Consider the following 57671-nt stretch of genomic DNA (forward strand, 5'->3'; position numbering starts at 1 on the left):
AGTGGTCACGTTCAGGCTTTTGAAGCCACCGCCCTGCGGGGTTGTAATGGGTGCTTTCAAAAATACTTTTGTCCGACGAAGCGACTCCCAGGCCTCGGGCCGGATACCCGCTGAGTGGCCGCTTTGGTAGACCTTTTCGCCAATTTCTATCGTTTCATACGCCAGAGGGGCTTGTGCGGCTTCGAGAATGCGCAGGGTTGCCTCCATAATTTCAGGACCAATACCATCGCCGTAGGCTACGGTTACAGGAATCGAATAAGACATAGTGAATGCAGTGTTTTTTTGACAAATGTAAGATTAATATTCACAAATGATAGTAATACTATCAAAATCAAATGTTTTACTAATAAATTTACTAGCATAACTAATATTCGATCATTTATTCGTCTGATTTAAAGCGTTCTACACTAGTCTAAAAAGGTATTGGCATGAATCTGTTGGTAATCCTGAGCGGACTTTGGTCAGTAATACACCTACCGTTGGGCGATTCGGTACGTCAGCAAATTGGTGTGCATACATTCACCGGCTTTATCATCCCGCATGCGCCCGATTTAAAAGCCATCTCACAAAGTCGACCCATAGGGGCAGAGCTCACCTACAGCCGAACGGCATTCAACCGGGCAGCTTACGAACGCTGCAACTGCTTTGCCCGTACGGGTGCCTACGTCAATTATGTGGCGTTTAATAATCCCGCCGAATTAGGCCGAACAGTGGGGCTGGGCGGGTATTTCGAGCCGCTGATTCGGCACCGGAAACCGCTTTATTTTTCCCTTAGGGCAACGGCTGGCCTAGCGTACATCACGCGGGTATATAATGCCGAGTCGAACCCTGGAAATACGTTTTTCGGGTCGCCCCTAAGCGGCATGCTGGCCCTTTCCGCCAGTGCGCATCACCGCCTGACCCGGCATATCCACGCATCGGTAACCGCCAGTTATAACCATATCTCCAATGGTGGCATCCGTCAACCCAATCGGGGTATGAATTTTCCGACGCTGGGACTGGGATTACTGTACATAACCGATTCAACACCGTTGCCCGATCCGGCTTACTGGCCAAAGCCGAGGCTTAATCACCGATTTACCAGGCGGGTGATGGCATTTGGCTCGGTAAGGACGCTGCCCCAAACGGATAATCTACCGGAAACGGCCGGGTGGCTTTGGGGCGTATCGGCTACGGCCGGCTATCGGCTCAGTCGGTTTCACGCCTTTACGGGTGGGCTGGAGTTTGTGGACGATGGCTACATTCGGGAACAGTTCCGCCGGGAAAACCAGCTGGGCAGCCATCGGCAGCTAGGGTTGCTAGGAGGTTACGAGCTATGGCTTGGCCGGTACACCTTCACGACACATCTGGGTTGGAACCTCATACAACCGGCGGCACTCCCCGAGGGGCGTTTGTTTCAACGATACCAGCTCTTGTATACTGTACGTGATCGTTATCTGCTGGGCGTGGGCCTGAGAGCCAGGCTGAACGTGGCCGAGGGATTCGACTTACGCACGGGGGTACGGTTTTAACAAACAGGGCAGCTGTTCATCCTGACCAGCTGCCCTGTTGACTTGACACGTTATTGACTTACTGCTTCAGACTTTTCAGGTACGCAATGCTTTTGGGCATTTGTTCGTATTCTTTATTGCTTTCGTCTTCGATGAAATAATGCTTGACACCCGCTTTTTTGGCCAGACGTAAGATTTCGGGAATATTCACTTGTCCATCGCCGAGGGTCACGTCATTCTCGGGCGGGGTCCCCCCCGTCAGATCACCTTTTATTCCTTTTTTAAGGTCTTTCAAGTGCATCAGTTTATACCGGCTACCATATTTTTTCAGCAGCGCAACCGGATCGCCCCCGCCGTGCTGGGTCCACAAAATATCCATTTCGAACGAAACATATTCGGGGTTCGTATTCTTGACGATGTAATCGTACAGGGTTCCATCCTGATAGGGCTGAAACTCGTAACCGTGGTTGTGGTAGCAAAACGTAATGCCATTTTCTTTCAGCGTCTTACCTACCCGGTTAAAATCCTCAACGGCTTTCTTGGCGTTCTCCAGCGAGAAGTTCCCTTTCTGATGCGGAATCCAGGCCACCATCACGAAGGAGGCTCCCAGGGCTTTGGCTTTCTGTACGGCTTCCATGGGTTCTTTTACGATCTGCTCGTAGCCCATGCCCGTTGCCGGGATTTTAATACCCCGCTCATCGCAAGCCTTCTTGAATTCTGCTTCGGTAAATCCTTTGGGCGCACTGCCTTCCATTTCGGTGATACCCAGCGCTTTGATCGTATCTAACGTTGCGATAACATCTTTAGGAAAGCTGGCGCGGTAGGTATAGGCCTGAACGCCTACCGGGAACGTATACAGTGGTTTACCTTTCTGGGCAACACTTTCGGTTATCCCCAGGGCAATTGTCGTTGCCAGATACAACGAGAAAACAATTTTTTTCATGGTTACAGGTTTTTCTTTGATGCCTGTTCATTCAACAGGAAGAGTTCGCTCAATAAGGCGCTGTCCCCACCCTTTTTACTGTTACAACATCCGACTATCGATAAGTAGATTACCGCAACTACAGCCTCTTTTTTCCATGCAACGAAGGACGTTTATCCAGAACACGGGTTTGCTTACGGCAGCCCTCAGCACCACTGGCCCCGAGCTTCTGGCCAGCCCGGCTCCGGCCACTGTAGCCAAAAACAAACTACCCAAATGGAAGGGATTTAACCTGCTGGACTTCTTCTCGCCCGATCCGGCCAAGAGTCGGAAAGGTACGCAGGAAGACCACCTCAAATGGATGCAGGACTGGGGTTTCGACTTCGTCCGGCTGCCAATGGCGTATCCATATTACCTGAAGTTCGACCGGAGCCGTAACATCACTCCGGATGAAGTCTATCAGATCGACCCGCAGGCCATCGACCGGATAGATGAGCTGGTAACTATGGCGCACAAGCATAATTTGCACGTGAGCCTGAACCTGCACCGTGCACCGGGCTACTGTGTCAATGCGGGCTTCCACGAACCCTATAACCTATGGACCGATCAGACGGCCCTGGATGCGTTCTGTTTCCACTGGAACATGTGGGCGAAACGATACAGGAATGTATCGGCAAAAAAGATCAGCTTCGACTTGCTGAACGAACCCGGTATGCGGGCCGACATGAACGACCAGCACTCCAAGCGGGGAACGGTTCCGGGGGAAGTGTACCGAAAAGTGGCGCTGGCGGCTTCGGAGGCTATCTGGAAAGAAAACAAGAACCACCTTATCATTGCCGATGGCAATGACACCGGCTCGTCGGTGATTCCATCCATCGCCGATCTCAACATCGCCCAAAGCTGCCGGGGGTATAATCCGGGCATTATTTCCCACTACAAAGCACCCTGGGCCAACAAAGACCCGGAGCATCTGCCCGAACCTAAATGGCCAGGGCAGGTGGGCGACAAATACCTGAGCCGGGCCATGCTGGAAACCTTCTACCAGCCCTGGATCGAGTTGGTCAATAAAGGCGTTGGCGTGCATTGTGGCGAGTGCGGCTGCTGGAATAAAACCCCGCACGATGTATTCCTGGCCTGGTTTGGCGATGTACTCGATATCCTATCTAAAAACGGAATTGGCTTTGCGCTTTGGGAGTTTATCGGCGATTTTGGCATCCTGAATTCGGGTCGGACCGATGTAGCTTACGAAGACTGGCATGGGTATAAACTCGACCGAAAACTACTGGACTTGATTCGAAAGGTATAAGCCGGAATCAACAAAGCCTACAGTTGGACCAACGCCCTGTTAACCGTACCGGTATCCAGTCGAATGTATGTAAGCACGCACATTGACTGGCAAGTATTTAAGGATATTTAGGACATACCCTATAAATAAAGCATTTAATTACCCTTTAAAGTTACATTACTCTACCTGCCTGTCTAAGCTAAAACAGACAATAGACATGGCAGTGTGTTTACGTAACTTAGCAGGACTGTTCATAATCGTTTTAAGCCTGACCAATTGCTCTTATTCGGTTCGAGGCAGGACGTATCCGACCGTTTTCATCAACTCGGATGACGGTGTAATCCATGCGCTGAACGCAACGACCGGCAAACTGATATGGCAGCAAAAAGTAAGCGATGTACGCATAGATGCGTCGCCGGTTGTGGCAGATGGACTTGTCATTGTAGGCACTTCTTCGGCAGCGGGCATGTATGCATTTGATGCACTGACGGGCGCATTCAAGTGGAAGCAGGCCCTTTCTACCGGACCTGTTTTTTCGGCGAAGGTGACCGACCAAACTATTTATGTTCTAACCAGCCACAAGGCCTTCTGGGATGTTAATGAGCCGAACTTTACGACACTCTACGCCTTGGACCTTGGCACAGGTTCTGTTAAATGGTCATTTCAGGCAGGCAAACAGACAGTTGCAGGAGCATTGTCGAACATGGACGAAAACTGCCCGCTCCTTTCTGGAGGTACCGTTTATTTTGGCGGAAGTGATGGCCTGCTTTATGCCATCGATGCCAGCAAGGGTACTCTAAAGTGGAAATACTCATCCGATGCCCCTTTTTACACCAGCCCTATCTGGTTAAATGCAGCGGTATACGTAGGTGACGCCAATGGCTCCCTTCTGGCGATTAATGATTCGACAGGGGCTCTCAAATGGAAAATTCATGATTCTTTCACAATTCATGCTGGTATTTCAACGGATCAAAAGCTCCTGTTTGTCCCTTACGATGGCCCTGCTACACTAGCAGCTTATTCTCCTGTTGATGGCAAAAAACGCTGGTTATTCACGCCATCGACGTTTATTTCGTCAGCCCCTACAGCGTCTCAGGGTCTTTTGTACACAGGTTGTGAAAACGGCATATTTTATGCGCTGAACACGCAAACGGGCGCTATAATTTGGGAGACCCATTTATTATCCTCATCTATTACCGTAGCAACTGTCGTAGGCGATATCATCTATGTTGGGGGTGGTAATACCCTTTATGCACTCAACCGCAGAACAGGTCTCAAAAAGTGGGCATATACGGCATCGGGCAATGTCGTTAAAAGTGCCTGCGTTCAATTGCAAAACGGTTCTGTTTTCCGGGGACTGGGTAGCATCCAGCCTAATGGGCACTAAGCTATATTCTGAAAGAAAGCCATTTCAAGAGCAACGTCTATCAGGTGTAACAAAGCCGCCTGATGCGGTAGCGATATGGGGTAAAATGTATCGAAAATACGCACAAGGCAAGTAGATAGGACATTCTCTCCATTTTACTAAGTACGTTGTGTTCGACGCAGCGCACGAGCCCGGGTCAACCTAAGCTGTGTGTTCGTCATCCCTTTTCTTACCCATCTATCTCGGCATGAATACCCGGATTGCCTACTTTCTAGGAATGCTCTGGCTCCTGACTTCCCCCCTTTATGGGCAGATTACCGGTAAAGGAGACCGGATAACGGGACCTAACTTCGCTACCCGAAGTCCAATTCTGGGGCGGCACGGGATGGTTGCTACCAGTCACCCATTAGCCACACAAATTGCGCTGGACATACTCAGGCAGGGCGGCACGGCTGTCGATGCCGCCATTGCGGCCAATGCCGCCCTCGGGGTGGTCGAGCCAAACAACGGCGGTATCGGGGGCGACCTATTTGCGCTTGTCTGGTCGGCGAAAGAGCATAAATTATATGGATTGAACGCAAGCGGCAGATCGCCCGCGTCCCTGACCTACAATACATTACGCACCGAGTTAGGCACCCGCACGCAAATCCCGTTATACGGCCCATTATCTGTGTCGGTTCCGGGTGCGGTAGATGGCTGGTTTACCCTGCACCAGCGATTTGGCAAGTTACCCGTTCGTACGCTGCTGGCACCAGGTATCCGCTACGCGCGCGAAGGCGTTCCGGTACCGCAGGTAATTGCCTACTCCTGGCAGGTGGCCGCAGCCCGCTTAGCCGCCAACGAGAACATTGTTCAGGAGTTCGACAACTTCCGCCGTACGTTCCTGATCAACGGGAAAGCACCGGTTGAAGGGCAGGTATTTCGCAACACGGATCTGGCAGCTACGTACGAAAAAATAGCTGCCGGTGGACGGGATGCGTTCTATAAAGGCAGCCTTGCCGACGCCATGGACCGGTACGCACGGCGAGCAGGCTTACACCTTCGAAAAGCCGATCTGGCCGCTTGTAAGAGCACCTGGGTCGACCCGGTTTCGGTAAACTACCGAGGCTACGACGTATTCGAATTACCACCAAATGGACAAGGAATAGCCGTTTTGCAGATGCTTAATCTGCTGGAAGGGTATGACCTCAAAAGACTGGGGCACAACAGCGCCGACTATCTGCACCTGCTGGTCGAAGCCAAGAAACTAGCCTTTGAAGACCGGGCCAGATACTATGCCGATCCCGAATTCGCCAACATACCCGTACGTCAGTTGCTCGCTAAGGACTATGCAGCCAACCGACGCAAACTCATCGACCCTAAGAAAGCGTCTGCCCGTCTGGATGCCGGTGACCCGACCCTCCGCACGGGCGATACCGTCTACCTGACCGTAGCCGATGAGCAGGGCAATATGGTATCGCTCATCCAGAGTAATATGCTGGAATTCGGCAGCGGCATGGTGCCGGATGGTCTTGGATTTGTTTTTCATAACCGGGGCACGAGCTTTAATCTGGAGCCTGGCCATGCCAACGTTTATGCCCCGGCCAAACGGCCATTCAACACGATCATTCCGGGTTTCGTCACGAAGGATGGAGAGCCGTTTTTAAGTTTTGGGGTTATGGGGGGCGCTATGCAGCCCCAGGGTCATGTGCAGGTATTGTGCAACATTATCGACTTTGGCATGAACGTTCAGGAAGCCGGCGATGCCGCCCGATTCAGCCACTCGGGCAGTAGTGAACCCATTGGCACTGTCATGACCGATGGCGGGAAGCTGGCATTGGAAAGCGGTATCTCCGCCGATGTCAGAGCTGAGCTGGAAAAGCGCGGCCACCACCTCGCACCAACCGATTTTTTCGGAGGCTATCAGGCCGTCCAGTGGGATGCTGCCAATCGTATTTATAGGGGAGCCACTGAGATGCGTAAAGATGGTCAGGCAGCCGGTTTTTAAACTGCAAAATGCAATTTATATTTAGCCGTTGCCGTATATTGATGAGTAGCTGAATAGCCGTTACTTATGTACTGCACTTATTGGAAACGGAGTGAAATTTCACTACAAACGGTGTGGAAAAACAGAATCAAACCGCATCAGGAAAAATCAGTAATACACTGACGTTCAGCCGTTGGCATAAAATTAGTTAATACCTCATTAAATATTTGGATTACCTTAAATTAGTAAACTAGTATGGCAAACCTGGCAGATCGGATAGCAAGTTTTTTTAGTGGTAACGATTCCAACACCGACGAAGGCTTACGAGACCTCTTTATTAGTGAGCTAAAAAGTGCTTATTACGCTGAAAAGCGAGCGGTCGATGCACTGGGCGATCAGGCCGACGCCAGCACAACAAATGAAGTCCGCAGTGCTTTTCTGGCGCATCAGGAGCAAAGCCGTATTCAGGTGGAGCGGCTGGAAGAAGTCTTCAGGATTATCGGCATAAAAGCAGATACACATCTGTCGGATGGTATCGACGGGCTGATTGGCGACGCGAAACGGGTTGTCTCAGAAACAGAATCTGGATCGCTCACCCGCGACGCCGGGCTAATTATTGCGGCCCAAAAGATTGAGCACTATGAAATTGCGTCCTATGGTTCACTTCTTACATTAGCGCGTACGCTTGATTTCAGCCAGTCGGCCGAATTGATTGAAAAGACGCTGGAAGAGGAAAAGGAAGAAGATCACCGACTGACCATTTTGGCTCAATCGTTCGTTAACAAGCGTTCCAAAGAGGAGGAAGAAAAACACCCCGGTAGCCATCACGCCAGTCGTCCTGTCCCACACGGCCCCGATTCAGACATTACACTGGGGGGTCCGTTGGGAGTATAGTGATAGAGCACCAACCATCAATCAGTGGGTTGTGTCCGTGAGGTCGGGTCCTTTGACCCGACCTCACGGACACAACCCATTCATAACTCAATAACTACTGAACCACTACGGGTTTATGCTTTTTCTTCGGTAGCGCGGGTGTACTTTCCGGCGGTCGGCGGTGGCGGGTGGCCTGTTCGTAGGCATACGCCAGTTTGATCAGGGTTGGCTCACTAAAGGGTCTGCCGAAGAACTGTAACCCGGCGGGCAGCACATCGTACGTAAAACCCATTGGCACCGAAAATGCCGGAAATCCCGTTGGGGGCGACAAGGCATTATTGTTCGTTCCCGAGGGCGTATTCAGATCGCCGATGAGCCGGGGCGGGTAACTGAACGACGGATATACCAGCGCATCGACCTGGGTGGAGTCCATCGCCCGCAGTAGCAACTGACGGAGCCGCTCCCGCAGTGCCAGATTCTTACCCCAGCCTTTGTGCGCTTCCGGTGCCAGTGTGTCCGCTATGGCATCCAGCAGTCCCTTTTCCAGATAGGGGTGAAACTGGCGTGATTTAACGATAGACTCCAGCGTTTTATGCGGTGCGTTAGGCCCCAGACTCGCCAGGTACAAGTTGAAATCGCGCCGTAGTTGCGGAATGGTATCGAAGGATTTGTTGATCGTATCAAGTTGAGGTACCCGAACGGAGTCGATCACAATTGCCCCCGCAGCCCGAAGTTCGTCCAACGCTTTGTTGAAAAGGGCGTACACCTGCGGGTCTGAATTCTTCGGCATGACCATCTGGCGGAAAACACCAATTCGTGCTCCTTTCAACCCGTCTTTGTCCAGAAACTGCCGATACGTTTGCGGAATCCTCCCTTCACTGCGCTTTGTTACGGTATCTGCCTTGTCGTACCCTACAATCACATCGAGCACCCGAACGGCATCTTCCACCGTTCGGCAAATGGGTCCGCCGGTATCGTTCGTCATCGCCAATGGCGCGATCCCATCCCGACTGACAAGGCCCAGCGTTGGCCGAAAACCCACCAGACTCTGGTGTGAAGCGGGTCCGCGAATGGAGCTTCCCGTATCCGTTCCCAAGCCGATCGTCCCGAAATTGGCCGTAACGGCAGCTGCCGTTCCTCCACTCGACCCGGCCGTTGTCCGTTTGGTGTCATAAGGGTTTCGGGAATACCCCGGCAAAATAGAACTCACCGAAAACTGCCCCGAGTAAGCAAACTCTGCCAGATTTGACTTGGCGATGATGATGGCTCCGGCTTCCCGAATTTTCCGCACCACATAAGCATCGTCGGGCGGAATCGACTTTTTCATGGCCAGTGTGCCGTTGGTAGTGGGCATGTCGTAGGTATCGTAATTATCTTTCACAATGACCGGAATGCCGTGCAGCGGGCCGACCATTTTGCCGGTTGCTTTGTAGAGTGAATCCAGCCGCCGGGCTTCGGCCAGAGCTTTGGGGTTGACCATAATAATGGCGTTCAGGTAAGGCCCCTGTTTGTCATAAGCTTCGATGCGGTCCAGGTACAGTTGTACCAGTTGAACAGCGCTCAGTTTACCCGCCTGCATGGCGGCATGTAAACTGGTGACGGTAGCTTCGGGAATGGTTTTAGCATTGAACGACTGCCCGTAAGCCGACGCCATCACAACAACATAAAGAAGAGAAAGAGAATATATGTATTTCTTCATTTAACAGAATAAACAATAACTTTGGCGCTATTACAGTGAGTTTATGGCATAATAATACGCTTTTCTGCCGAAGAAAATCTTAAAACCTCAAATAGTTTAATTTCATATTTCTTTCACCACGTTTTGTGCATATACACTTCCTATGAATCGAGTACTCCTTCTGCCTGCCCTAGCTTATATTTCTCTTTTTTCGATTTGGCAACCGCTTCAGGCGCAACAGACGCCCTCTAAAACACAATCAATTTCCGGAGTCGAGAAGCGGTACGTTGACGAAGTGAATGCGCTGGCTACTCAGCCTTCGGTAAAAAAAGCCTTTCAGTTTTTTGTTGATCTTGAATCGCAAACGATGAAGGATCTGATCAATTTGACCGAAACACCTTCTCCGCCCTTCAAAGAAATCGTTCGCGCAAAAAAATACGCGGCCATGCTGAAGGAGGCCGGTGCCGACTCGGTCTGGATTGACGAGGTGAGCAACGTGATCGCCAAACGAAAAGGCCGGAAGGGTACCAAAACCGTGGTCGTGGAATCACATCTGGATACCGTTTTCCCGGAAGGCACGGATGTAAAAGTCAAGCCTAAAGGCGACACCCTCTACGCGCCGGGAGTAGGCGACGACACACGCGGGTTAACCGCCATTCTGGCCGTCCTGAAAGGTATGGAAGCTGCCTCGATCGAGACCGATGCCGATGTACTGTTTGTGGGGGCCGTGGGTGAAGAAGGATTGGGCGACCTGCGCGGGGTGAAGCACCTCCTTCGAAAAGGCGGACCCAAAGTCGATTCCTATATTGCCGTGGATGGCGACGGCATCAGCAGCATCGTTCACCGGGGTCTGGGTTCGCACCGGTACCGGATCACGTTTAAGGGACCGGGCGGGCACTCGTACGGGTCGTTCGGGATTGTCAACCCGCACAGCGCCCTCGGGAAAGCCATTTATTACTTCACCACTGAAGCCGATAAGGTGACGCGGCAGGGCGTGAAGACAACCTTTAGTGTCAGTGTAATTAACGGCGGCACATCCGTTAATGCCATACCCTACGAGTCGTGGATGGAGATCGATATGCGCTCCGAAAGTCCCGAGAAGCTCAATGAAGTCGACCAGTTATTACAGGCAGCCGTTCAGCGGGCATTGAACGAGGAGAACGGCGTCAAACGGCAGGGTCCGGACCTGACGGTGGAGGTGAAAAAAATCGGCGATCGGCCATCGGGCAAAACCGACACGTCGGCGGCTATCGTTCAGCGAGCCATGGCCGCTACCCGCTACATGAACGTAGCTCCCCAGTTGGATGTGGCTTCAACAAACGCCAATACGCCTATTGCGCTGGGAATTCCGGCCGTTACCATCGGGAGTGGCGGCATCGGCGGGGGCGAACACTCCCTGAACGAGTGGTGGCTGAACGACAAAGGTTACCTGGGTATGCAGCGCATTCTGCTGGTTCTACTGGCCGAAGCCGGACTGGATAAAGGAACGACCGCCACGAAAGCCAAAACAGGTACAGGCCGGTAAACGAATATTCACTCAGGAGTGGTTTGGCATTTGTCTCAACCAACCCCGAACCACTCCTACCAATACCCCTTCCGGCGTATATCTTTTTTGTAGCTTGCGGCAGTACAGTCTCTACCAGCGTATTTCAATGAAATCACTCACACTCGCTTTTTGTCTTGCCATTCTCGGCGGAACCGTAACGGCCCAGGGGTTATACATGCCACGCAACGTGAAGCAGGCTTACCAGAAAGGAACCCGCTCTTTGGATGGCAAACCCGGAAAAAACTACTGGCAGAACTTTGCCCGCTACAACATCACCATTACAGCCACTCCCCCCAACCGAACCATTCGCGGGAAGGAAGAGATCACCTACATCAACAACAGCCCCGATACACTCAGGTCGCTCGTTTTCAAGCTGATCCTGAACAGCCATAAACCCGGCGCGGTGCGGCAGTCGCCAGCCTCCGATGATTACCTGACATCGGGAATTCACATCGATAAGTATACGGAAGGCAGAAACGATAAAATCTGGCGGGATGCGGGGAATACCACCCAGCGGCAGGTGGCGCTGACACAGCCTCTCATGCCCCGCGACTCGATAAAACTGGCCTTCGAGTGGCACTACGATGTTTCCAAAGAAAGCGGGCGCGAAGGTGTATTGGATTCAACGACCTTTTTCCTGGCTTACTTTTACCCAAGGGTAGCCGTGATGGACGATTACTACGGCTGGGACCGCACGACCTTTACCGAAGCTCAGGAGTTTTACAACGATTTCAATGACTACACGCTCACGGTCAACGTACCGAAAGATTACCTCGTTTGGGCCACCGGCGATTTGCAGAATGCGGCCGAAGTGCTGCAACCCACCTACGCCAAACGCCTGAGCGAATCCCTGCAAACGGACGCTATCATTCACGTAGCAACCCTCGCTGATCTGGCTACCAAAAATGTAACGATGCAGCAACCGGTCAATTCCTGGAAATGGAAAGCCAGTTACGTGCCCGACATGGCCCTGTGCATCAGCAACCAATACGTCTGGGATGCGTCGAGCGTGGTGGTCGATAAAAAGACCAACCGGCGGTCGAGTGTGCAGGCGGCTTTTCTGGACACGGCCAAAGACTTTCACGAGATGGTGGGCTTCGGTCGGCACGCGCTCGACTGGTTTTCCAACAACACCCCCGGTGTGCCTTACCCCTATCCTAAAACAACCATCGTTCAGGGCTTTGCCGATATGGAATACCCGATGATGGTGAATGACGGCAGCACTAACGACCTGAATTTTTCGCGGTTTGTGGCCGAGCACGAGATTGCCCATACCTGGTTTCCGTTCTACATGGGTATCAACGAAACGCGCTACGGATTTATGGACGAAGGCTGGGTAACGGCTTTTGAATACCTGATCAGTCAGGCCGACTTAGGCAACGATCAGGCGATGAAGAACTTCCAGCTGTTTCGGGTACGCAGTTGGATCAAGGACCCGTCGGCGGAACAGGATTTGCCGATCATTACCCCCGCCAACGTGCTGAGCGGAGCGGCCATGGGCAACAATGAATATGGGAAGGCCGCGCTGGGCTATCTGGCACTTAAAGAACTGCTGGGCGATACCGACTTTAAAAAGAGCCTGCTCGAATTCATGGCCCGCTGGCATGGCAAACACCCCACCCCCTGGGATATGTTCTACAGTTTCAACAACGCATCGGGCAAAGACCTGAACTGGTTCTGGACCAACTGGTTTTTCAGTAATAACTACATCGACCTCGCCGTCCAGAACGTTGTCACAACGCCAACACTTTGTACCGTTTCGATTCAGAACATTGGCGGGTATGTAGCCCCGACGGATATTGTCTTGACCTTTACCGATGGCACATCCCAGACATCTCACCAGACACCGGCTATCTGGCAGGCCAACCAGCGCCTTGCGGTGGTGAAGATTCCGGTCAAGAAGAAGGTGGCATCCATTCGACTGGAAGGCGGCATTTTCATGGACGCCGACGAGCGGAACAACGTCTGGAAAGCAAAGTAAGACCGGGCCGCCATACGGTCGTGTTTGGCACGACCGTATGGCGTTACCTGTTATCCCCCGTCAATCCCGATACCCCCTCCCCTAACAACTGCCCGCCCGGCGGGAACAATCGGTTACTGGAACGCGTATGTAAATACGTACCTCCCAGTTGAGTTTATGACTCGCCGACAGCATTTTGTTATTATCCTGATTTTAGGGGCGCTCTCGACAATCAGTCCGTTTTCCATCGACATGTATTTGCCGGGCTTTCCGGCTATTGCCCGAGATCTTCATACGTCCATTTCGCAGGTTCAGCTTTCGCTAACGGCTTATCTGGTGGGCATTTCGGTGGGGCAGCTTTTGTACGGCCCCCTCCTCGACCGGTATGGCCGAAAGCGTCCGTTATATGCGGGATTGATCGTGTACGGAATTGCTTCGATTGGCTGTGCCTTCAGCTCGTCGATCGAGATGCTCATTGCCATGCGCCTGTTGCAGGCGCTTGGCGGCTGCGTGGGATTGGTGGCAGCTCAGGCACTGGTACGCGATCTGTTTCCGGTGGGTGAAATTGCGCAGGTCTTTTCGTTGCTTACGCTCGTGGTGGCCGTTTCGCCCATGATTGCGCCGACGGTTGGCGGGTATGCCACTGTTGCCTTTGGCTGGCATTCGATTTTCGTCATTCTGGCCATTATCACCATCCTGATGCTAGTGGGCATCTATTTCGTTCTGCCGAATGGTAAAGCGCCCGATGCATCCTTGTCCCTTCGTCCGAAGGCTGTCATGGGCAGTTTCTATACCGTGCTGAAACAGCCCCAGTTCTTAACCTATTCGCTGGTTGGCGGCATTGCTACGTCGGCCCCGTTCGCTTATCTGGCGGGCTCTTCCGACGTGTTTATGAATATCTACCACGTCAGCGCTCAGCAATACGGCTGGATTTTTGCCTTTCTGGCCATCGCCATGATCGGGCCAACGCAATTGAACCGGTTTCTGCTTCGGCGGTTCAGCAATGAACAGATTATTTTCGCTACGCTGATCTACCAGACGGTAGTTGGTGTGCTGCTGGTGCTAGGTACCTGGGCGGGATGGTATGGGCAATATGGCCTGATCGGTATGCTGTTCCTGTTTCTGGGCGGGCAGGGCATCACAAACCCTAATGCGTCGGCATTGTCGCTGGCGCCGTTTTCCCGGCACGCGGGCAGTGCGGCTGCCCTCATGGGGAGCTTCCGGATGGGCTTCGGCTCGCTGGTTTCAGCTTCCGTCAGCCTGTTGCACAACAACACCGCCATCCCGATGGTGGGGGTCATGACGGGCTGCATCATTCTGGGGCTGCTCATCCTGCTGATTGGTGAGCGGGTCATTCGTCATCAGGCTAAATCCGCTAACCTGGACGAGCCAATGGCCGAGGCTTTGTTATGAGTATATTGACTGGCATTTATAGCCAATTTGGCGACTTGACAACGGCCTGCACCAATGCCCTACCCTTCTGAGAATAGCGACAGCACTAGTTTCGCATACGATTACCGGCTGGATTCTGTCACGGTGCCAACGTTGACGGATAGCCAGCTTGCCCTGCATAGCGGGGGTTTCCTGTCGTCGGCAGACGCGTACGCCGACATTATACCGACTCATATTGATGTCGACCAGGGAACATTTACAACGGCATCGCGGGTGGCGTACTTTCCCATCGTTACTGTCCAACAAACCGGGGATTCCCTGCTGGTGTCCTGCACCTGCGATGCCCCAAAAAATAAACTCTGTACCCACCAGACGCAGGTTCTGTCCAGCCTGATTGGTCGGCGGGAACTGCGTATTTTTTTCGACCCCGCCATTCGGCACGAGGCTATCCGGCAGGTTGCCAGCAATTACGGGCTGGAAAACGAAGCCCGGCTGGATGACTTCTTCCAGCTTGAGTATCATAACAAGGCCATTAGCATTCGACCCAAGCGGGAAGAACTCATTTCCTTTACTCCGGCTGACCGCGACCGATTGACCGCCAGCTTACTGCCCAAAGCCACACGGCAGGGACCAATACCAGAGGAACTATCACCGCTTCAAAAGCGAATACTGGTGTTTACAAAGCATCGGTACTACGATAACTTCTGTCTGGAGCTTTTCGATGCCGCAACGGCTAAAGACGGAAAGCCGAAGAATCCTTTAACGGTTCTCCAGCCACTTGACCTGCTGCCCAAAGTCGATAGTCTGAACGAAGTCAGGTTCTATTCGGCAGTGGCTAAGTTCCAGAATCATCACCGGACGAAAAACGAAGAGATCGACCTGGAAGGATTGCGGCTAGTCGTTAACAATCCGTCGACACTACCGGTTTATTACCATTCGCCCCGCGTTTCGGAGAATATAACGGCTCACTCACTCGTCCCAATCAAACTGGAGAGCCTGAAAACCGGCCTTCAGTTAACCGTTCAATATAGCGACAGTTTTTATGAGGTTGGCGGCACCGTCATTATCAATGGAGCCACACATGGCCTGCATACCCTTACGCTTCGGTACGATTACTTTATCCTGCTCGATGATACGCTGTATCTGATCGACAACCCGGCTTACCTGCGTATTATTCAGTTTTTCAGTAAAAAGAAGACCAGGCTAGCCATCCACCAGTCGAAGTATGACTTCTTCCAACAAACGGTTTTGTCGGAACTGGAAGACCAGATTCTAATTCAGTACGCCTATCTAAAACCGGCCACCGCCCGTCAATTGGCCCAGCAGGGCTTTGCCGAGGAACACGAGCGACTTATCTACCTGTCGGGTACGGAGACTTATGTGTTTCTGACGCCGGTCATGAAATATGGGAATGTTGAAGTACCGGTGCTCTCCAAGCGGCAGATTCACGGCGTCGACCGCAAGGGGAAGCCATTTTCGGTAGCGCGGGACGAAGCCGCCGAAGTGGCGTTTACAATGGCTGTGCTGGCGGAGCATTCCGACTTTTACGATCAGCTTAACCAGAGCTATTTCTATCTGCACAAAAAACATGTGCTGGAGGAAGGGTGGTTTCTGGACGCCTTCGAGGCCTGGACCAATCAGGGAATTAAGGTGTTGGGATTCAACACGCTGAAGAACAATAAACTGAATCCTCACAAAGCCAAAGTTTCGGTTACGGTGAGCAGCGGCCTCAACTGGTTCGAAACGGAACTGGGCCTGTCGTACGGCAAGCAAACGGTATCGCTCAAACACCTGCACAAAGCCATCAAAAATCGCAGCCGATTCGTTACGCTTGACGATGGAACGCAGGGCCTGCTTCCTGCCGAATGGCTCGACCGCTTTTCGGCCTATTTCCAGGCGGGCGACGTTGTCGACGATCGTATCCGAACGCCCAAAGTCAACTTTCAGAGCATCCGTGAACTATACGCCGAAGAAGAACTGCTGAATGACGTAAAAGACCAGCTGGCGCTGTTTGCGAAAGGGTTCCGGGATTTTACGTCCATCCGCCCCGTCGCTGTTCCAAATGAATTACAGGCTACCCTCCGGGATTACCAGAAAGAAGGGCTGAACTGGCTGAACTTCCTCGACGAACTCGGCTTTGGCGGTTGCCTGGCCGACGATATGGGTCTGGGCAAAACCCTTCAGATCATTGCGTTCATCTTACTACAGCGCACCAAAAATCGACCGAATACAAATCTGGTCATTGTTCCCAAATCGCTGCTGTTCAACTGGCAGGCCGAAGTGGCCAAATTTGCTCCCGGTCTTCGAATACATACCTTTTACGGCGTAAATCGCGGCCTGACAAAAACCGAGTTCGACCAGTACGAGATCATCCTGACCTCTTACGGCACACTCCTGTCCGACATTCGTTTCTTAAAAGAATACCCATTCAATTACGTCTTTCTGGACGAATCGCAGGCTATCAAAAATCCGGAGTCGCAGCGGTATCAGGCCGCTCGTTTGCTGCAATCCCGCAACAGGATTGTGCTGACGGGTACGCCCATCGAAAACCACACCTTCGATCTGTACGGACAATTGTCATTTGCCTGTCCGGGTTTGCTGGGCAGTTACAACCATTTCAGAGCGCATTACTCCACGCCCATCGACAAGTTTGGCGATTACCAGCGTGCCCGCGAACTACAGAAGAAAATCAATCCGTTCATCCTCCGCCGAACCAAAGCGCAGGTAGCGACCGAACTGCCCGACAAAACAGAAATAGTGATTCACTGCGACATGGGGCTGGAGCAGCGCCGGGTGTATGACGCCTACGAGCAGGAGTTCCGAAATTATCTGCTGTCAACTAAAGAAGGCGACATACCCCGCGCAAAGCTGCATGTGCTGCAGGGGCTCACAAAACTGCGCCAGATTTGCAACGCTCCGGTGCTGCTCAACGACGAGGAATTTTACGGCAACTCATCGGCCAAGATCGACGTGCTAATGGAGCAGATCGAAAACAAATCCCCGAATCATAAAATCCTGGTCTTCTCCCAGTTCGTGACCATGCTCGACCTGATCAGGAAAGAGCTCGAAGCCCGGCAGATCGGGTTTGAGTACCTCACCGGCCAAACTAACGACCGGCAAACCATCGTTAACCGGTTTCAGACCGACGACAGCGTTCGGGTGTTTCTGATCAGCCTCAAAGCGGGTGGTACGGGACTCAACCTGACCCAAGCCGATTACGTGTACCTGGTCGATCCGTGGTGGAACCCGGCGGTCGAAAATCAGGCCATTGACCGAAGCTACCGGATTGGGCAAAAAAAGAATGTCGTAGCCGTTCGGCTGATCTGCCCCAACACCATCGAAGAAAAGATTTTACTTCTCCAAGAAACAAAGCAGGAGCTGGCTGATCAACTGGTTAGAACCGACACCGCTATACTCAAGTCATTATCAAAGAAAGACCTGTTAGAATTACTCAATTAGTACAGCTTTTTCTCATTTTTATTCAAAATAAAAACTATTTTTTAGGTTAACGAAAATAAATTATCATAAACTATAGATTTACAATAGAATTGTTATTTATATTTACATCGTAATACTCACCGTAACTTTTTACTTATGCCTACATTATTACTTACCATTGCCGCTGTAACGGAGTTAGATTTCGTAGCAGACGCTTATCTCTATAAAAATACTGGTACTATTGCTGTTATTCTTAAGCCTACACTACGCGATGGGCTTCCGTTAACCAAATCTACGTTGACCTTCAGTACAGATAACTTCACGGTTGAGGCCGTGCTGGAAGCGTACGAACGGGAAGTTGTTTCGTTTTTAGCAAACACCTTGCGAACAGCCGAACGGCTTTTGGCCAAATCAACGCGGTCTACGTTAACACCCTTCGCGCCTTTATGCCTAAATTAGAAAATCTACTTAAATAACTACGATAATAACACATTAAAACTAAGTTAACAGGTGCGGTCATTTAGTCGTGCCGGTATAGATCTACTAGTAAAAAAATATACTATTGACAGGCAAGGCGAGCTACGGATGTGGTTCGCCTTGCCTGTTTTTTACAGATTCTGCTGCCATACTTCCCGCAGTTTAATCTGCTGGGGCGTTGCCTGTGGGTCGAGTTGAAATTTATATTTTTGAACGAGTTCCTTTTCCTGAACCGTACCTTTAACCTTCAGTTCCTGCCCATTTCGTTTGACAGTCAGTTCATACACATCGCCCACCTTCTGCTTCTTCAACTCATATTGAATGGCGCTGAACGTTTCCAGCGTAACAGGTTGCCCATTATAGGCAACCCACTCGTCTTTTTCCTGCAAACCCGCTTTGCGTAATGAGTCACTCAGGCTTGTCAGCAAGAACTTATTATCGACAAAGCCGGCTCCCATACCCATGTAGGGTCCTTTCTGACCCGTATTTACACTAGGCATGTAAGTGATTCCCAATTTCCCATAATAGTCGCTGAAGGGCAGCGGCTCAGTCGCTTTCACGTACCGGTTAAAGAAATCTGCGATTTCGGGATACGTTTTTTGGGTGAATATCGTGAAGAACTCCTTTTCGGGAAAAGCCTGATTAGGGCCGTAGGTGGTAGCGAGTTCATTGATCACTTCACGCAATCCACGCTTCCCGTTCGACAGCTCCAGCAGACGAATATCCAGCAGACCGGCCACCAGTGCCCCGCGAGCGTAGATATTGCCGTACTGCCGCTGGCCTTCGTCGGTATAGCAGGTCAGACCTAACTTACTCAGGCTGTAGGTCGTATCCAGGCTTTTATCGTACGCTATTTTCTGACTTAGCTCATCAAAATACGTTGGCAGCTCCATGATCTTGCCCCGCAGTTGCATGGCATCGCTGGCCCACTCGGTTACGCCTTCGTACAGCCAGAGGTGTTCGGAGGGGGTAGGCGTTACGAAGTTGAACTGCTGGATAATTTCGCTGTGAATATTGAGGGGCGTCACGACGTGAAAAAACTCATGGGCGGCAATAGAAGTCATATTGTCGGCCAGCTTCTTCGAGAATTCTTCTTCTTTGATCACGTATTCGGAGCTGTAGGAATGTTCCCAGGCACCCCAGTCCTGATCTTCGAAGTGATACAGAAACGTGTACCGTTTTACGGGTAGCTGTTTCAGAAACTGCCCGGCGGCATTGAGCATCGCCTGCATGTTGGTAAGCAGTTGATCGGACTTGATCTTATCGCTTTTTGAATACGTATACACGTCGATCTGCGCCCCGGCCACCGTGGTCGTTGCTTTGGTCAAACGACCAAGCAGTATGGGCGAATCGACAATGCGGTCGTAATTAGCCGCTGTAAAGTAGCCTTTTGCGTTCTTTTCCAGTGCCGTTCCTACCGACCATTCGGCCGGGTAGTTGAGTTTCAGGTCGATGGGTGCGTCCTGCATACCGGTGGGAAAGCCGAACACGCCCTGCCCGTTAATGAGCGCGTGGTCTTTTTCGATGGACGTGCCACACATATTGTAAGGTTTGTGCTCGTTGACGGGTGTATCCCAGGTTTCGGCGATACTGTACTGCACCGTCCGTACGTTTTCGGGTTTATCGAACTGCCACTGGTTGGTGGACACCTGCTGCGTTTTCAGTTCGCGACCTTTGGCATCGAATGCTTTGAACGACCGCACATAGCGGCCAATATCCATAATCTGATAAGTACCTGGCGCCGTTGATGCGAACTGGTAAACGGCATTGGCGGCCGTCAGTCCGCTAACTCGCAGGGTCACTTTAAACTGATCGTCGGCGCGGTCGTTGAGGTTCACTTCATACACCAGGGGCGTGGTGGGCTTGGCCGTTGTGAATTGGAAAAAGAGTGTACTGAACGCCAGAACCAACAAGCGTGAGATTTTCATAAATGCTTTATATCAATGTAAAGCAACAAGTTAACTGAATCAGCCAACCGACTAAAGGCAGATAGTTTTTGCGGAAGTATTACGGGATAAATGGTACTGGTATGCCAGGCAGGAATAAGTTGTAAATCTGCTATTATACGTTGGGCGTAGTTTATGACAACGCCCAACGTATAATGGCTTCTTTTCTTATCGTCGCTACACACTAACCTCCGAAGCCGACTGGTCCTGCTGGATGTAGGTGGGGTCCATGTACATGGTTTCCCAGAGGTGGCCGTCCAGGTCCTGAAAGCCGTGGCCGTACATGAAGCTGTGATCCTGCGGCTCGTTTGGCGTGGTGGCCCCGGCGGCTACCGCTTTGCTCACCCACTCATCGACGGCTTCCCGACTCTCCGATGAAAGGCAGATGATCGCTTCGGCACTTTTAGTCGTGTCGGCAATTTCTTTCTTCGTAAAGCTTTTAAAAAACGCTTCGACCAGCAGCATGACGTAAATACCCTCGCTGATGATCATACAGGTGGCCTTTTCGTCTGTGAACTGCGGGTTGAAACTATACCCCAGGCGGGTAAAGAACTCGATGGATTTGTTCAGGTCTTTAACGGGCAGATTTACAAAGATTTGGGTTGCCATACGTAGTTATGTTTAGTTGTTTACTACACAAAAGTATCAGCCATGGCCCGAATCGAAGGCGTGTAAATGCGGCAATAAAAGGGGTAATTGCGGCAATATTCGCCCTTCTTACGTAGGGCCGTACATTCAGGGGCCCAGACTTCTTTTCCAGAAACCTCCGTGCGCCAAACCATGTCTTTTCGTCACCTTACAAACCTGTTTTACTCATGATTCGACCGGTATACGCTTTCCTGCTATTCTTATGCATACTACCGCTACTGATAGCACTCAGGCCCAAACCCACGGCCAGACCTATTGTACTGGCTTACGTGGGTGGGTTTCGCGGGCTGGTTGATGCGGAGAAGATTGCCGCCGAAAAAATCACGCACATCAACTACGCCTTTGTCGATGTGCGAAACAACCGGGCATGGCTCCATAACCTCGCTACCGACTCCACAAATTTCAGAAAACTGAACCAGCTCAAACGACGCAATCCCGACCTCAAAATTCTGATTTCCCTTGGCGGCTGGTCCTGGAGTGAGAACTTCTCCGACGCGGTCGTGAGCGATACGGGACGGGTAGCCTTTGCCGCATCAGCCGTCGACATTGTCCGGGAATACCAGTTGGATGGCATCGACATTGACTGGGAATACCCCGGCATGAAAGGCGAAGACAATGTATTCCGCCCCGAAGACAAAGAAAATTTCACCCTGCTGTTCAAATCCCTGCGCGAACAGTTGAACGGTCTGAAAAAGCAAACGGGTAAAGACTACCTTGTTACAACAGCCCTGCCCGGTTTTGAGGCCATATTCACCCATACCGATATGGCCCAGGCTCACCAATACCTGGACTTCATCAATGTGATGTCGTACGATTTCTTTACGGGCGGCCCGCTGGCCGGGCATCACACGAACCTGTACGCATCGGGCAAAGTCGACAAAGAAAGCTCCGGCGACCTGTCCATAAAGCGGTACGAACAGGCGGGGGTTCCGGCCAATAAACTCCTGCTGGGCATTGCCTTTTACGGTCGGGCATGGCAGTTGCAAAACGACAACCCGAAGGCGCATCCCAGAACCATTACCAAAGTGGAGCGGGGCGGTGGCTACACCTTTATTAAAGACAGCCTGCTCACTAACCCGGCCTACAAACGCCACTGGGACCGGCGTGCCAAAGCGCCCTATCTGTACAACGGCGACCTGAAACGGTTTGTCTCCTACGATGATGAAAAGTCGGTAAAGGCCAAGTGCGACTACGTGAAGAAAAACGGCCTGGCGGGTGTGATGTTCTGGGAGTACTTCAGTGACCCGAAGGCGTATCTGCTGGACGAAATTAACCGGCAGCTTTTGTAATGCGGGTAAAACTCGTGCTACAGTTTAACCAGTCACTAAAAACAAAACAACCCGATAGAGGTCTTTTATTGACCATCAACTCATTCTATGGATATATCCACAAACACCGTCCTGATTACGGGCGGGGCCTCCGGCATTGGCTGGGCACTGGCCGAACGCTTTCTTCAGGCAGGCAGTCAGGTGATCATTTGCGGACGACGAGCCGATAAACTACAGGAAGCCCGGCAGAAATACCCACAACTCCACGTTCGCCAGTGCGACGTGGGGCAGGCCGCCGAACGAGTGGCGCTGCTCGACTGGGTACGCAGCGATTTTCCGCAGGTCAATGTGCTCATCAACAACGCGGGTATTCAGCGACGGATGCAACTGGCCAACAGCCAGGAGGATTGGATCGAAACCCAGTCGGAGATAGCGATTAACCTGGAAGCCCCCATTCATTTGACAACGTTGTTCATTGCGCATTTGCGGGAGCAGCCTAAAGCCGCCATCGTTAACGTAACCTCCGGACTCGCCTTTGTGCCGGGTGCGTTTGCGCCCGTTTACAGCGCCACGAAAGCGGCCCTGCACTCGTTTACCATGTCGCTGCGGCACCAGCTTTCCAAGACGTCGATTGAAGTTATCGAACTGGTCCCCCCAGCTGTTAACACGGATTTGGGCGGAACGGGCCTGCATAACTTCGGCGTGCCGGTAGGTGATTTCGCCGATGCGATGATAGCGGGTCTTAAAGCCGGAGAGTTGGAAGTCGGCTATGGCACGTCGGAAACAAATCGAAAGGCTTCCCGGGAGCAGATTGACGCAATTTTCCAACAAATGAACAGCCGGTTTTAACGAGCGAACGAAACTTTCCCGACGAAAAAGGAAAGTGAATACAGGGGTCTGTCATCCATACATGACAGACCCTTACTATTTATATATATTCCCAAACAATGCCGTTTATCAGTCTGTTGAGCCCCAAAGCAGCAACAAAACTAACCGAACTCAACGTCATGACAAATCAAGATCACAATCAGTCAACTCCCTGGGGACTCTTATCGGCAAAGGCAATTATATACGTAGCTATCGGGGTCTTTATATTCGCATTTTCCGGCTCATTTACGGCTGTTTCGGGCAGTATTCTGGCGGGATTATTTATGCTGGCGGGTGTTTTTCAACTCTTGTTTTCGAGACGGAACAAGAGCACCGATACCTCCAACATTTGGGGCCTGATGTATGGCTTTAGCGACATCGGTTTCGGTATCGCCATTCTCATCTATTCGCTGGGTGATTCGGACAGCATTGTCCAAACGCTTGCTTTCTGGGCATTACTGTACGCCATTTTACAATCCGTGCAGGCCATGTATTCGTTCATTGCCGCCCGGGGCGGAACGAGTGCCCCGCTCAAGAGCATGTTAACGCATGGCGTCACTGTTCTGGTTTCGGGTGGTATGTCGTACGTATTGCTAACATTTGCCACAGGCTTTAATGAATCCATGCACCTGTCCGGCCTGTTCACCATGGGTCTGGGTGCCCTTCTTTTTGTGCTGATCCAGTTGATGCGCGCCCAAAAAGCCGGTGAAACCGAGCATCGTATCGGGTAATAGTAACTGTACCCGACAGCCTCTGGTTGTCGGGTACAGTTACCGGTATAGCCATTTGGCAACGAGCCGGGTGTAGCGGGGCATGACCACAAACGTCATAAGCCCCACAATACATAGGCTTATCACCAACGGCTTAAGCAAGGGAAGCGACAGGAAAGGAAGCCCCGAAAAAAGGGGCGAAAGCAATAAGGGAATAAGGACGGATAAAGGAAAAATAGCTGACCACGTCAACAAAAACTGTTTGTAAGGGGGGGGCATTTTCCTGGATTCCGGCGGAGTAAACCAGAATTCCAGTCCGGTTCTGATTTCTATCTTTTCGTCCGTATTCAGGAACGGACGCACCTTCTCGACCATCTGTCGGCGCGTATCGGATTCCAGCCATTGCCGCAGGGTGTTTTCCGAAGCAAAATGAAGAACAATCGTGTACTCGTCGTTCTGTCCGTGTGGTTTTATAACATTGACGCCCCGGTGCCCGGCGGCTCCCTGTGCTAACGGCACCATTTCTTTTAACCAATTCTCATAGGCCTGAACCTGCTCTTTATACGGCCGCTGCACAATGATTGTGGTAACGGCACTCTCGATTTCAATGGGGATGCTGGCTGCCATAACGTGAGTGCTTTAACCGGCGATTGACTGTACAGGTAAAGCGGTTGTAAAGCTCTGCTTTTCTGTAAATATCCGGCAAATCATCAGGCAAAAAACGACGCATTATACCGTAAACCCGTCGATTTATACTGGTCATGGCGTTTCAAGCCACACCGTGTTGAGCATAGTTTATAAACTATGCTCAACATGTCAGGAAAAACTCTCTTACTTCTTCTTGCCCCCTTTTACCATCTCCGTCGACAAGTTCTTTGTGAAGAAGGGCAGCATTTTCTGTTCGATGCGCTCGCCGATGCGGTTGATATGGTCACCGTCGTATTCTTCGTAGGTATGCGGGATGCTGTAGTTAGTGAGCATGGCGTCCAGCACTTTGTTGGTACCTGCTATTGTGGCGTCTTTCGAACCCGCATCGAAGGCCAGCGCGTGCAGTTGTTTGATATTATTGATGTACTGATCGAGGGTGGCGAGGGGGGCATTGGCAGCCCATTTGGCCGTAACCATCGGTTGAGCCTCCCCTTCTTTCACGGGTAAGTCCAGAAAGAAAGGCGCCTTCGTGGGATTGGGCGACCACGAAGCTGCCGATGCAAACATGGCTTTCGTGCCAAAATCTGCTTTTTCCAGGTCGGCCTGCGTTTTTACGCTTTCCATACGGGTTGCCATTTGCGGGTTAGTCGGGCCGCTCATGTTGGGCACCATGCAGCAGGGGCTGAGCAGGTACAAGCTGGAAAATATCTCCGGGTGCTTCTGGCCGATGCGAATGGTACCGTAACCGCCCATCGAATGGCCCGCTAACCCACGACTGGCCGCTTGCGGCAGGGTGCGGTAGTTTTTGTCGACATAAGCCACCAGTTCATCGGCCACAAAATCCTCCCAGTTGCCAATCGTTACCGAGTTAGAGTACATGCTGCCGAAATACCGGTTGTAGGCATTGGGCGTTACGATGATAAACTCCCCAGATTTACCGTCGGCCAGTGTTTTATCGACCACGGCGGGCAGGTTGATCCAGTGCTTCGTAAAGCCGTACCATTTATCGTCGCTGTCGGTGAAGCCGTGCAGAAAATAGATAACGGGATACCGGCGTTTTTTGTCGGTTTGGTAACTGGGCGGCAAATACACCGACACGTCCCGGTCCGGCGAATCGCCCGCCAGATTGCCTTCCAGCCCTTTGCCGTGTACTTTTATGCGTTCTACCTTCCCGGCTTTAGCGGGGTTATCCTGACTATAGCCCGGCGTGGCGTACAGTATACCTGAAATACCCAGCATCAGCAGGGACCGGACTAATCGGGTTGATCGTGTCGATTGACGATTCATAGAGTTAAGGTTCATGCCAACAGAAGAATGGAAAACGCCTTTTTTACTTTTACAGCGACACCTTCTTCTCCCCTTTGTCGACTCCCATAATGAATTTAATCAGCCCGTTCATGTAGGTTTTCTGATCGTCGTACATGGACATGTGGCTGCCGTTGGGGCAATAGAGGTAGCTGCCGTTGGGCAGTTGGGTTGCCATCCACTTCATGTGCTCGGGGTCCATGGTGTCGTACCGGGCGCCGATGGTCAGGGTGGGCACGGTGATCTTAGGAAGATCGGCTTTGCGGTCCCAGTTGACCAGATTGCCCGCAATACCAAATTCACTCGGGCCCTGCATGGTTACGTACAGCGACTGGTTCGTTTTGTTCAGGGCGCGGGTCATGGGTTCGGGCCACTGGTCGAGGGGCAGCCGACAGATGTGTTTGGCGTAGAAGTTAGGCAGGAGCAGCTCCATATACCGGGGGCTGGTATACGCACCCCGGGCTTCGATGTCGTTGACTTCCTTCACGACGGCGGGGTCCATCTCTTTAGCCAGCACATTATCGGCATACTTCCCGTAATCGGGGCAACTCGACATCATATTGGATATAATCAATCCTTTTAGGTTCTTGCCGTATTTCAGGGCGTACTCCGTCGCCAGAATACCACCCCACGAGTGGCCCAGCAGGTAGAAATTATCGGGCGTCAGATTCAGAGCCGACCGCACCTGCTCCACTTCCTCCACAAAACGGGGCAAATCCCAGAAGGTAGTATCGTTGGGATTATCGGAGTTGCCCGTTCCTAATTGATCGTAGTAGATGAACTCGATGCCTTCGGCGGGCAGGAAGCTCTCCATGACTTCAAAGTATTCGTGCGTGGCACCGGGTCCACCGTTGAGGAGCAGCAGTTTGATTTTCGGGTTATTGCCAAAGCGTTTCGTCCAGACTTTAAAATTGCCCTTGGGTGTCCTGATCGGGATGAAGCGCATCCCGCCGGTAGCCACTCCGCTCGTATCCGAGGTAAAATAGCTTTTGAGGGTTGTCGTATCTGTTTCGGACGACCGGCACGACCAGCTTAACGCAGCCGCACAAAGGAGCAAAAAGGAGAGGTATTTCATCAAGGTATGACTAGGAATGAGACAGTTGACAAGTATACACACAGCCGGGCAGAACTCAAACAACTGCTTGCGCCTAAAGCATTGCCCGGCCATTCCGTTTCGGCAACTGAATGAACCGATAGATAAACGATCGGAGAACTCGATTAAGCGATAACATACCTTTAGTATCAGTCATTTATCCACTCTCCTTTCTACCTCGCGGATCGAGTCAATCTTAATTCAACAAACAACCACTAACTGATTTATGTCATGAATAGAAACCGATTTATGGCGGTCCTCTCCACGTTGGTAGCCGCGCCATCCCTGGCGTTTTCCGGATTCAAAAAAAGGGGTCTCCCCAGGAAGGGCTTCAAGGCGAATGCGGGCGAAGGCCGCAAACACGGTCATTTAACGCTCAAAGACGTTAACGTTAATATTCTTGATGTTAAGATCTCGGGTAGCGATACCGACGGTGGACTAGCCATTTTTGAGCAAACGTCACTGTCGCCTAAACGGGGCACCCCGTTGCACGTTCATCCGGATCAGGATGAGGTTTTCTACGTAATCGAAGGAGCTTACTATTTTCAGGTAGGCGACGAAAAATTCAATCTGAAAGCTGGTGACAGCATTTTTCTACCCCGAAATGTACCTCATGCCTGGACTCAGGTAGCTGATAAAGGCAAAATGATCGTGGTGTTTCAGCCGGCGGGTAAAATGGAGGATTTCTTTGTTAGTCTGGCGGGCATGGACCATGATCCCAGTCCGGAAGAAATTGCCAGATTATTCAAGGACAACCAGATGCAGATCGTTGGTCCGCCCTTGAAAGTAGACTGAAGTGTTGTTCAGGATTGGCCGGTTTCCTGCCCCATTGGCCAATCCTGAACGATACGCGTAGTTATTGATTTGACTGATTAACGGTACCTACATTGCTGATACCGCTTTGGTAGACATTCACGGTGTTGGTACCGAAGGATGACCCTAACGGAGAAGACTGGATGATGGTCAGGCTGTTTGCTTCACCCAGTTGCGTAGCCTCCTCGGGGTTAGTCCCCGCCGGATTGCCGAGTACGCCTTTAATTAAATTCCCCTCCCCGTATTGGCTGGTCGTCATGCTGTTGTTACTACCCACTTGCAGGATTCGGCTTCGGTTGTTGGAACCATCTATGTAAATGGTTGCCTGGTTGTTGGTGCTCACGGCACCGGTAGGTCCTATAAGAGCAGCGCCTATCGAAGAGCCCTGCGTGATGGTAGCAAAGTTATCTCCGCCACCTGTACTGACGTTCTGGGTGATACTGGCCTTGTTATCGGAAGCGCTTATCTGCGTGATAACACCATAGCTGCCTCCCGTACCACCAGACACCTGCGTAATGGTGGCCTGATTATCGGCTGCGTTTTGTCCCTGGGTAATGATGGCTTCCGAATACCCAAATCCTTTTTGGCTGATGATCGCAGCCTGGTCGTTACCTTCCTGGCTAATGGTGGCGGTCAATTTGCTGCCGGTCTGGTCAACCGACGCATTTTGCCGAGCCCCAATCTGACTTAGCGTAACTGTGTTGTTTTGAGCAAAAGAAGTTGTTGCGAGAACAGCCCAGGCGGAGAGGCTTAAGATAAATGCTTTCATAAAAGTTTACATGAATGGATGAGTAAAAAAAGAACGAAAGCGGGCAGGGCGCTTTGGGTCATAAACCTGAATACTAGCATAATAGCCGTACACTTGCTAAATAAATGATGGGTTCGGTCGTAATTCTATTCTGTAGTTCGTTACCTAGTTGTTCTGTTAACATCTGGTAAATCAAACACTATGATTCCGCTACACACATTGCCGGCAACCGTCGAAGAACTTATTACGGCAGGTCTTGCCCCCGCCGATACGCTGGACAGGGTCGTTCAATGCGTTGGTATGACCTTGCAGGCCGATCGCTGTTTCCTTTATGTACGGCAGCCCGATCGGCATCGGGGACGAACTGCTTTTTGCTGGCGAAGAAACGAGGCTATCCCCGATAAAAACACGATACAGCCTGACTGGCAACCCGACACCGATGCGTTACCTGCCGAAGACCCCTTGATTCGGGCGGGGCTGGCCATGAAGCCGTCGGTTTACGTCGATGATGTATACACAGCGGGGCCTGACATACTCAACCGGCAATTTGAAGAGGAGACATTCGGTCACCGGGCGCTGATCCATGCACACATTCAGCGCGACAACGCGCTGTGGGGCATTTTACAGCCCTGCATGTTCGGAAGCCCCCGCCATTGGACCGACGAGGAGAAAGTGCAGATCGAGGCCATTCTGCCGCGTTTGCAGCCGGTAATAGCGGCTTATGTCACATCCGATTGACGTATACCGAATTGTACCAACAGCATTCAGCTATCGGATACATGGCTTAAGCCCGCACTCTTTTCTTAAGGGTAGATCACAACGACGTGTTGTTTGCCGGGAGTAATGCCTAAAAAAACAACGGCTGGCCCCTCGTGGAGCCAGCCGTTGCTGCTATAAGATGATACCTGAAAGCTACTTTTTAGCCGAGGCAATCAGATCATTTGCCATTTTTACATAGTCCGCATTTTTGGCTTCGGTTGCCAGAGCAACGGTTTTCTCCGCGCTGGCAATGGCATTGGCTTTCTCTTTTAATTTCAGTTCAATGCGGGCTTTCAGCAACATGATCCAAAAGGCTTTCGGATTTTGTTCCGTGGCCTTGGTTGCCCAGCCAAGTGCTTGCTTCAAATCGCGGTTGGTATCGTAATAATAACTCGCGGCTTCAAAATAAGCGGGCTTATCCGACGCCAGCGAAGCCTCGATGTTTTTCACGATTGTTTGATCAATATCCGCTGTAATGGTAACCGGAACGCGGGTTTTATCCCACATAATTTCCAGCACGGCCGAATTTGGCAGAATATCGGCGATATTGATGGTAAAGGTTTCTACTTTGTTAGCCAGCGTAGTTGGTTTCACCTGAACCCGCACCACTTCGTTTTCTTTTTTGTAATCGCCCACGTTGGCACCCAGGGCCAGGTCTTTGGAAAGCATCACTTCCCAGCTGGTTTTACCCGGAATCGTGAACAGCCCGTAGGTACCCGCTTTCACTTCTTTACCTTCCAGCTTCACATCCGACGAAAAGGTGATTTTTGAAGTTGCATTGGCCCCCGTGCGCCAAACTTTATCAAAAGGAACCAGATCGCCGAAGATGGCCCGTCCTTTAACCGCCGGTCTGGAATACTCAAGCGTAATGTCGCCTAAGGCAAAACTTTGTTTGGTAGTCTGGGCAGGGCTGGCGGCCGGTACTTTGAGTTGTGCGTGAGCAATTGACAGTGAACAAAGTGTAAATACACTGGCTGCGGCAATTGACAAATAGGTAAGCCTCTTCATGATGAAGGAATGATGAAATTGACTGTGGTACGTTTATTTTCAGTAGCCAAAGGTACTGATTATTACGGCCGCTGCGATTCTTCAGCCGTAAGTTGTCCAAAAGGTTTATAGCTTGTCTATCTATCCCCGGCACTTTGACACAGCTAATTACCTGACTATCTGACACTGTCCTAAAAGTAAGTGAGATTGTCCCAAAACTGAGCGTCTGCAGTTAGGCCACCCCCTACTTTTGATTGCGCATCTAACCCATGCAAAACGTGCCATTAAGCCTGTTACGCTTCTCATCCTTTACCAATTATTAAAACCATGAATCAACTTATTCTGACCACTGTCTGTTTGCTGATCACGAGTACGGTAACGTTTGCTCAATCAACTACTTTCGATGCCCCGGACTCGGATAATCTCCTGGCTAAAATGGAGTCGGTGCCGCCCGCTGACCAACTGACGGAGTACGCTCCGCTCAACAACGTCCCTTTTTTTCCGGGCGGTCAGAAAGCACTGGAGACGTACCTCAATGACCACCGGCCCTTAACTGCTGACCAGCGGGAAGGAACCGTTCACATCCGGTTTCGGGTGATGCCAACGGGTTACCTGACGGAAATCAACGTGCTGCAATCGTCCGAGCCACTGCTGAATCACGCTGCCACGCAAGCGGTTGCTCTAATGCCTCGCTGGTATCCGGCGCATCGGTCGGGCGTAGCGGTAAGTAGCTTGTATGTACTCCCCATCACCTTTCGTTCCCGGTAGCAGAATGCGGGGTAATCAGGAACGATTTATAAAAATAACAGGGCAGACACGGGTACATTACCCGCATCTGCCCCCTTCTTATTCCTTTGTAAGCCTGACTTACATCAGAAATCTGTGTTAGCCTGTTTTATCTCCAGCGGTTTGATCCAGATGTTGCGGTAAAGCACATCGTGGCCTTCGGCCTGTAATTTAATACCGCCGGGGGTGTCTGTGACGCCTTTGCCGCCATCGTTACCACCGTCGATTCCCGAATTGGGACCGCCCCACACCTGACTTATTTTCTGGTTGGTATGCGCTTTTTTACCATTCAGGTAAATGGTCACCATGGCTGGTTCGGTGCGTTTACCATTGGCGAAACGCGCTGCCCGGAACTGAATATCATAGGCGTTCCATTTCCCGATGCCATTGTATAGTTTGTAGGGCGACGGCGATTCGTTGATGACAGCCCCCAGCCCGTGCGAGGTTGTATCGCCGTCGAATATCTGGATCTCGTAGCGGTTTTGCAGATACACCCCGCTGTTGCCACCCGGCTTGCTCACGTAGAATTCCACATGCAACCGGAAATCGCGGAAGGTTTCTTTTGTCACAATATCGGCAGCACCGTAGAGGCCGCCCGCAGCCGCCGGGTCGTTGGTATTCATGACGGTACCGCTGCCCGCCGGATCTTTTTCAATCTGCCATTTAATGGGCATGGTAGCTTTCAGACGCGGACCTTCCCAATACTGCCATTTCTCGTCGAGCATCTTCTTCGACCCATCAAAAAGCACTTCGGCGTCTTTTGGTGCTTTGGCACCTACGCCTATCGGTTCTTTGGCCAGCGGGACCATCGCCAGCGTAACCACAATGACAAATAGATCGGGGATGAAGGCGGGTAACCAGCGAATAAAGCGTTTCATTGTATGAACCATGAGTTAACGATACGGTATAGTAAGCGTTCCTGCACCAAAATTTACCTATAATGACTTGCCTCGCTGTGTAGCAGCCATTAATATACTCTTAATCCGCCGGTTGATACGCCACAGGGAATTACACTGCGGGCTCGCTGACAATTTTGTCGGGCTCGGATGGATTCTGTCGAAAAATCTCTTCCAGCCGGGCAAAGAGTTCGGGGTGTTTCTTTTCCAGGAGATCCGGGCGTTTAAAAAAGTATTCGGATACGACCGCAAAGAACTCCGCTTCGTTAGTAATGCCATACGGGTCAATATCCGACTGATTGGCTTTAATGGCCTGAATACTCCGGTGGATGAGCTGCAACCAGGGTTTTATGTGGTCTTTTTCCAGCAGATAAGCCGGTAGCCCGTCCGTCGATCCATCGACTTTATCCAGCAGATGCACAAACTCATGGATACCCGTGTTCGATTTGCTGGTCTCATTAGCAAAGCCTTCGTATAAAGCCGGTTTTGAGAGCACCATCGTACTCTGCAAGGCACCACCCTCGCCCACCATACCCAGAATGTTCCGATCATCGCCCGTCGTTTGGTAATCGGCATTGAAGCGGTCCTCGTAGAGCAGTACATCAGTGAGTGGATAATACCAGTCATCAAAGCCGAAAATAGGGATAATGGCACTGCTGGCTACCAGAACTTTGTCGAGGTCGTTGACGGTCGTACCCACCCCTTCGATAGTGACCTTGCTCAGGAACTCGCTGACCCGCCGGTCAAAACGTTCTTTCATCTCCTCGCTCAGCAGTTGGTAATACCCAACATGTTCGGTCAGAAGCTGCGGATAGGTGGCGGGCAGCGGCTGTACCGTCTCTGGCCGGCGGCTCATATAGCGCCAGATAAACCAGCCCGCAACCAGCACAACAAGACTGCTAATCAGAATCATCTTCGTGTATTTTTTACAAAATCAAACTGGATTTATTGAACACGGTGGCACCGTGGCCACAGACAACAAACCGTTTATTTCAGGCAATTGGTTGCTCTACAACGAACGGAGGCACCCGTTGTTTCACAACTGATTTACCTGAATACCAACCGTTGACTTTACGTGTATCAATGCCTGAATACCATCGGGTCGGATGGCTATTTTCTGAGGCACAAACCGAAACGACTTGATGTTCAAATTCGTCTTTTTGCCCGGTCCCCCTTGTTCAAACGCCTTATCAATAGCTTGTGGCAGTTTGGCAATATCATCGCCTAACTTAATCGTCAGCAAACTTTCCAGCAGTTTCCGAAACCCTTTGTGCCAAACGGTATCGCTTCCCTTGGGGAGTGCTTTCCAGGTTTCGGCATCAAAATCCAAGTTAGCAATATGCAGGGTGTTGGTTAACGTATCAAAAACGGGGCGGCCCCGCAGGTAGACTGTTCCGTCCATCAGGCCACTCACATCGGCTTTCACGATCAATGAACGCTGACCGCCGTAGACCGACACTTCATGAATGGTGAGGGAGCCCAGGGCCAGCTTTTTGTTCTTGTTATTGGTCGTAATGGCCAGCATTCGGTTAATATCGGCATAGGGAATAAAGCTCATCAAGTGCAGATCGGAGGTATTCGAGACCGTATCCCGCTTCTGCAACTGAGGCAAGGGCGTTCGCGGATGAACCGGCGTTGTTGGTTTTAATTCGGTCTGAGTCTTTACCGCAATCAGAACGTGGGTTGTTATCTGCCTGGGGTCGCCTGTAATCGCTCCGGCGGCTACGCTGATGGGTATGGGCGTCAGCCAGAGGCCATACTCCTTGTTAATCAGCAGCGGACTTTGCAAATCATGCCAGATGGGTTTCACCATTTTGTCGAGCCGCAACTGCGTATGCACAGCCGAGTCGATGGCCATTTCAATGTCGGTCTTGTGTTTGTCGAGTATGTTCTGAACGATCCGAGTCAGGGAGATTCCCGCAATTTCCGGCTGAACGATCCAGTTGTAATCAGTGAACGTGGTACGGCTTCCCAATCGCCAGTTGGGTGTTACGCCGACAGGGCTTTTGAAGTTAACCGCTAATGCACAGAAGGGCTTTTTAGGGGGCGTGGTATCCCGGCTAAACGGTTTTGTCAGCCACATTTGAAGGGGAGCCGATAGTTTTATCTGCTGGTCGACATACGAAACATGCACCGGCCCCAGGCGTTTGACCCGGAACGAAATAATACCTTTGGTTTTGCCGTCTTTTGTCTCTTTTCCAACCAGAACGGGGTCGAGTTCCTTGTTGATTTTCTCTTCCAGTTCCCGAAGCTGAAAGGTGATGGAGCCAGCCAGGTAAGACAACGTAGCGGGAATGGGCGGGTCGAAGCCCTCCGCTTTGGGAGCCTCCGGTTTTACTTTCTGACATTGCACCAGCAGTACAATCATAGCCAGGCCCATAAAATAACGGCAACGTAGTGATGTTCTCATGAATGGGGAAAGCTGCCGGCACGCTAACAGCAGGATATTCCTGAACCGGCATCCTCACTTAACTCCCGTTCTTTTCGCGATGTTTAACCGGAAACCAATCTTCTGGTCACCGAGCCGGTAAAAGGGGAAGGGTGTTGGGAGGAAGCGGTGCCACAGTTTAAAACCGTGGCACCGCTTCCTCCCAACACCCTTCCCCTTTTTGAAACAGACTCGTTAAAACAATTTCTCGTTTGGCGGCTTAATGCCTTTCATCCGGATATAGATCGTGCACTGCCCCCGGTGGTGCGTCTGATGTTCGAATGCTTTTGCCAGTAGTACCTCACGGGTCATTTCGCGTTGTCCCATTTTCACATTTTCGGCCAGTTGTGCATCCGTTAACCCCTTCACCGCTTCGATCATGAAATCGTAGCTGTCCATAACCGCTTTGGTCAGTGCAGCTTTCGTTTTCAGTTCGCTCATCTCTTCAAGCTTTTTCCCCTGCATGGGGTTGGGCTTGCCGCTCACCATCGCGCCAAAGTTGTAGTTAGCCGCCGTCAGGTGCAGCATCTGCTCGGCAAAGCTGCGAATTTCGGGCGTTGGCTTGTACCCTACACCATCTTCCGACATCACATCGAGGTACTCCTTCGTGTACTCTTTGGCCCGCTGCCAGTCGGCGGTAAGCTGCGTAATCGTGGTCATGGGCCGTCCAGCCTGAACGGCCGAAAAAGCACACAGCAAGCCCAGCAGGGTCATTGCCAGTCGAAACGGTAGTTTACTCATCATGGGTAGTTTTGATTGGTTAGTAACTGATTTTTATTCGTATCCGTAAAAGTTATACAGCAATTGAAGCTACTGAATTTACTTGGCAACTCCTCTCTTTTCGGTTATCTTTCTGCATCGATCGATTCATCAGTATCCCCCATGTCTTCTCGCCGTTCCTTCCTGCAAGCCACTACCCTGGCCCCGTTCCTGTCGCTGACAACCAGCCAGCCACCAAGCACAACCCTTAAACCCGACCGGCTCAAACCGGGCGATACCATCGGGCTTTTTTGTCCGGCGGCCCCGGCCTTTACCCGGGAGACGGTGCAGATTGCCGAGGAGTCTCTACAGGCACTGGGCTTCAAAACCATCGTTGGGCCACATGCCTACGACCGCTATGGGTACCTGGCCGGACGTGATGCCGACCGGGCCGCCGACCTGCACGCGCTTTTCGACAACCGGACAGTGAAGGCGGTTATGGCCATTCATGGGGGCTGGGGCTGTGCGCGGCTGTTACCCCTGCTGGATTATAGCCTGATTCAGCGCAATCCGAAAATCCTGATCGGCTACAGCGATGTGACGGCCCTGCTGCTGGGTATCTATGCTAAAACGGGCCTCGTCACGTTTCACGGACCTGTTGCCTCCGCTACATTCAACGCCTACACAGTCGACTGGTTCAGGCGGTTACTGCTGGAAGGCGAAACCCTAACCATGAAGAACCCCACCGACAAAGGGGACAATTTAACCCAGGTTCAGAATCGAATTACGACGCTCCGTCCGGGGCTGGCCCGTGGTCGATTGATGGGTGGTAATCTCACGGTTCTGAGCCACCTGATCGGGTCAACGTATCTCCCCGACTGGAAAAATGCAATTCTGTTTCTGGAAGATACCCACGAAGATGTTTACCGCATGGACCGGATGTTCAACCACCTGAAGCTGGCGGGTATTCTGGACCAGATTACCGGTTTCGTATTCGGTAAATGTACCGACTGCGGCCCCGGCAGCGGCTACGGCTCCCTTACGCTGGACGATGTGCTGACTGAATACATCATACCCCTCAACAAGCCCGCCTACTCAGGGGCCATGATCGGCCATATTAACGATAAGTTCACCGTTCCGGTAGGCATCGATGCCGAAATGGACGCCACGGCGGGCACCATTCGACTGCTGGAATCGGCGGTTGGTTAATACTTCTTGCCGGGCTTTGGGAATACCTGGTGCGCGCTCGCCCATTGCTGCCATAAACCCCGAAACTAACGAACTTTGTCGGGGTATTTAGCGGCCACGTCCTGCGTTTCCAATTTATCGGTAGCCAGATTGAACAGCCATTTTTTCATATTACCAGTAGTGAGGCCAATTCAGCAATTATTCCTTATTTTGTTAGTTATGGCAACAGACATGACTGGTGAACCTGCACACGGCAATACCGATATTTTACGAGAACTGCTTCATTACCAGATGCCCTTTGGCAAGTATAAAGGGCATCTGATCCGATCGCTACCGGTTTCCTATCTGGAGTGGTTCGTACAGAAAGGTTTCCCGGCGGGTAAGCTGGGCATGCTGCTCCAAACGATGTACGAAATCCGGCTGAATGGACTGGAGTATTTACTGGATGGCTTGAGAAAAGGAAACTGACGACTCAGGAGCGCAATACCACCCTGCTTTTTCTGCGCTCAACCACGTCTGTACCCTCTCATCCGGTATTGATTGTCTGCCCCAATAATCTGCCGTTGTTTTGGTGTCAATCTTTACTCCCTGAACCCATGACCTGGACAACAGCCCAACAGGACGCTTTGCAGCACGCCATTCAGCGTCGCAACGAACGCAACATCTTACAGAACCAACTTGCGCAAACCAACAGCGAGCTGGAAAAGCGGCAGCAGGAGCAAGCCGTTCTGCTCGATCAATGGCGGGATGAGCAAGCCGATGTCGACCGGCTAAACCGGTTGAGCTGGGCTAGTTTGTATCATGATCTTCTCAATCAGAAAGCGCAGCAACTCAGTAAGGAACAAGCCGAAGCCCAATATGCACGACTCCGGTACGATGCCGTTTGTGCGACAGTAGATGCCCTGCAACAACAATGTGAGGACCAGGCGAAACGTCTCTCCGACTTCCTGGGGGTCGATACCGTATATGACCAATTGATCGAAAGCAAACGGGAAGCGCTGCTCAATAGCCCGGACACCATGCGGGAGCAATACCAGCAACACCTGACTAAACTCACTCACAGCAACCAGTACGCGCAGGAGTTAGCGGAAGCTAAAGGTGCGGGCCTACAGGCACTTCAGGAGGTGCGGCAATTGACGCAACTGCTGGACGAAGCACATACCTGGGGTACCTGGGACATACTGGGAGGCTCCACTATTTCGTCGATGATCAAGTACAGTAAACTGGATGAAGTTCGGGACCAGTCCCAGCGGGTAACTTATAGCTTACAGCAGTTTCGCCGGGAGTATAAAGATGTTGACCAGACTTTCCTGCCCGACTGGACATTTGACAATAACCTGACCCGATTCGTAGACATTTTCTTCGACAACATCTTCACCGACTGGTCCGTACAATCCCGGATTAACGAAGCCAGAACAACGGCGCATACCCTCGAAAATCAGCTGGTTACCGCTATTGCCGAACTCCAAAGCCAGCAGAACAAGTCCGCTGAACAGACGAGGCAGCTGTCCGATCAATTTCAGCGATTTCTGGAAACAGTCTAGGTTTAGGGCGGCAAACTATCCCAGGCTATAGCTGTTTTTTGTCAGGCTAAACCTCAAGCCTATTACCGTTCCTGACGAGTCATAACGAATTTTCGGTGGAGCAGTTTGATGCCTTTGTAAACCGTTACGTCTATGGCCTGCGGCTTGTACATTTGCACCTCAACACTTAAGGAAATCCCCGTCTTGGGGTGAATTAAGCGTCCGCCAGACCAGGCCCCTCCATCGTAGCGAAGGTTATAAATCAGAAGACTATCTTTCATCAGGCCAAAATTCTGTTCACCGGCCTGGTCAACCTCGGCTACCCGGGCAAAGTAGAGGCCGCTTTGCTTATAAATATCAACGCTGGACCCTTTAGACGGAAACTGCCACCGGCCTATGAGTCGGTCCGCTGGCTGATCAGCTTTCGCTCCCAGCAGGAAGCAAAGTAGCAACATAAGCCATGGCAGACGCAGCAGGATAAAGACGGCTTTGGGTTGATTAAGATTGTTCACAGTTAACCAAATTATTTTTTACACGGGGAATAAAGCCATTCTGCTCAGATCAACACCTGAGTAACTGGCACCAAGCCTTACCGGCAAGTATTATAAGAATGACTTCTTAAAGCATGTGTTTGTTCAACAACTACTACTCAATAAACGCATTTTAATAGGTAAAGAACTGAGAACCATCAGCCCACCCGTTCAGCAGTCCCAACCGGCTAATCCTTTTTGTCGAACATAATTTTCACCTGAACACCCATCACTTCGCCGATACAACGGGTGTTTTCCAGAACTCTGCCGATCCATACTTGCCTTTCGGCACATCTCCACCGTATAGCACCGAATTGAGCAGCACTCGATACGTGCCTAAGGGCTGCCCGCGCCATTGCGGCCGGAAGCCAAGCAGAATAACATGGCCTTGCCCGTGCTGTACATCCAGTGATGCAGCATAGCCATGCAGGTACTTCTCGCCCAGTAAGTACCCCGACCGCAAAGGCGACCCACTCGAGGCAAACTTAGCCAACGCCTGACCTTTGAAGCCATCCAGTGTAGCAAAGACGGGACTTCCTTCCACAAAAACAGCCGCTTTGGCAGGCATACCGGCCATGACCGGGTGCGCAGCGTCGGTTTCTATTTTTAGGAGCGAACCACCCGTGAAGAAATCTTTACTGTTCACACCCGCCACCACGTTTTTTACGGGCAAGTGAAGGGCCTCAATGGCGTAGTCGCTGCTGGCGTTCAGGCAAACAAGCGTACCACCCTGGCTTACGAAATTAGACAGGTTACCGGCCCCCAGCTCACCCAGTCCACCTTCGTAGGCCGGGGGAACCAGCCCCTTGGCGAAACCATCTTTCAGGCTTCTGGGTCGGTCGGATGCGATCAGGATAACGTCAAAACGGTCGGATAAATCACCAGCCAGCACATCGGTGTTGGTGATGTTGACAAACGGAACGTCAAACTGTTCCAGTACCCAGTGTGTCCAGCCCTCGTCCATGCTGGCCGTCCAGGGTTTGTACACTGCGATGCGGGGTTTTACTAGGGTTCCGGCGGTATTGGTTGTCAGTTCTGCCGTAACCCCCAACTCTTTTATCCAGGCATCCAGCGCTGCCTTTCCTACCCCGCTGATGGCGTATTTCTGAGCCTCTTTGTTGTATTTAACCATCCCGCCCGCTTTTAATGAACGGCTGATTACCTTAAATGCATTGTTCTCGGCCGGGTTGACAAGGGCAACCGGCCCGGTTCCGGTCAGCCGTCCTTCGGGCGCTTTGATGCCTGCCGAAATGGGGTTGGTATCGAAGCCAATGCCCGTCACGAAGTCAGCCGGGTAAGCATCTTTCTTATCGTCCGTTTTCCAGTCTTTCGGCGTTCCACTAACCATCTGAATGGCCGATTTGACCTCAGCAGGCAGCGGTGTTATGGCCGGAATGACGTTGAGTTCAAATTGCAGCGGCAGTGTCCAGCCAGCGGCATCGTACGGTTGCTCCGGCGGACCACCCGGAAACTCGCGCAGATCGGGGTACACCTGTACGTCGAGCAGTTGTTTCGTCAACTCGCCATATTCCTGATTCATGGGAATCACCCAGGTACCTTTAGGGTAGTTTCGCCCGTCGAATACCACGTCTTTAGTCAACTGCCCGATGCGGATGCCATGAAAGGCCAGACGGCGGAGGAGTTCGGCGGGGCGGGCGGGGTCGCGTTGTTTTTGCGGAATAAAATAGGCGTAGGGCGGCTCATGCTCGTATTTTTTGATGGTGTTACGGCCCGACTGGTAGCGGTTATACAGCAGCACATCGCTGTATTTGGCAGCATAGTCGAGGGTGGCCAGCGAGGCCGTTTCCATGTACGCCATGGCATCGCTGATGCGCCACCACCCCCCCGGCCACGGGCTGGAATACAGCGACTCGACCCGAAACTCGTTCTTGTCTTTTGGGAAATCGCGGACGGTGTAAAAATGGGGCGTCGCATAGTTATACAAAGCCGTTTCGGTCCAGAAGGCCGGGATGTTTTGCAGCACCGGCATGTAGTCGATATAACCCGGATACCAGGCATCGAAGCCCGTACCCATGTGCGTGGCCCCTTTCTGGCCATTGCTTTCCAGCGCCTGCGCCATTGCCATGCCAATCATGTTTACCTCGCGGGCAATGATGGGGGGCGTTTGCGACGCAATGGGTTCGGCAAAGGGCGGCAACCAGATACGGGTAGGAAAAGGGGACGTCTGGTGATGTACGAAGATGATGTTCGGCTCCCACTCGCGCCAGGTGCGCGCCACCACCCTCGATTCGATCATGTTGAGCATATAGGCATCGCGGTTGTTGTCGTGCCCTACGTATTTCTGATACAGAAACGGCGGGGGCGCCACTTCATAGGGCGTCCCGACATTCGCCTTATACCAGTCGCCAATCATCGTTTGTCCGTCCGGGTTGAGCGATGGCCAAAGCAACAGGATGACGTTATCCAGAATGGTCTTCATTTTGGGATCGTCGGCTTTGCTGAGCATATCGTACGCCAGCGAAATGGTGTGCTGCGCCCCGGCCACTTCAGAAGCATGGAGTCCACCATCGATATGAACCAACGGTTTCCCTTCCAGCGACAGCTTTTTTGCATCCTCATCGGTCAGGCCCGCCGGGTGTGCCAGTCGTTGGGCAATGGCCCGGTATTTATCGATATTGTCGAGGTTATTCTTGGACGAGATCAGGGCAAAATACCAGGGCCTTCCCTCGGAGGTTTCACCCACGTAAACCAGCTTCATCTTATCGCTGGCCTCGTCCAGTTTCTTAAAATACGCCAGCGACTGCTCATAAGTGGCAAGCTTAAAATCAGCGCCAACGGGAAAGCCAAGGGTCTCTTCAGGTTTCGGGAGGGCTTTCTGCTGGGCAAACGTCAGGGTGCTTGTCAGATAGAGAAGCATCCAGATGCGATTGGTTTTCATGTAGTTCAGGTTGTGTATTGTCCAGTGGGCACAAGGCAAATCATTTTACGAATGAAGCCATTTGCCAACAAAAATACCAGATTTACAAATCCAATATATATTTTATTTGGCGCAAGCAATTGTTCGCACGTTTTACAGCTCAAACAACAAATCACAAGTAGGGTCCGGTGCTTGGGTTAGCAGCTTGCCGAATCGGTGTGGGTGGGAAACTCGTTATCTTTGTACATGGATTATTTTAAAAATCTGCTTGATTTACTAAAGGTTGAACGAGAAGAAGACCGCACGCAATACCGTAAACTCACCGAAACAACTTCCGTTGCCGAACGCCGGGCCAACGGATTAACCTGGTATCCCATTGCCATCCGGGGTTCTGAAATGAGCCGGGGCGATTATCTGTCCGTAGAAGTCGAGCGGACCACGCATCAGGATATTCCCCATCAATTGCGGTTTGGTATGCCCGCCGTGTTGTTCAGCAACCACGACCCAAAAACCGACCGTGTAGAAGGTACCATTACACACCAGAGCGGCAACCGCCTGCGGATTACGCTGCGCGTAGATGAACTGCCCGACTGGTCGAGAGATGGCAAACTGGGAGTAGAAGTGCTGTTTGACGACAATAGCTACGACGAAATGGAAGCGGCCCTCAAACTGGCCAATTCCCTCGCGGAGAAATCGGATAGCCGCCTGATCAACGTCCTGACGGGCGATACATCGCCAACCTTTCACCCCGATACGCCACCGCTACCACTGCCCCGGCTCAACCCCAGCCAGGTAGCCGCAGTGGGTAAGATACTGACGGCCAACGAACTGGCCGTTGTACACGGACCGCCCGGTACCGGGAAAACCACAACGCTCGTACAGGCTATAAAAGCCCTGCATAAACAGGATAACAAGAAGTTACTGGTGGTTGCCCCCAGCAATACGGCCGTCGATTTATTGAGTGAAAAACTGCACGACGAGGGCCTGAACGTGCTTCGGGTGGGGAACCCGGCCCGCGTATCGGAGCGGTTGATGGCACTCACGCTCGATCATAAAATGGCCGATCATCCGGCTATGAAAGAAGCCAAAAAGCTGAAAAAGCAGGCCAACGAGTTCAAGAACATGGCGCATAAATACAAGCGCAACTTCGGCAAAGCCGAGCGTGACCAGCGTAAGGCTCTGTTCGACGAAGCGCACCGGATCATGAAGGAGGTTGGTAATACGGAACAGTACGTCATTGATGATCTGGTCAATAAAGCGCAGGTAATTACAGCCACGCTGGTGGGGGCTAACCACCATACCGTCCGGAACCTCACGTACCATACGGTGGTCATCGACGAAGCCGGTCAGGCGCTCGAACCCGCCTGCTGGATTCCAATTCTCAAAGCCCGGAAAGTGGTGCTGGCCGGTGATCACTGCCAGCTTTCCCCCACCATCAAATCGGCCGAAGCAGCCCGGAAGGGATTGAGCCATACATTGCTCGAAAAGTGCATTGCCCTGCATCCCGAAGCTGTTTCCATGCTGGATGAACAATACCGGATGCATGAACACATCATGGGATATTCGTCGCAGGTGTTTTATGAGAACAAGCTACAAGCGCACGGCTCCGTTGCCCGACATTCGCTGTTCGAGGGCGATACGGCCCTGGTTTTCGTGGATACAGCCGGCTGTGGATTCGACGAGAAACTGGACGGCACCAGTTCAACGAATCCCGAAGAAGCGGCCCTCCTGATGAAACACCTGACGCAACTGGTGGCGGACCTGAGTACCCGGTATACGCCGGAAAACTTTCCGACGGTCGCCGTTATCTCGCCTTATAAACAACAGATCAACATACTGAAGGATCAACTGGCTCACACGCCTGAGTTACAACCCTACATTGGCCGGATTTCGGTCAACACCATCGATAGTTTTCAGGGGCAGGAGCGCGACATTGTGTACATCTCCATGACCCGCAGCAATGCCGAAGGGGACATCGGTTTTCTCTCAGACATTCGCCGGATGAACGTCGCCATGACCCGCGCCCGTAAGAAACTGGTCATCGTCGGTGACAGTGCGACGCTGGCCGGGCTTCCTTTCTACGCGGACTTCATCGCCTATGCCGAGAATTTGAACGCCTACCAGAGCGCCTGGGAATTTATGTAAGGTCGGTCGTGGGTGGCTGGCGCAGGCATTCGCCCGCTCCAGCCATCACTTACTGTTTCTCCAGTTTCTTCAACTCCTTCTGAATATAAGCTTTCGAGAGCCAGTTTGTCCCTATCATAACGCCGTCGATGTTTCTGGTCTGCGTAATGTCTTTCAAGGGGTTGCCGCTCAGCAGCACCAGATCGGATACATTCCCCGTCTTAACGACGCCCCAATCGGGTTTATTCAGGTAAGATGCCACGTTGACGGTTCCCGTCCGCAGGGTTTCGTATGGCGTTAAACCGGCATCGACCATGTATTTCATTTCGTTATGGATGGAGAAACCGGGCACGTTGAAAATCTGTGGGGCATCGGAGCCCAACAGAATATCGACCCCATTCTTCTGACATTCGTAAATGAGTTTCCGACGAATCTGAATCAGCTTTTCGGCATGTTCTTTCGAGAAATTCGGGTTGGCCAGGTAGCCCTTTTTGGTATTCTCCCAGCCGCTGACCTGCTCGGGTTTCATGTATTTCATTTCCGGATCTTTGCTGAATGCATCGGCGGGCAGGGGCGAAAGCCAGCGTTCGGCGAGAGCTTGCGTGGGCACAACCCGGATGTGTTTGTCGCGAAGCCCCTTTACGAGTTTGGGGATCTGCGAGGCATCGGCCCGGTAAGCGATCCACGACGCAAACAGGCCGGTTTCGGGTTCGGCCAGGGTGTCCGACCGGGGCACAATGGCCTCTACAAAGCCATCCATATGGTCGATGGATGAATACCCCGCATCAATTGCCCGCCAGACGCCCACATTAAATGACACGTGACCCACGAACGGAATACCGACTTCGTGCGCCGTTTTGGCAATAGCCGGGAATGTCTCTTTGGTTAGTCCGGGATGCAGTTTAAGAAAATCGTAGCCAGCGGCTTTCTGTTCGCGGACCATCTGGGCACCCCGCTCGGCGGTCTTCACGGTTTGCCCATTGAACGACGGGCCGGTGGCATAGAAATGGGGTCCGAGGATTTCACCGCTGTTGATCTTGCTGCGGAGTTCCAGATGCCGGGGGTGGCCCAGCATACCCCGGATAGTCGTGATGCCGTTGGCAAGGTACAGCATCAGCACCTCTTTCATGGGCTCAATATCGTCGATGGGGGGCACGTGGGCGTGGATTTCGGCCCAGCCCGGCGTCAGGTATTTGCCTTTTGCCTCAATCACCAGCGCGTCTTTACCAATGGCCACTTTACCGTCGTTTCCCATTGCGGCTATCCGGCCGTTTCGCACCACGACCGTCTGATTTTCGAGAACGCGCTCACGGTCCATGGGGATCACATTGACGGATTTGAACACGATGTCGCGCTGGCCATTGCTAACCAGCTCCTGGGCAGAAAGCGTGGTAAAGGGGGTCAGATGTAGACCAGTTAGTAACAGGGCAAGTAGAAAGCGCATGGAAAAAGGCTGTTTAGGAGGTTGTCGAACGGGATAAATAGCAGGCCGTGAACCTATTGCAATTGGTTCTGCTTTGGAGTAATAAGCTATTCTGTAAATTTATTCATTCATTCCGAATTACACCGACATAAACCCGATCACTACATGAAAATCAGAGCCATTATAACCGGTGCCACGGGCATGGTAGGCGAAGGCGTTCTCCACGAGTGCCTGCAACAGCCCGACGTCGAAGCGGTACTCCTTATCAACCGTAAATCCAGTGGCGTCTCACACCCGAAGGTGAAAGAAATCATCCACAAAGACTTTTTCGACTTATCGGCCATCGAGTCGCAGTTGAGTGGGTACAACGCCTGTTTTTTCTGTCTGGGCGTATCGTCGGTGGGTATGAAGGAAGACGAGTACCGGCACCTCACCTACGATCTTACCCTGCACGTAGCGGAAACGCTGGCACGGCTTAATTCGGATATGACCTTTGGCTACATCTCCGGCGCGGGTACAGACGGCACCGAACAGGGCCGCAGCATGTGGGCGCGCGTGAAAGGCGCCACGGAGAACGCGCTGATGCGTTTACCGTTCAAAAAAGCCTATATGTTCCGGCCGGGATTCATGAAACCGACGCCGGGGCTGAAGAACACGCTTGTCTATTATAAATATATCAACTGGCTCTACCCCATTGGCCGGGCGCTTTACCCGGCAGGGTTTTCGACCTTACAGGAACTGGCGCTGGCCATGATCAAGTCGGTCAGGATCGGCTATGAGAAGCCCGTTCTGGAAGTAAAGGATATTGTGGCGTTGGCGAAGCGGTAGGGTTTGCAGGCGACGGGTGCGCTGTCAGACAAGTAGTACAATGCTACGAAACAACGTTCACGTTTATTAAAGCAATTTTATATTAACGGCATTCAACCCCTTTTTACCTTGCTCGATGGTAAACCTTACTTTATCATTTTCGTGGATATGATCTGTTAATGCGCTTACATGAACAAATATATCGTCGCCTGAACTATCTGATTTGATAAATCCAAAGCCCTTCGTTTCATTAAAAAATTTCACAGTGCCAGTCTGTAAGGCCGCTTCCTGTTTGGGGAGATCCCTGGCTTTACGTACACTTCTTTTGCCAAACCCTGTAATTAGATCAAAGGTATCGTTGAGGTCCCGTGTCAATCTATCCAGTTTGTATTTATCCCGAACTGTGTTGAGCTGAGTAGCCTCAATGATATCGGCCAAGAGTTCTTTCTCATCAGCAGACAAATCATCATCAACAGGGATATTGGCTTCCACTTGCTTACGAGCGGAGGCAAGTAGTCTGTACAACTCATTGATAATGGAAACGGCGGAGTCCTCCTGAATCTGGATTAACCGACTGAAGGCATTTATATTTGGATCAGAATGGGGGTCAGTTTCCCTGAAGTGTTGCCGGCGTATGGATGTGTCTGTTCTGGATACCATGTCTATAACCTCAGGTCTGCTGTTTAAAACGATATAAAGATAAAAAAGTTTTACACTACCAGTCTAGTAATCAACGCTAATTACGTCAAAGAGTGCTCTGGGTAACTCTCTGATTTGGTACTCCACCGACCGCATAGATGCCTTATCTCTAACGCCTACTGGTTTAAGAATTGCTTCTACATCTACGCTGGAAGGAATTACATAAATAAAGGGGGTAAAATCAGAGAATATTTTCCGCTGCCAGCTTCGATTTACCAGCGCTTTGATTTCTTCAAATTGAGTCGATGAGATAAGCCGGTTATCATGCTTGAATTTGGCTCCTCTTCGTATGCCACTCACATTTTGTCTAATTTTAGCACTGTGCTCGTCTTCAGACTCGACATCCCGTCTAAGTTCTTTGTATATCTCTTTCGGGTTTGACGAAGCCGGTTGCCCTACTTCATGAAAAAATGGACTACACCAAACATAATGGGTTTTATTATAGAATCTCTCATTGATTTCATAGGCAAGTTTGGTGTTGACAGAATAATATATCAAAGGTTTAGCCATATAAAGTGCACGGTTTTGTGGCAGCAATATATAGTTTATACGTCAAAAAAACTTAACACAACTATACATAAAAACTAATCAAGGCACTTACGTAGCATAAGCTTCTATTTGTAAGCTCATCTACAGCTATTAACTGGTATCACGTTGCCGTATGAACCGTGCAATATTCATTCCACAACGGAAACGATCACGTAATTATCATTCCGGGTAATACCATACAAAATCTGTTTCCCTTTGATGCTCCGGTCAATGGCAAACGCTTGTCCTTCGCTGATGGTCGGAATGGTCTTCACGTATTGCAGCGTGTGCCCCCGCTCGGGTAGTTTCAGCACGTACAGTTCGGGTTTGTCGTGGCCGGTGCAATAGATCAGCCCATCCGGTCCCCAGGTTCCACCCGAAGTGCTGTACGAGCCGAAAGCCTGCAAAACTTGGGTCGGAAAAGCCCACGACTCCAGCTGTTGCCAGGTTGAGGTGTATTTGACCAGGGTCGTCCAGCGGTTATCGCGCCCTTCGGCCGAGGCTTTATTTGAATAATTGGCGAAAGCCACCCACCAGTAGCCGTTGTAGAAATCAGCCCAGGTTACGGAGCCGGGAAAGAGCCCGAAGCTGTGACTCCCAATGTGTCGAAGCGTTCGGGTGTCAAATATTTCGATTGAACTGGCCATCGGCACATCGGGGTAGTTGGAGTGCGTACAGTACAGTTTCTGCCCCACCACAACCCCGCTATTCATATGTTTTAGCAGACCTGTAGTGTCCTGCCAGATGGCTACCTGCCTACCGTCTTTTTTCGTGTGCTTCGTTAGCGAATGATTATTAACGACGTAAAAGTGTGTCTGGTCGACGGCAACACCCTGCTGCACCTGGGCCAACTGAAACCGGCGAATTTCGGTCGCTTTCTGTCCCCGGCTGCTGATTGGAACCGATAGATAAATCAAAAAGATGGTGGTGATCAGCAATCGATGAACTGGCATAGGTTTCGGCTTTACGGGTAAAGCCCGTAAGTTACAGGACTCGCTCAGCTTTCGACCCATGCAGGGGCACGTTTATCCATTAAGTGCTAGAGGAAATTAGGCTATGGAAGTTCACCTTATGGCAACAAGGGAATAAGCCAGACGCTAGGGAGCCTGAACTAACCCGGCCCCAACCCTGGTAGCGGGGAAAGGCAGACGCCTGGCCGTATCCTGCAATTTTCGCCATAACTTCATGCCACGCAAGCCGGGCGACGTTTCGGCCCAAAGTGCTGCACAACCGGCAGCGTGTGCGGTAGCCGTAGCAATACCGCTGATGGTATTATACCGACGAGGGCGGGGCCAGGCCGAAAAAGTATCCAGACCCGGAGCTGCAATATCGACTTTACCCACTGGCGAGAAAGGGGCTGGCTGTAAGTTTTGGTTGAGTGCTGCTACCGACATAATAGTGGGCGAATTGGCAGGAGCACCCACAACGGTTCCTGAATTGCTCGACCCGGCCATGATCAGGCAACCCTTTGTTAAAGCGGCCTGTCCGACTGTAGTGAACACAGCCGACGGCCCACCCGTCATGGCTAACGGAGCAAAAATTACCGGACATCGGTTGGCAATCGCCCAGTTCATGCCCGTCAATACACTGCCCAGGGTGCCCGCCATTGAGTTAGTCAACACTTTGCCTACAAAAATAGCGGAGCGGTACCCAATACCGTATCGGGGAGTGGCACCGGCAGGAGCATCAGGACCACAGGCGGTGCCAATCATGTGCGTACCATGCCCGTTTAAATCCTGAACCGGCTCGCCAACAAAGGTTTCGCTGGCCAGGGAACGGCCGGTAAAATCGGGGTGTCCCAGATCAAATCCGTTGGTAAGAACCGCTACCTTTATGCCGGCCCCGGTTTGCAGACTGGGTGGTACACGGCATGATTTCAGCCCCCATGTTGCGTTAAGTACCGCTGCTTCTTCGTCCATTTCATGGTGCGAATGCCCGTTTCCGCTCCCTCGCATTGCTTTGGCGATGGTCTCGGTAGCCTGCAAAAAACCCCGCAAATAATCGTCCGACGTCCTTTGCAGTGATTCGGCGAAGCCCGGCAGGCTTTCAAATGTTGTGTTTGTGGCTAATTCAACGAAGCGGCTGCTCACCATACCTTCACTCGTGCCTCCATCGGCAAACACGAAATATTCCGGATCAACGGACACGATAGGACTGTCCGGCTGATACTTGTAATCCATATCCAGCCGGTGTTCCTGCATGACATGACCACCCACCAGCGCAATGTTGATTTCGGGGAAAAATACGGCATCTACATCTCCCACCTGGTCCAGTGTAACAGCCTGACCTTTAAAATCCCGCGCATCGGCAACGCGTATTCCCTGCGCCACCCCCACCTTTCTTAAGGCTTCCTCATCTGAACCGGTCTTGAACGTAACCACATAACGACCCGTTTGAAAACCAGCATCGTTACGATCTAGAGCAGCCAGCAGCAGCTCCTCGACAGAAGACGACACCCGATTGGGCAATGAGCCATTTGGAAAATCGTTTTGAGTATCATTTGTTGCCATGACAGTATCCCTCCAATTCGCTGGTGATTAATAAACGTTAACGGCTCCTCCTTCGCCTGACCTCAGGTAAGAGCAACAGAGCCCTGCTCCACTGGTTTTGTCCAGTCGACGAACACACAACGGCAAAGAAGCGACTGACCTTACCAGGTAACGGATTCGCCGGGTGGCGGAATCTGAATATCCACATCGGGAGATACATCGGCAACACCCGGAATCTTCCTCAGCTTGCGCGCCACCTCATCGCTGCCTGACCCTGTAATGCAGCCAATCTGGTCCAGCACCTGTTCAACGGTAAAGCCCGTCTTGCTCACCTCTCTGGATACTTCACTCACTGACTGATCTGCGGCCAGTGTGATAACCCATCTTTTCATTTCAGACATAGTCTTCCTGGAATAATGTATTACATGGCGGTCTCCTCTTGACACCATCAATAGGAATAAAACAACGATCCATCGAAAACAGAGCATGTTTGTTCAATAAGCTGGCAGGCACAATTGCACCTGCCAGCAAGCTCAACCAAGTTTAAGTTAAGGCGCCTGAACGAGTCCGGCACCCACACGGGCGGCAGGTTGCGGCAACCGTCGGGCCGATGCCTGAAGCTTGCGCCATAACGTTAGCCCGCGCATAGCGGGCGATGTTTCGGCCCAAAGTGCCGCACAGCCCGCCACGTGCGGAGTAGCCATACTGGTTCCGCTAATGGTTCGGTACCGGGTAGGCCGGGGCCATGATGAAAACACATCCCGACCGGGGCCAGCAATCTCAATTTTGCCAAAGTTAGAAAAAGAGGAAGGTGTTAATGTGGAATCCAGCGAAGCGACCGACATGATGGTTGGCGAGTTGGCGGGGTAACCCGTTGCAGCACCAGCGTTTCCGGCAGCGGCAATAATCAGGCAACCATTGTTCAGGGCAGCTTGTCCGGCAGCGGTATAGGAAGGCTGTACCCCACCCTGCCCACCGAGCGACATCGAAATAACCGCGCAGCGATTGGCAATGGCCCAGTTCATTCCAGCCAGTACACTCCCCCCCACGCTACCGCCTGAGTTTGAGAGTACCTTACCTACAAAGATGGACGACCGATAGCCAATACCATACCGGGGAGTAGCGCCCACGGGTGACTTGGGCCCGCAGGCAGTACCGGTCGTATGCGTACCATGACCGTGAATGTCCTGCACAGGTTGCCCCACAAACGTTTGGCTAACGATCGGGCGACCCACAAAATCGGGATGCCCCAAATCAAACCCCGTATCCAGCACGGCAACGCGTATACCCACCCCACTCCGTATGCTGGGCGGTACCCGACAGGCATTTAGTCCCCAAGTGGCGCCCAGTACCTGTATTTCTTCGTCTATGTCTACCTGCGAATTTCCATTGCTCCGCATCTCTTTGGCAATGGTCTCGGTAGCCTGCAAAAAACCCCGCAAAAATTCATTCGATGTGCTCGGAGCAGGCTGACCAGTGCTGGCCTGTAAGAACTCCGAATACATACTATCGGCAAATACGAAGTACTCCGGGTCGATGGACAGGATCGGGCTGTCTGTTGCCACCTCGGCAAAAGCGCTCATACTACGCTCCTGAGCAGCATTGCCACCCACCAGAGCGACGCCAATCTCAGGAAAAATGACGGCATCGGCATCACCGGTTTTTTCCATTACAACAGCCTGATCATCGAAGTCGCGGGCGTCGGCAACGCGCATTCCCTGCGTTTGCAAGGACTGGTACCCTTCTTCGCTCGCCCCTTCTTTGAACGTGACCAGGTAACGTCCCGTCTCGAAGCTGTTATCGTCGCGTTCGAGAGCCGCAAGCAGTATTTCGTCAACAGATGAAGAGGCCCGGTTAGCAGCCCCGTCGTTAGAGGATTGGTTAGCATCTTTCTTAGCCATGGTAATTACTATTAAAAGGTGATAAAAAGAGGAAAGTGGTAAAATTGAGGGCAGGCGGAATGAACGGAAACGTATGAACGTCCGCCAGAAATAAAAGCGTAAACCTGTAGAAATCGGGAACAGACAACGGCGGAGCCGAAGCCCCGTTAGAAACCTTCATCGTACCGGCACGAATGAAGTGAGGCTGACTAGTGGACTAATCACCCCTTAGCAGAACAGACACGTTCTAACTGACTGAAATTTTGCGTTTAAGATTGATCGACTCACCAGACGCGTTGGCTACGGATGCTACCAGTACCAGTGCTGGTCTTACAATGCGATTACGTTAAAAGGGGCTCTCTCGCTGATCTGTTATTTCTCGTACGTTTACTCAGGCAACTTTTGCCCGTCATGACTTTCTCCGAAAGCCATTTTCTCATCACTACGGCCTATGTTTCCATACCCGTTAATTTTGACAATCCTGCTGCGAGTTCTATTTCAAGACAAAATTGTGCAATAAAAACACCCATACCCAACACTCTTTATTTAACGGCAACTATTTAAAAATCAATCATTTAACATATTTTACAAACAATCTATAGATTTACTTCCTATAGGTTGTTAGGAACGGAATCGTTTCCTGACAACCACATTCTTTTATCAGACGGGGGGCGGCAGAATACGAGTCTGGAACTGCCGATGAAACCGCGCCTTTTCCCAATCCGGATTACTTATCCCTTAGTCGGGAAAGTAGAAAAAACGGGAAACAACATTGATAAACTAATGCGCTACGCATCTGTAGCACCTACTTTGTTTATTCCTTATGCCATTAACCATTACCTTCTTAGGAATCCTGGCCCTCATTGCGCTTATTTCTCTCGTTCGTCTGCACGCCTTTCTGGCTTTTCTGGCCGTGTCGATTGGGGTTGGTCTGGCGCTGGGATTAAAACCACTGGCCTTGGCAGAGGCCATTCAGAAAGGCATCGGCGGTACGCTCGGTTCTATAACGGCCATTATCGCGCTTGGGGCAATGTTGGGTAAATTAGTGGCGCAGAGTGGGGCCGCTCAGCGCATTGCGGTCAGTATCATGTCGCTGGTAGGCACTAAACATGCCCGATGGGCCTTTCTGGTCACGGGCTTTATTGTTGGTCTGCCGCTTTTCTATTCCGTGGGCTTTATGCTGCTGGCGCCACTGGTAATTACGGTTGCCTACCGGTATAAGTTGCCCGCCCTGTATATTGGCCTGCCCATGCTGGCGTCCTTATCCGTTACACAGGGCTACCTCCCGCCCCACCCGGCTCCGCTGGCAATTCTTAAGCAATTCAACGCCGATATGGGCCTGACGCTCTTTTACGGCATCCTTGTTTCCATTCCGGCCATCCTGATCTCAGGCGCCCTGTTCGGCTCGACAGTGCAACGGTACACGACCTTACCGAACCCCGCCTTCATCGCCCCCGACCTTCCCGACGATCAGATGCCTTCAACCCCTGTGAGCTTCCTGACTGTTTTATTACCGATTCTGCTCATCGGCCTGAGTACGCTGGCCAGTCCGATGCTGCCCGTCGGTTCTGCTAGCCAGCAGGTATTGCTGTTCGTAGGTGAACCCGTCGTGAGTATGTTCTGTGCGGTGCTAGTGGCATCGGTTACGCTGGGCATCTGGCGAGGTAAGTCGATGCCAACGGTGACCGCCATGCTCGGCGAGTCGATCAAAGATGTGGCACTGCTGTTCCTGATTTTCGGGGGCGCGGGTGCTCTGAAGCAGGTACTCACGGAGGGTGGGGTAAATCAGGCCGTTGCCGATCTTATGCGCGACTCCACCCTGCACCCTTATGTGCTGGCCTGGGGTATGGCGGCCCTCATTCGGGTGTGTGTGGGTTCTTCGACGGTATCAGGCATTACCACCGCTGGTTTCGTTACGCCCATGCTGAGTGCGCCGGGGGTTGAGCCTAATCTAATGGTACTGAGCATCGGGGCCGGCAGCATGATGTTTTCGCACGTCAACGACACAGGCTTCTGGTTGTTTCGGGAGTATTTTCAACTCTCCATGGCTGACACACTGAAAACCTGGTCTGTCATGGAAACGCTCGTTTCGGTATCCGGACTCGCTGGGGTGATGGCGCTGAGCTGGGTACTGGCTTAAGATTTCCAGCTCATAGTTTGTGATGCCGTCCGTTTCTTGTGGGTCGTTGTTTGGGCAGTTTTAAGAAATTGACCACTCAGCCTACTGACCATTTCCCCAACAAACTCTACCAACAAACATTACTTTTTACCGACCAAGTATTACTATTCCCTTGGTAAGTTGTAAATTTAAGCTTCCAATAACGCAACGAAGCATTGGAAAGCTCAACGTACCCTTACACAACCGATGCCGCCCTCTGGGATGATTTCCTGAGCGGCAGTAAACAGGCATACGCTTATCTGTACCATAAATACGCGCCCACGCTTTACAACTACGGCTACAAGATTGCCCAGAATCGGGAGCTGACTGAAGACAGCCTGCAAGACCTGTTCCTCACTATTCTGGAAACCCGCGAACGGCTGGGTCGCACCGACTCCATCAAGTTTTACCTCATGCGTTCCCTACGTCGGGAAATAGTCCGCAAGCTGACCAGTGAGCAGCGATTCGACCATGATGCCGAACACCTTGACTTTGCCATCGAGTTTTATTACGAACCTACCTGGCTGGATCGGCAGATTTCGCAGGAGCAGTCGACACTGTTGCTGTATGAGTTGAACAACCTCCCCGCCCGCCAGAAAGAAGCGCTGTTTTTGAAATACTTCGACAACCTCAGTTATGAGGAAATTGCCGGAATCATGGGTATTGAGCAGACATCCGTCTACAAAATTGTGTATAAAGCCATTGCGTCTCTTCAAAAACGCATACCAGCCAATACCGTCTTTCTGCTTTTGGCATTCATCCGATAAATTTTAGTAAAAAAGTAGGCATAGCGAGGGATAATCTGTTGAACGAAGCTCTTTGTTGGGTAGACGTCAGCCGGATTTCGTACATGAATATGCCTTTACCCGATTACAACCAATACTCTATCAACGAGTTTGTACTGGATGAATCATTCCGCCAGTGGGTGCTCCAGCCCGATGAGCAGAGTATGACTTTCTGGCATAGTTTCATGCTCGAACATCCGGAAAAACAGGCGAGTATCGATGAAGCTACGTCGCTGTTACTTCACCTGAACGCCCGCTTTAATGACTTGACCGATGCCAGTCAGGAACGTATCTGGCAGGTGCTGGATCGGGCATTCGATGAAAAACAATCGGAAAAGTCGGCGGTACGACCCCTGTCCGGCTGGCAGCGTTTCATTGGGGAGCGACCCGGTTTCGGCTGGCAGGTGGCGGCTTCCATAACGGGTTTTCTGCTGATAGCCGGGGGAATGATCTATTATCAACTACTCCCCAAAGAGCAGCGCATTCACACGACTTTTGGTGAAAACAGGACCGTTACGCTGCCCGACGGCTCTACGGTACTCCTGAATGGAAACACCACCCTTACCTATACCGATGGCTGGACCGACGACAAATCCCGCGAGGTCTGGCTGGATGGCGAAGGATTTTTCACCGTCACGAAAAAGAGTCATCTGGGCGGCCGGGTGAAGTTCGTGACGCATACATCCGGGCTGGACATTACCGTGCTGGGCACGCAGTTCAACGTCAACACCCGCCGGGGCAGCACGGCGGTAACGCTGGTAGAAGGCCGGGTGCAGTTATCTAAACCCGATGAGCCTGCGGGTAAAGTGATCGAGATGAAACCCGGTCAGTTTGCTGCGACCAAACCAAGTGTCGAAGCGGTTGAGATTCGGGAGGAGAGGCCGCAACTGCACACGTCCTGGGTGGCCCATCAGTTTGTGTTCGACAACACAGCGCTGAGCGACATTGCCCAGCAGCTCCACGACACCTACGGGCTGGATATCGTCTTTGAAGACAGTGAACTGGCAAACCGACGGTTCACGGGCAACCTGTCTGACCAGAGCATCGAAACACTGCTAACTACCCTTTCGCTCACATTTGATCTGACGGCCTACCGTACCGGCGATCGTATCAGTTTACGCCATAACCCCTGATTTTAGTCAACAACAATTACCTAGTTCTCTTCGTATGAAAAACCAGTATATTCTCCTTTCTATGCTTCTGGGCGGGGTCTACGTCCTGCCGCAACCCAGCGTTGCGCAGCTATTGACCCGCGCCCAACCGGTCTACGAAAGCACCGCCAGCAGGCAGACAATCTCACCCGATGCCGGTCAGCGCAACCGCCGGAGTCGTTCGCTGAAAAAAGCCCTGTCTGAACTGGAACGGCGCTTCAACGTTAATTTCGCCTACGATGAACAGCTCGTAGCCGGTCGGCAAACCGACGCCGATCTGGACGGTCTTTCCCTCGAACAGGCGCTCAACCAACTGATCGAATCGCAGGGGTTACGCTACCGCAAAGTGAATGCGAACCTGTTTGCCATTCAGGCGGTATCCGCCAAAAAAGTGGGACTTGCTCTACCAGCAGAAAGCTCCGCACCCGCACTGGCGACCGTTAGTAATGCGCTCACCGACGTAACGGAAGCGCCACAGCTTAAGCGCATCAGCGGACAGATCACCGACGAAAATAACCAGGGATTGCCCGGTGCCAATGTCATCGAGAAAGGTACAACGACCGGAGCGACGACCGATGCCAACGGCAACTTCGTGCTGAACGTCAGCGATGCCGCCACAACGCTGACGATTTCGAGCGTGGGTTACGCCAGTCAGGATGTAACCATCGGTACCAGCACAGTCATCAACGTGAAACTCGTTCCCGACGACAGAACCCTCAACGAGGTGGTTGTGATCGGGTATCAGACCGTTCGGAAGCGGGACGTTACCGGTGCTAACGACGTCATCAACACCACCCAGGCCAACAAAGTAACGGCCAACTCGCTGGCAGAATCCATTCAGGGGCTATCGCCGGGGGTTACCGTGCGAAATACGGGCGTACCGGGGCAGCAAGCGTCGATCCAGATTCGCGGGGTAGCCAGCTTCCTGAATACCGACCCGCTGTACATCATTGACGGTATGATTGCCGATGCCAACCCAACCATCAACAACGACGATATCGAGTCCATTCAGGTGCTGAAAGATGCCTCGGCTGCGGCCATTTATGGGTCGCGAGCGGCTAATGGCGTGATCATCATCACCACTAAACAAGGTAAAGAAGGTCCGATCCGGGTGTCGTTTTCGGCTAAATACGGTGTTCAGCAAGTCTACAAACGCTGGGATGTCATGGACGCAGCCAACTTTGCGGCTACCCAACGGACCCAATATCAGAACGCCGGGCAAACGCCCCCATCCAGCGTAGCGACGGCGACGTTCAACCCAAACATCAATACCAACTGGCAGGATCAGGTTCTGCAAACGGGCAACCTTCAGGATTACAACCTGACGCTGTCGGGCGGCACCAAAACCGGAACGTATCTGATTTCGGGGAGTTACTTCGGGAACAAAGGCTATGTCATTGGCAGCGGCTTCGACCGGGCCAGCCTGCGCATCAATACCAAGAGCCAGCTGGGTCGATTTACGTTTGGCGAAAATGCGCTGCTGACGAACTCGAATATCCAGAACTTCCCGGCGGGTAACCCTATTTACGACATGGCCGGTATGCTCCCCGTTATTCCGGTGCAGGACCCCAGCTATATCGACGCGGGTAATCCGGGGGGCTACGGTATTGGCCGGAACCCGGATGCCGTTACTTACGCCTTCAACCCCGTGGCGGTTCGTAATCTGGCCAGCAACAAAAGCAATTACGCCAAGCTGGTCGGCAATGCGTACCTCGACGTAAAGCTGACCGACTGGCTGACTTACCGCGCCAACGCGGGCCTGGAAGTGAGTTTCGATTACACCCAGAATCTACGCCGGATTGGCACCTATCAGTATAGTGCCTCGCCGGTAGCCAGCTCGGTGGGCGAAGACCGGTCGCGCTACCTCAGTATGCTGTTCGAACACACGCTGAACTTCAATAAAGTGTTCGGGATGCACAACATCAACGGCGTGGTGGGTATCAGCCAGCAAACGACCCGTCGCGACATTACGTCCGGCTCGCGTACCAATCTGGGCTTTGCCGGTGGTCAGTATTTCAACACCATCAATGCCGCTACGGGTATCTCGAACTCAGCCGGCGGCACCCCCGACGATTACCGGATTTTGGGCTACATCGGCCGGGTCAATTACGCCTATAACGACAAATACCTGCTAACCCTGACGGGCCGGGTAGACCAGGATTCGCGTTTTGGATCGAATTACCGGACGGGTTTCTTTCCCTCGGTAGCGGCAGCCTGGCGTATCAGTCAGGAGAAATTCTTCCAAGTCGACTGGATCTCCGATTTAAAACTGAATGCCTCTTACGGCAAGCTGGGTATCGTAGTGCCTACGCTGGGTTCATTCCCTTACACAGCTTTCATCAACAACAATCCGAGAACTATTTTCGGAGTTGACCAGACACCATTCGTCGGAGCCTATCAGGCACAACTGGCTAATCCCGATCTACGCTGGGAGGAGCGGCTCCAGCAAAACTATGGTGTATCGGCTTCGTTCCTGAGAAATCGGATCACGACGGAAATCAACGTCTATAACTC

General features: G+C 51.8%; 48 protein-coding genes (2 of these 48 only partly in view). 25 read left to right on the forward strand and 23 right to left on the reverse strand.

From position 1 onward, the window contains the following. Positions 1 to 264: the 5' portion of an NADP-dependent isocitrate dehydrogenase gene (locus ACYVJM_RS07930; protein ID WP_461147651.1), read on the reverse strand. Its footprint begins 1185 nt before the window's first position; only the first 264 of its 1449 coding nucleotides appear in the window; its start codon is at positions 262 to 264; the stop codon falls past the left edge of the window. Between the two features lie 164 nt (positions 265 to 428). On the opposite strand from ACYVJM_RS07930, the gene ACYVJM_RS07935 reads away from it, so the two are divergent. Then, on the forward strand, positions 429 to 1511 hold the full coding sequence (locus tag ACYVJM_RS07935; protein ID WP_461147652.1) for an acyloxyacyl hydrolase: 1083 nt from the start codon (positions 429 to 431) through the stop codon (positions 1509 to 1511). A 58-nt stretch (positions 1512 to 1569) separates the two neighbouring features. Here ACYVJM_RS07935 and ACYVJM_RS07940 read toward each other — a convergent pair whose 3' ends face one another. Next, positions 1570 to 2433, reverse strand: a complete 864-nt coding sequence (locus ACYVJM_RS07940) for a sugar phosphate isomerase/epimerase family protein (protein WP_461147653.1) — start codon at positions 2431 to 2433, stop codon at positions 1570 to 1572. 136 nt (positions 2434 to 2569) lie between these two features. Between ACYVJM_RS07940 and ACYVJM_RS07945 the strand changes: the two genes are divergently transcribed. The 4 genes from ACYVJM_RS07945 (at position 2570) to ACYVJM_RS07960 (ending at position 7923) form a co-directional block, all read left to right on the forward strand. Continuing rightward, positions 2570 to 3718 (forward strand): glycoside hydrolase family 5 protein, encoded by a 1149-nt coding sequence (locus ACYVJM_RS07945; protein WP_461147654.1) that lies wholly within the window; start codon positions 2570 to 2572, stop codon positions 3716 to 3718. A 196-nt stretch (positions 3719 to 3914) separates the two neighbouring features. After that, on the forward strand, positions 3915 to 5084 hold the full coding sequence (locus tag ACYVJM_RS07950; protein WP_461147655.1) for an outer membrane protein assembly factor BamB family protein: 1170 nt from the start codon (positions 3915 to 3917) through the stop codon (positions 5082 to 5084). Positions 5085 to 5310: 226 nt separating this feature from the next. Continuing rightward, a complete protein-coding gene (ggt, locus tag ACYVJM_RS07955) occupies positions 5311 to 7050 on the forward strand; it encodes a gamma-glutamyltransferase (protein ID WP_461147656.1) in 1740 nt (579 codons plus the stop codon). 234 nt (positions 7051 to 7284) lie between these two features. Then, positions 7285 to 7923 carry a YciE/YciF ferroxidase family protein gene (locus tag ACYVJM_RS07960; RefSeq protein ID WP_461147657.1) on the forward strand — a complete coding sequence of 213 codons (639 nt, stop codon included), beginning with the start codon at positions 7285 to 7287 and terminating at the stop codon, positions 7921 to 7923. Between the two features lie 94 nt (positions 7924 to 8017). Here the strand turns inward: ACYVJM_RS07960 and ACYVJM_RS07965 are convergent, their stop codons facing one another. Further along, positions 8018 to 9601 carry an amidase family protein gene (locus ACYVJM_RS07965; RefSeq protein WP_461147658.1) on the reverse strand — a complete coding sequence of 528 codons (1584 nt, stop codon included), beginning with the start codon at positions 9599 to 9601 and terminating at the stop codon, positions 8018 to 8020. 142 nt (positions 9602 to 9743) lie between these two features. Here ACYVJM_RS07965 and ACYVJM_RS07970 point away from each other — a divergent pair, with 142 nt between their 5' ends. The 5 genes from ACYVJM_RS07970 (at position 9744) to ACYVJM_RS07990 (ending at position 18375) form a co-directional block, all read left to right on the forward strand. Then, positions 9744 to 11105: a M20/M25/M40 family metallo-hydrolase gene (locus ACYVJM_RS07970; protein ID WP_461147659.1), complete on the forward strand. Its 1362-nt coding sequence runs from the start codon at positions 9744 to 9746 to the stop codon at positions 11103 to 11105. Positions 11106 to 11232: 127 nt separating this feature from the next. Further along, positions 11233 to 13107, forward strand: a complete 1875-nt coding sequence (locus ACYVJM_RS07975) for a M1 family metallopeptidase (protein ID WP_461147660.1) — start codon at positions 11233 to 11235, stop codon at positions 13105 to 13107. Between the two features lie 156 nt (positions 13108 to 13263). Further along, a complete protein-coding gene (locus ACYVJM_RS07980) occupies positions 13264 to 14499 on the forward strand; it encodes a Bcr/CflA family multidrug efflux MFS transporter (protein ID WP_461147661.1) in 1236 nt (411 codons plus the stop codon). Positions 14500 to 14553: 54 nt separating this feature from the next. Beyond that, positions 14554 to 17937: a DEAD/DEAH box helicase gene (locus tag ACYVJM_RS07985; RefSeq protein WP_461147662.1), complete on the forward strand. Its 3384-nt coding sequence runs from the start codon at positions 14554 to 14556 to the stop codon at positions 17935 to 17937. Positions 17938 to 18072: 135 nt separating this feature from the next. After that, on the forward strand, positions 18073 to 18375 hold the full coding sequence (locus ACYVJM_RS07990) for a hypothetical protein (protein ID WP_461147663.1): 303 nt from the start codon (positions 18073 to 18075) through the stop codon (positions 18373 to 18375). 149 nt (positions 18376 to 18524) lie between these two features. Here the strand turns inward: ACYVJM_RS07990 and ACYVJM_RS07995 are convergent, their stop codons facing one another. Beyond that, positions 18525 to 20321: a M61 family metallopeptidase gene (locus ACYVJM_RS07995; RefSeq protein WP_461147664.1), complete on the reverse strand. Its 1797-nt coding sequence runs from the start codon at positions 20319 to 20321 to the stop codon at positions 18525 to 18527. Between the two features lie 195 nt (positions 20322 to 20516). After that, the gene (locus ACYVJM_RS08000; protein ID WP_461147665.1) at positions 20517 to 20948 is read right to left on the reverse strand and encodes a VOC family protein; all 432 of its coding nucleotides are present in this window, start codon (positions 20946 to 20948) and stop codon (positions 20517 to 20519) included. A gap of 206 nt (positions 20949 to 21154) precedes the next feature. Here ACYVJM_RS08000 and ACYVJM_RS08005 point away from each other — a divergent pair, with 206 nt between their 5' ends. From ACYVJM_RS08005 to ACYVJM_RS08015, 3 genes are all read left to right on the forward strand, one after another. Beyond that, the gene (locus tag ACYVJM_RS08005) at positions 21155 to 22276 is read left to right on the forward strand and encodes a glycoside hydrolase family 18 protein (protein WP_461147666.1); all 1122 of its coding nucleotides are present in this window, start codon (positions 21155 to 21157) and stop codon (positions 22274 to 22276) included. A gap of 87 nt (positions 22277 to 22363) precedes the next feature. Next, on the forward strand, positions 22364 to 23104 hold the full coding sequence (locus tag ACYVJM_RS08010) for an SDR family oxidoreductase (RefSeq protein WP_461147667.1): 741 nt from the start codon (positions 22364 to 22366) through the stop codon (positions 23102 to 23104). A gap of 158 nt (positions 23105 to 23262) precedes the next feature. Further along, positions 23263 to 23853: a DUF308 domain-containing protein gene (locus tag ACYVJM_RS08015; protein ID WP_461147668.1), complete on the forward strand. Its 591-nt coding sequence runs from the start codon at positions 23263 to 23265 to the stop codon at positions 23851 to 23853. Between the two features lie 39 nt (positions 23854 to 23892). Here ACYVJM_RS08015 and ACYVJM_RS08020 read toward each other — a convergent pair whose 3' ends face one another. The 3 genes from ACYVJM_RS08020 to ACYVJM_RS08030 all read right to left on the reverse strand — a co-directional run bounded on the left by ACYVJM_RS08020 (position 23893) and on the right by ACYVJM_RS08030 (position 26860). After that, positions 23893 to 24459 carry an antibiotic biosynthesis monooxygenase gene (locus ACYVJM_RS08020; protein WP_461147669.1) on the reverse strand — a complete coding sequence of 189 codons (567 nt, stop codon included), beginning with the start codon at positions 24457 to 24459 and terminating at the stop codon, positions 23893 to 23895. 204 nt (positions 24460 to 24663) lie between these two features. Next, the gene (locus ACYVJM_RS08025) at positions 24664 to 25767 is read right to left on the reverse strand and encodes an alpha/beta hydrolase (protein ID WP_461147670.1); all 1104 of its coding nucleotides are present in this window, start codon (positions 25765 to 25767) and stop codon (positions 24664 to 24666) included. A gap of 49 nt (positions 25768 to 25816) precedes the next feature. Beyond that, positions 25817 to 26860: a proline iminopeptidase-family hydrolase gene (locus tag ACYVJM_RS08030; protein ID WP_461147671.1), complete on the reverse strand. Its 1044-nt coding sequence runs from the start codon at positions 26858 to 26860 to the stop codon at positions 25817 to 25819. A 249-nt stretch (positions 26861 to 27109) separates the two neighbouring features. Here ACYVJM_RS08030 and ACYVJM_RS08035 point away from each other — a divergent pair, with 249 nt between their 5' ends. Next, complete coding sequence (locus ACYVJM_RS08035) at positions 27110 to 27673, forward strand: cupin domain-containing protein (protein ID WP_461147672.1); 564 nt, start codon at positions 27110 to 27112, stop codon at positions 27671 to 27673. Between the two features lie 61 nt (positions 27674 to 27734). On the opposite strand, the gene ACYVJM_RS08040 is transcribed toward ACYVJM_RS08035, so the two are convergent. Further along, entirely contained in the window at positions 27735 to 28460 is a 726-nt protein-coding gene (locus ACYVJM_RS08040) for a hypothetical protein (RefSeq protein WP_461147673.1), read from the reverse strand. A gap of 180 nt (positions 28461 to 28640) precedes the next feature. On the opposite strand from ACYVJM_RS08040, the gene ACYVJM_RS08045 reads away from it, so the two are divergent. Beyond that, on the forward strand, positions 28641 to 29177 hold the full coding sequence (locus ACYVJM_RS08045; protein ID WP_461147674.1) for a GAF domain-containing protein: 537 nt from the start codon (positions 28641 to 28643) through the stop codon (positions 29175 to 29177). A gap of 174 nt (positions 29178 to 29351) precedes the next feature. Here ACYVJM_RS08045 and ACYVJM_RS08050 read toward each other — a convergent pair whose 3' ends face one another. Beyond that, on the reverse strand, positions 29352 to 30206 hold the full coding sequence (locus ACYVJM_RS08050) for a DUF2911 domain-containing protein (protein ID WP_461147675.1): 855 nt from the start codon (positions 30204 to 30206) through the stop codon (positions 29352 to 29354). Between the two features lie 306 nt (positions 30207 to 30512). Here ACYVJM_RS08050 and ACYVJM_RS08055 point away from each other — a divergent pair, with 306 nt between their 5' ends. After that, a complete protein-coding gene (locus ACYVJM_RS08055; protein ID WP_461147676.1) occupies positions 30513 to 30953 on the forward strand; it encodes an energy transducer TonB in 441 nt (146 codons plus the stop codon). 104 nt (positions 30954 to 31057) lie between these two features. On the opposite strand, the gene ACYVJM_RS08060 is transcribed toward ACYVJM_RS08055, so the two are convergent. The 4 genes from ACYVJM_RS08060 to ACYVJM_RS08075 form a co-directional block, all read right to left on the reverse strand. Then, the gene (locus ACYVJM_RS08060) at positions 31058 to 31849 is read right to left on the reverse strand and encodes a 3-keto-disaccharide hydrolase (protein WP_461147677.1); all 792 of its coding nucleotides are present in this window, start codon (positions 31847 to 31849) and stop codon (positions 31058 to 31060) included. Between the two features lie 130 nt (positions 31850 to 31979). Next, on the reverse strand, positions 31980 to 32780 hold the full coding sequence (locus ACYVJM_RS08065) for a M90 family metallopeptidase (protein WP_461147678.1): 801 nt from the start codon (positions 32778 to 32780) through the stop codon (positions 31980 to 31982). A gap of 123 nt (positions 32781 to 32903) precedes the next feature. Further along, the gene (locus ACYVJM_RS08070) at positions 32904 to 34277 is read right to left on the reverse strand and encodes a DUF4403 family protein (protein ID WP_461147679.1); all 1374 of its coding nucleotides are present in this window, start codon (positions 34275 to 34277) and stop codon (positions 32904 to 32906) included. A 213-nt stretch (positions 34278 to 34490) separates the two neighbouring features. Then, positions 34491 to 35036: a DinB family protein gene (locus tag ACYVJM_RS08075; protein WP_461147749.1), complete on the reverse strand. Its 546-nt coding sequence runs from the start codon at positions 35034 to 35036 to the stop codon at positions 34491 to 34493. Between the two features lie 141 nt (positions 35037 to 35177). Here ACYVJM_RS08075 and ACYVJM_RS08080 point away from each other — a divergent pair, with 141 nt between their 5' ends. The 3 genes from ACYVJM_RS08080 (at position 35178) to ACYVJM_RS08090 (ending at position 37726) form a co-directional block, all read left to right on the forward strand. After that, entirely contained in the window at positions 35178 to 36203 is a 1026-nt protein-coding gene (locus ACYVJM_RS08080; RefSeq protein ID WP_461147680.1) for a S66 peptidase family protein, read from the forward strand. Positions 36204 to 36401: 198 nt separating this feature from the next. Continuing rightward, on the forward strand, positions 36402 to 36650 hold the full coding sequence (locus tag ACYVJM_RS08085) for a DUF3820 family protein (protein WP_461147681.1): 249 nt from the start codon (positions 36402 to 36404) through the stop codon (positions 36648 to 36650). A 128-nt stretch (positions 36651 to 36778) separates the two neighbouring features. Further along, positions 36779 to 37726: a hypothetical protein gene (locus ACYVJM_RS08090; RefSeq protein ID WP_461147682.1), complete on the forward strand. Its 948-nt coding sequence runs from the start codon at positions 36779 to 36781 to the stop codon at positions 37724 to 37726. Positions 37727 to 37788: 62 nt separating this feature from the next. Here the strand turns inward: ACYVJM_RS08090 and ACYVJM_RS08095 are convergent, their stop codons facing one another. Together ACYVJM_RS08095 and ACYVJM_RS08100 are read right to left on the reverse strand one after the other, a co-directional pair. Beyond that, positions 37789 to 38217: a DUF2147 domain-containing protein gene (locus ACYVJM_RS08095; RefSeq protein ID WP_461147683.1), complete on the reverse strand. Its 429-nt coding sequence runs from the start codon at positions 38215 to 38217 to the stop codon at positions 37789 to 37791. A 247-nt stretch (positions 38218 to 38464) separates the two neighbouring features. Further along, positions 38465 to 41134: a M14 family metallopeptidase gene (locus tag ACYVJM_RS08100; protein WP_461147684.1), complete on the reverse strand. Its 2670-nt coding sequence runs from the start codon at positions 41132 to 41134 to the stop codon at positions 38465 to 38467. Positions 41135 to 41359: 225 nt separating this feature from the next. On the opposite strand from ACYVJM_RS08100, the gene ACYVJM_RS08105 reads away from it, so the two are divergent. Continuing rightward, complete coding sequence (locus ACYVJM_RS08105; RefSeq protein WP_461147685.1) at positions 41360 to 43258, forward strand: AAA domain-containing protein; 1899 nt, start codon at positions 41360 to 41362, stop codon at positions 43256 to 43258. A gap of 49 nt (positions 43259 to 43307) precedes the next feature. On the opposite strand, the gene ACYVJM_RS08110 is transcribed toward ACYVJM_RS08105, so the two are convergent. After that, positions 43308 to 44681, reverse strand: coding sequence for an amidohydrolase family protein (locus tag ACYVJM_RS08110; protein ID WP_461147686.1), 1374 nt, complete (start codon positions 44679 to 44681; stop codon positions 43308 to 43310). 144 nt (positions 44682 to 44825) lie between these two features. Here ACYVJM_RS08110 and ACYVJM_RS08115 point away from each other — a divergent pair, with 144 nt between their 5' ends. Further along, entirely contained in the window at positions 44826 to 45488 is a 663-nt protein-coding gene (locus tag ACYVJM_RS08115) for an NAD-dependent epimerase/dehydratase family protein (protein WP_461147687.1), read from the forward strand. A gap of 66 nt (positions 45489 to 45554) precedes the next feature. Here the strand turns inward: ACYVJM_RS08115 and ACYVJM_RS08120 are convergent, their stop codons facing one another. From ACYVJM_RS08120 to ACYVJM_RS08145, 6 genes are all read right to left on the reverse strand, one after another. Then, positions 45555 to 45731, reverse strand: coding sequence for a cold-shock protein (locus ACYVJM_RS08120; RefSeq protein WP_461147750.1), 177 nt, complete (start codon positions 45729 to 45731; stop codon positions 45555 to 45557). Positions 45732 to 46190: 459 nt separating this feature from the next. After that, complete coding sequence (locus ACYVJM_RS08125) at positions 46191 to 46676, reverse strand: hypothetical protein (RefSeq protein ID WP_461147688.1); 486 nt, start codon at positions 46674 to 46676, stop codon at positions 46191 to 46193. Between the two features lie 167 nt (positions 46677 to 46843). Next, positions 46844 to 47647: a hypothetical protein gene (locus ACYVJM_RS08130; protein WP_461147689.1), complete on the reverse strand. Its 804-nt coding sequence runs from the start codon at positions 47645 to 47647 to the stop codon at positions 46844 to 46846. Between the two features lie 144 nt (positions 47648 to 47791). Next, positions 47792 to 49204, reverse strand: a complete 1413-nt coding sequence (locus tag ACYVJM_RS08135; protein WP_461147690.1) for a S8 family serine peptidase — start codon at positions 49202 to 49204, stop codon at positions 47792 to 47794. Between the two features lie 140 nt (positions 49205 to 49344). Beyond that, entirely contained in the window at positions 49345 to 49575 is a 231-nt protein-coding gene (locus ACYVJM_RS08140) for a hypothetical protein (RefSeq protein WP_461147691.1), read from the reverse strand. A 156-nt stretch (positions 49576 to 49731) separates the two neighbouring features. After that, on the reverse strand, positions 49732 to 51084 hold the full coding sequence (locus tag ACYVJM_RS08145) for a S8 family serine peptidase (protein ID WP_461147692.1): 1353 nt from the start codon (positions 51082 to 51084) through the stop codon (positions 49732 to 49734). Positions 51085 to 51886: 802 nt separating this feature from the next. Between ACYVJM_RS08145 and ACYVJM_RS08150 the strand changes: the two genes are divergently transcribed. The 4 genes from ACYVJM_RS08150 to ACYVJM_RS08165 form a co-directional block, all read left to right on the forward strand. Continuing rightward, a complete protein-coding gene (locus ACYVJM_RS08150; RefSeq protein ID WP_461147693.1) occupies positions 51887 to 53203 on the forward strand; it encodes a gluconate:H+ symporter in 1317 nt (438 codons plus the stop codon). Between the two features lie 194 nt (positions 53204 to 53397). Beyond that, on the forward strand, positions 53398 to 53988 hold the full coding sequence (locus ACYVJM_RS08155) for an RNA polymerase sigma factor (protein WP_461147694.1): 591 nt from the start codon (positions 53398 to 53400) through the stop codon (positions 53986 to 53988). A gap of 83 nt (positions 53989 to 54071) precedes the next feature. Next, a complete protein-coding gene (locus tag ACYVJM_RS08160; RefSeq protein ID WP_461147695.1) occupies positions 54072 to 55139 on the forward strand; it encodes a FecR family protein in 1068 nt (355 codons plus the stop codon). A gap of 34 nt (positions 55140 to 55173) precedes the next feature. After that, a protein-coding gene (locus ACYVJM_RS08165; protein ID WP_461147696.1) for a SusC/RagA family TonB-linked outer membrane protein crosses the window boundary here: on the forward strand, positions 55174 to 57671 show its 5' portion. Its footprint extends 955 nt past the window's final position; 2498 of the gene's 3453 nt are visible here — the first part of the coding sequence; it begins with the start codon at positions 55174 to 55176; its stop codon lies beyond the right edge, outside the window.

Source organism: Spirosoma pulveris (assembly GCF_054781875.1).

Coding starts and splice junctions, on each gene's coding strand:
- ACYVJM_RS07935 (WP_461147652.1), top strand. CDS start 429: ATGAATCTGTTGGTAATCCTGAGCGGACTTTGGTCAGTAATACACCTA.
- ACYVJM_RS07940 (WP_461147653.1), bottom strand. CDS start 2,433: ATGAAAAAAATTGTTTTCTCGTTGTATCTGGCAACGACAATTGCCCTG.
- ACYVJM_RS07945 (WP_461147654.1), top strand. CDS start 2,570: ATGCAACGAAGGACGTTTATCCAGAACACGGGTTTGCTTACGGCAGCC.
- ACYVJM_RS07950 (WP_461147655.1), top strand. CDS start 3,915: ATGGCAGTGTGTTTACGTAACTTAGCAGGACTGTTCATAATCGTTTTA.
- ggt (WP_461147656.1), top strand. CDS start 5,311: ATGAATACCCGGATTGCCTACTTTCTAGGAATGCTCTGGCTCCTGACT.
- ACYVJM_RS07960 (WP_461147657.1), top strand. CDS start 7,285: ATGGCAAACCTGGCAGATCGGATAGCAAGTTTTTTTAGTGGTAACGAT.
- ACYVJM_RS07965 (WP_461147658.1), bottom strand. CDS start 9,601: ATGAAGAAATACATATATTCTCTTTCTCTTCTTTATGTTGTTGTGATG.
- ACYVJM_RS07970 (WP_461147659.1), top strand. CDS start 9,744: ATGAATCGAGTACTCCTTCTGCCTGCCCTAGCTTATATTTCTCTTTTT.
- ACYVJM_RS07975 (WP_461147660.1), top strand. CDS start 11,233: ATGAAATCACTCACACTCGCTTTTTGTCTTGCCATTCTCGGCGGAACC.
- ACYVJM_RS07980 (WP_461147661.1), top strand. CDS start 13,264: ATGACTCGCCGACAGCATTTTGTTATTATCCTGATTTTAGGGGCGCTC.
- ACYVJM_RS07985 (WP_461147662.1), top strand. CDS start 14,554: ATGCCCTACCCTTCTGAGAATAGCGACAGCACTAGTTTCGCATACGAT.
- ACYVJM_RS07990 (WP_461147663.1), top strand. CDS start 18,073: ATGCCTACATTATTACTTACCATTGCCGCTGTAACGGAGTTAGATTTC.
- ACYVJM_RS07995 (WP_461147664.1), bottom strand. CDS start 20,321: ATGAAAATCTCACGCTTGTTGGTTCTGGCGTTCAGTACACTCTTTTTC.
- ACYVJM_RS08000 (WP_461147665.1), bottom strand. CDS start 20,948: ATGGCAACCCAAATCTTTGTAAATCTGCCCGTTAAAGACCTGAACAAA.
- ACYVJM_RS08005 (WP_461147666.1), top strand. CDS start 21,155: ATGATTCGACCGGTATACGCTTTCCTGCTATTCTTATGCATACTACCG.
- ACYVJM_RS08010 (WP_461147667.1), top strand. CDS start 22,364: ATGGATATATCCACAAACACCGTCCTGATTACGGGCGGGGCCTCCGGC.
- ACYVJM_RS08015 (WP_461147668.1), top strand. CDS start 23,263: ATGACAAATCAAGATCACAATCAGTCAACTCCCTGGGGACTCTTATCG.
- ACYVJM_RS08020 (WP_461147669.1), bottom strand. CDS start 24,459: ATGGCAGCCAGCATCCCCATTGAAATCGAGAGTGCCGTTACCACAATC.
- ACYVJM_RS08025 (WP_461147670.1), bottom strand. CDS start 25,767: ATGAATCGTCAATCGACACGATCAACCCGATTAGTCCGGTCCCTGCTG.
- ACYVJM_RS08030 (WP_461147671.1), bottom strand. CDS start 26,860: ATGAAATACCTCTCCTTTTTGCTCCTTTGTGCGGCTGCGTTAAGCTGG.
- ACYVJM_RS08035 (WP_461147672.1), top strand. CDS start 27,110: ATGAATAGAAACCGATTTATGGCGGTCCTCTCCACGTTGGTAGCCGCG.
- ACYVJM_RS08040 (WP_461147673.1), bottom strand. CDS start 28,460: ATGAAAGCATTTATCTTAAGCCTCTCCGCCTGGGCTGTTCTCGCAACA.
- ACYVJM_RS08045 (WP_461147674.1), top strand. CDS start 28,641: ATGATTCCGCTACACACATTGCCGGCAACCGTCGAAGAACTTATTACG.
- ACYVJM_RS08050 (WP_461147675.1), bottom strand. CDS start 30,206: ATGAAGAGGCTTACCTATTTGTCAATTGCCGCAGCCAGTGTATTTACA.
- ACYVJM_RS08055 (WP_461147676.1), top strand. CDS start 30,513: ATGAATCAACTTATTCTGACCACTGTCTGTTTGCTGATCACGAGTACG.
- ACYVJM_RS08060 (WP_461147677.1), bottom strand. CDS start 31,849: ATGAAACGCTTTATTCGCTGGTTACCCGCCTTCATCCCCGATCTATTT.
- ACYVJM_RS08065 (WP_461147678.1), bottom strand. CDS start 32,780: ATGATTCTGATTAGCAGTCTTGTTGTGCTGGTTGCGGGCTGGTTTATC.
- ACYVJM_RS08070 (WP_461147679.1), bottom strand. CDS start 34,277: ATGAGAACATCACTACGTTGCCGTTATTTTATGGGCCTGGCTATGATT.
- ACYVJM_RS08075 (WP_461147749.1), bottom strand. CDS start 35,036: ATGAGTAAACTACCGTTTCGACTGGCAATGACCCTGCTGGGCTTGCTG.
- ACYVJM_RS08080 (WP_461147680.1), top strand. CDS start 35,178: ATGTCTTCTCGCCGTTCCTTCCTGCAAGCCACTACCCTGGCCCCGTTC.
- ACYVJM_RS08085 (WP_461147681.1), top strand. CDS start 36,402: ATGGCAACAGACATGACTGGTGAACCTGCACACGGCAATACCGATATT.
- ACYVJM_RS08090 (WP_461147682.1), top strand. CDS start 36,779: ATGACCTGGACAACAGCCCAACAGGACGCTTTGCAGCACGCCATTCAG.
- ACYVJM_RS08100 (WP_461147684.1), bottom strand. CDS start 41,134: ATGAAAACCAATCGCATCTGGATGCTTCTCTATCTGACAAGCACCCTG.
- ACYVJM_RS08105 (WP_461147685.1), top strand. CDS start 41,360: ATGGATTATTTTAAAAATCTGCTTGATTTACTAAAGGTTGAACGAGAA.
- ACYVJM_RS08110 (WP_461147686.1), bottom strand. CDS start 44,681: ATGCGCTTTCTACTTGCCCTGTTACTAACTGGTCTACATCTGACCCCC.
- ACYVJM_RS08115 (WP_461147687.1), top strand. CDS start 44,826: ATGAAAATCAGAGCCATTATAACCGGTGCCACGGGCATGGTAGGCGAA.
- ACYVJM_RS08125 (WP_461147688.1), bottom strand. CDS start 46,676: ATGGCTAAACCTTTGATATATTATTCTGTCAACACCAAACTTGCCTAT.
- ACYVJM_RS08130 (WP_461147689.1), bottom strand. CDS start 47,647: ATGCCAGTTCATCGATTGCTGATCACCACCATCTTTTTGATTTATCTA.
- ACYVJM_RS08135 (WP_461147690.1), bottom strand. CDS start 49,204: ATGGCAACAAATGATACTCAAAACGATTTTCCAAATGGCTCATTGCCC.
- ACYVJM_RS08140 (WP_461147691.1), bottom strand. CDS start 49,575: ATGAAAAGATGGGTTATCACACTGGCCGCAGATCAGTCAGTGAGTGAA.
- ACYVJM_RS08145 (WP_461147692.1), bottom strand. CDS start 51,084: ATGGCTAAGAAAGATGCTAACCAATCCTCTAACGACGGGGCTGCTAAC.
- ACYVJM_RS08150 (WP_461147693.1), top strand. CDS start 51,887: ATGCCATTAACCATTACCTTCTTAGGAATCCTGGCCCTCATTGCGCTT.
- ACYVJM_RS08160 (WP_461147695.1), top strand. CDS start 54,072: ATGAATATGCCTTTACCCGATTACAACCAATACTCTATCAACGAGTTT.